The organism is Bacillus sp. SD088 (assembly GCF_017355205.1).
Classification (GTDB): Bacteria; Bacillota; Bacilli; order Bacillales; family Bacillaceae_C; genus Lederbergia.
Genome location: NZ_JADIJK010000026.1, coordinates 1 through 57,671, shown reverse-complemented (window position 1 = coordinate 57,671; position 57,671 = coordinate 1). Strand labels below are relative to the sequence as shown.

Genomic DNA, 57,671 nt, shown 5'->3' with positions numbered 1-57,671 from the left:
ACAGAAACAATTGTTCGTGAAATAATAAAAAATATAAGAGCAAGCATTCATCTCCCACCTACATCTTTCAGGTGTTGAGGAAGGAGACTTCTGCCTAAGACCGTTAAAATAATATATTGCTTAAATAATCATTGACAATGAGAATCACTTTCAATAAACTTAGTAATTGAAAGTGATTCTCAATTACGGAGGTGTAGACGAATGTTTGTGCTTAAGGCAGAAGGGGGCAAGGACCGTGACAACGCTTTAAGATTGATGGTTCCTAATAATAAAATCGCTTATAAACTTTTACAAACAAAACTTGTCCATCAAGCATCCGATATCACCATGATGACGGAGGAAAATGGAGAACATCTGCATTCGTTTTTTATTACATATTTTCCAAAAGCTGTCCGTTTCTTATTTCCAAAAATGAGTGAATACTAGAAAGGAAGATGATTGTTGAACACGAATAAAGAAATATTTGATATTACGATTATTGGTGGTGGGCCTGCTGGCTTATTCGCCTCCTTTTATGCCGGTCTAAGAGAAATGAAAGTCAAAATCATCGAGACTCATTCAAAACTTGGTGGTAAAGTGCATGTGTATCCTGAAAAAATGATCTGGGATGTTGGTGGAGTTACACCTATTTCTGGCATGCAATTGATTGATCAAATGGTTGAACAAGGCCTGACCTTTTCCCCAGCAGTTGCTTTAAATGAAACGGTTCAATCCATTGAAAAAAGCAATGTTGGGATATTTCATATTCACACTTCATCAACAGTCCATTTTTCAAAAACAATTTTATTAGCTGTAGGAGGAGGCATTGTCGATCCCATCAAGTTAGATATAGAAAATGCCCATGAATATGAACTAGGAAATCTCCATTATAACGTAAAAAGGCTCAAGGACTTTCAGAATAAGAGGGTATTGATTTCTGGCGGAGGAAATTCAGCAGTCGATTGGGCGAATGAGCTGGCTCCAATCGCACAACAAGTGACACTAATTTATCGTGGTGAATCTCTGAAAGGTCATGAAAAAGAAATATCACGTTTGAAAGAAAACAATATCAATTATTACACCCATACACAGATAGAAGAATTGCTAGGCCAAGATGAGCAGATTCATACAGTCAAACTATTAAATAATCAAACCATGACGACGGAATGGTTAGAAGTCGATGCGATTATTGTCAATCATGGTTATCAGCATGATCAAAAGTTGATAAGAGAAAGCAATTTAGATATTGCCTTAAAGGATGATTATTTTGTGGAAGGCAACGCAGCAGCGGAATCGACTATTCCCGGACTTTATGCAGCTGGTGATATTTTAAGCTATAAAGGTAAGTTAAATTTAATCGCTGGTGCTTTTCAAGATGCTGTCAATGCTATTAACAGTGCAAAGAAATTCCTCGAGCCAGACGCCTATGCATATGCTCGAGTCTCATCACACAATGACGCGTTTAAAGAGAAAAATAAACAATATCTGTATAACTAACATCCCTAATTGTTGGAAAAAATTTTAAGTTATAATTGAGAATGAATTTCATTTCCACTTAAAATTGGATACGTTGGAGGAACCATCATGCTTAGAAAATGGACAATATTTTTATCCTTGATTATTGTGTTAGGTTTAGTCGGTTGCAGCAGTGATAGTAAAAAAGAAAGTGAGGCTACTGCTGCTTCGACAGATAAAGTGAGCGATAAAAAGCAAGAGATGCGGACCATCACCCATCCTGGGAAAGAATATGAAATTCCTGAAAAAGCCGAACGAATCGTGATTGTAGGGGCGATGGAGTCATTTGAAGATTCTTTAGTACTGGACTTACACCCTGTTGGCGCCAGTGCGATTTCCTGAAGTGTTTACAGATGTCGTCAAAGTTGCTGAACCTATTGGAGAAAAAACTGAACCAAATCTAGATATCATTTTACAGTATCTGTATCAGGCAATATCGGTTTCATTGGGTTAATAGCCCCGCATATAGCCAGGAGAGTCGTTGGTTTGAAACATCAATTTGCTTTGCCAATTAGTGGATTCATCGGAGCTATACTCGTCATCTGCGCCGATTTGATCGCCAAAACCATTGTCCTGCCGGCTGAATTACCAGTTGGAATTATCGTCGCCTTAATCGGGGTACCGTATTTTATTTTCTTGTTACTTAAATCAAAAGTGTAAAATAGAAGGCTAACAGCGCGAGATTTACGTTGTTAGCCTGTTGTTGCGGGTTAGAAAATCATGGGAAATTCTAGACTATCAAAATCTAATTGCTGACTGTCCCCACCTGGGGCCCTAATGTTCAATTTGACAGGCACTGAACTTAATATTTCTCAGTCTATTTAAGATTGAAAATGGAAGAACGATTCGTTTCTATGAAACTAAGTCCTTTTTTAGAAAATCCTAAGAAACGTATTAACGTGGTGGGATACTGACCGTAAAGGTGACGGTTGTGCCTATATCTGGTGTGCTTATAATATGAAGCCCTGTGCCAAAGTAGCGTTTTAGTCGTTGATCGGTGTTGATAATGCCAACTCCCGTTTTCTGGCTTGCTTTTCCTGCTAATAAGCTGTTTAATTTAGCTTCTTCCATTCCAATTCCATCGTCTTCAACCGTGATATTGGCATAAGTATCATATATAGAAACACAGATAGAAACCTTCCCCCCACTGTGACGCTTCATAACGCCATGTCTAATGGCATTTTCTACCAATGGCTGGATTGTCAGGAAGGGAATTTTCACTTCTTTACCCTCATCAACTTCCCAAACGACTTGTAATCGGTCTCCGAATCGAACTTGTTCTATTTTAAGATAAGAACGTACAATGCTGAGCTCTTCTTCAATTGGAATAAACTCATCAAAATGTTGAAATTGAAATTTGCTTCTTAAAAAGTTACTTAGTTCATTTAATAAATCGCGCATTTTATCCAGATCCATCTCACTTAAAGCCGCAACAGAATTGAACACATTAAACAAAAAGTGAGGCTGGATTTGTGCTTGTAACCATGCGGCTTCTAGTTGCAATTGTTCTTGAACCACTTGTTTGACAGTAGTAAGTGCTTTGATACGGGTTCTTATTTCTAAAGCTTCAACCGGCTTCATAACATAGTCGTTTGCTCCAGCCAAAAATCCTGCTTGTATATCTTTGGATTTGCTCCTTGCAGTAAGCAATAATATGGGGAGCTCCGTCAAAGAATATCGTTCACGAATTATTCTGGTTAGCTCATATCCAGACATCTGCGGCATCATAATATCAGAAACCACTAAATCCCATTCTCTATCATCTAAGATGTTCAAAGCTGCTTGTCCACTTGTTGCAGTGATCACATCGAATTCCTCCGCTGGCAGGATGGATTCTAGCACCTGAAGATTAACCGGGTCATCATCAATAGCCAATATAGAAAGACGTTCTGTATCCATCTCCCGTTGCGAAGTATCTGTTGTAGATGCCAAGATTTTCATTTCATCAGCGTCAACTGCAGCAGCTGTAATATGATGAACAGACGGACTTCGTGTGATTGACTGTTCAGATCGATATACTTCAGTATTCTTTTTCTTCGCATTTAAATCAGCTAATTCTAACGAAAATGTAAACTTCGATCCTGCTCCTAATACAGAGGACACTTTTAAAGTACCTCCATGAAGTTCTATCAATTGTTTACTTATACTTAACCCTAATCCAAACCCTCCCTCCATCATTGTTTCATTGAAGTCTGCTTGCTCATATGGGTGAAATAAGCGCTGAATCATGGTTTTATCCATCCCAATCCCAGTATCCGCTACAACAATATAGGCTTTTTGCTCCTTAACAAAAGCTTGAATTGTAATTTCACCTTCGTTCGTGTATTTCATAGCATTATGAAGCAAATTGAAAACAACTTGAGTCAACCGATTTTCATCTGCCATCACAGGGGGAAAATCTTCCGGTATTTGATTGACAAACTTCACTGATTTGACCTCTACCATGAATTGCAGCATATCCATAACAGCGATCACGATCGGCTCTAGGGAAATAACTTTTTTCTGTAGACGTGGTGTACCTGCCTGAATGCTCTCTACATCAAGTAAATCATTTAAAATGACCGTCAACCGTTGCCCAACAGATAATATTGTTTCAAGCTCCCGAATGCTCTCTTTCCGTAATGCAGGTTGTTCTCTCATTAAAACTGATTGTGACATATTAAGAATACTATGGAGTGGATTTTTAAATTCATGTGCTGTATTGGCCAAGAATTGATCCTTTTGATCATTCATTCTTTGCAAAGTCGAAGCAAGCTCCTTTGTTTCAGCATGCATGTTAAAATAACCTTTAAACCAAATTGATGCAAAACAACCGATCGAGATAATTTTATCAAATGGATAATGGACAACACTAATGCCACTTTCCTTCCACCCTATCTCCCATATAAAATGATGAATGAGTGCTGTAAGAGAAAAAAGTAGTAAAGTATTTTCTTCTCTATTATCAATAAGCCTTTTAAAAACAGTAATAATCGTAACTGTAAGGGTGATCCCAACCAACAGATAATAAAGTGGAAATAATTTTATGATTTGAGTGGTATGCAAAAATAATGTAATTATAGCAATCCCAATAAGTACGACTCCATATACAGGGAAAAGTTTTCGCCAATATGGAGGCATCCATGGCCCTTTAATACACTGCAATAATGCATAACAGCAGATTGTAATCGGAAAATTCGCCAAACGGAAATCCCATTCATGGTCAATATTAAATAGTACATGGAACAACTTCTCATCATTGCTAACTAAATTCATTAATATTATACAAAATACTAACAATGAAAAATATAGCAGCTGCTTTTCCCGATTTCCTAGAAAAAATAAAATAAGGGCATACATGGCATGCATCAAAAAAATAACGGCAGCCAGTAATTGCATCATATACGATAATTTCATTTCCTTCATAATGGTAGCTTCAGTACCAAATTTAATCGAGCGAGCAATCCCACCACTGCGAGCATCAGTAAAATTTGCCGCCTGAACCACTATCTCAATTATGCCGTTTTCATCTGCAGTAAATGTTGTTGAATAGGGCAAATTTTTCGCCTTATAGTCATCCTTTGTTTTTCCCACCTGCCCAGATTTAGACAACAAACGTCCATTGACATATACTTCTGAAGAGCTACGCACGCTTGGTACACGAATGCTATAATTAAAGTCCTTTTCCGAATCAACATGCACACGCAAACGATAGCTTCCAAATCCATAGGGAGTTGACTTCTTGTCATCCAGATCTCTATTCCATCTCCCTGGTACCTGAATAAACTGTTGCGGGTTCTTGCTAACATTCAATGATTGCCCATCATCCATCAATAGTTCAGACGGATAAAACTCCCACTCCCCATCTAGCAAAAGGATTCCATCCTCTTCCCCATGCCAATCACGTAAATCCAATTGACCCTTTTTAATCGTCGAGTGCTGTTGATCATGAAATGAGTCCGTCCATAACATTCGTGCACCTACTAGAAGAATAATAAAAAGTCCAAGTGATAATAAAATATATCTATTTTTCATGGGTAATTTGGCAAAATGTTTGCCAAACAGACCCCCTCTCTATAACAACATATATCTATTTTCACATATACAACGATTAATTTCACCTTCATTTTAATAGCTTTTAAATGAAACGGTATTAAAAGCTATTTCTCTATATTTAAAAAAGGATCTTATCTAAAAAGCATGCTAGTCAAAGCAATTACTAATAGAAAATGTCCTATATAAAAAATCTATTTAAAAATTATATCCCACCAATGCTTAGTTTAAATCCCCAAAGTTGGAATTTATCAAAAAAGTCCCAGAAGTCTAGTTGACCACTGGAACTTTCTACATTAGCATGGTAGCAATTAATCACCTAAAGATTCAAGGTTTTGATAGTTTTCTTAGCCCTTAATACCAGTTAGAGCAACTCCTTCAATAATATGTTTTTGAGCAATAATATAAACAATTAAAACTGGAATGATGGAGATTGTTGAGCCAGCCATCATTAATGCCCAGTCTGTTGCATAAAGACCTTTAAAATAGTTTAGGAGCAACGGTACAGTAAATAGCTCTGGTGTGCTTAAATAAATCAATGGTTGAAGAAAATTGTTCCAAGAGCCCAAAAATAAGAAAATCCCAACTGCAGCTAATGCTGGTTTAACTAACGGTAAAATAATTTCCCAATAAATTTTGATTGGATTCGCTCCATCCATGATAGCTGCTTCCTCTAACTCATTTGGAATTCCCATAATAAATTGTCTTAGTAAAAATACCGCAAATGCATTGAATAATGCGCCTGGCACAATAATCGATAAATGTGTATCCAACCAACCAATTTTATCCATAATCATATAAAGAGGAATCATCGTAACTTGGTTGGGAACCATCATGGTTGCCAAAAAGAAGATAAATAGGAAATTCGACCCCCGAAATTTAATTTTTGCAAACGCATAGGCAGCCATCGATGCTGTTAATAATGAAACACCAACAACGAGAAACGTAATATAGAAACTGTTCCAATAAGCCTTCCCGAATGGCATCGCTTGTAAGGAGTCTGGATAATTTGACCAAACAAATGGGTTGGGAATAACCTCTGGAGGGACGATAAAAATCTGTGAAATATCTTTCAGGGAACTGCTGATTGACCATAAAAAAGGGAAAATCATAATCAATGATCCACATATTACAAAAAAATGGATGATTAATGTAAATAGGTTTATTTTCTTCCTGCTTCTTTTAGGTATTGGGTTAGTCTTTTTGACTTCAACTGTATTAGCTTTCATAATGGACCCACCTTTTCGATGCACCAAACTGAATAAGTGTGAAAATCAAAATAATTACAAATAGGATCATTGCAACAGCCGAGCTTTCGCCCATTCGGAAGTTAACAAATGCGGTTTCGTATATGTGGTATACAAGGGTATAACTAGCTTTTGCAGGACCTCCACTTGTCATAACGAAAGCCTGATCGAATACCTGAAATGAACTAATAATCGCCATGATAGAGACGAAAAAGGTTGTTGGAGATATCAATGGCAATGTAATATGACGAAATTGCTGCCACTTAGATGCCCCATCGATTTGAGCGGCTTCATAATAACTTTTGGATACCCCCTGGAGGCCGGCCAAGAAAATCACCATATTATACCCCACTTGCCACCAAATGCTTAACATCGCAATTGAAATCATTACCCATTTCGTATCAGTCAACCATTGTGGACCATGGATCCCAATCACCTCTAACGCCTGGTTTAAAATACCAAAGTCACCGTTTAAAATCCACATCCAAATGACACCAATAGAGACAGAACTTGTCACAACTGGCATGAAAAAAAAGACCCGATATAACTCTTTTCCTTTAATATTATTTAGTGTTATAGCTAATAACAGGGAAATCGCAATTCCTATAGGAACATATAAAATTGTATACAAAGCTGTATTCCATATAGCCTTCCAAAATACTCTATTCTGAAATTGACTGATAAAGTTGCTGAAGCCAACAAAGTTTTTTGTTCCAAATCCATCCCAGTCTGTAAAACTGAGGACGAAAGCGAAAACAAGCGGAACTACGGAAAAAGCCAAAAGACCTATTAATTGTGGGGTTAAAAAGAAATAGCCCCAAAACGTGTTATTTTTTCTCATGTTCTCTAATCCCTCCAAAAGAACAAAATCTGCTTTATCCATGATCTCCATCAAAAATAAGAGAGAAATATCATCTCCCCTATTTATCCCGCATTAACGGGCAGTAATACCCCCACCTCATGGCTTTAGAGAATACGGAGAAGCATAGGTGGGGGATACACTGCCCTAATCTAGTTGCAGCGCCTAGCGCCTAGCAAATTTACGATTTCTGCTTGCGTAAGTCAACATCGATTCACCCTTTGGGCTCATCGTGTTTCCTTTATCTCGTCAGAACCCTTTAAATTTGTACATCGCTGGACAGGCGCTTCCGCTTTTTTGAGTAAAAGCCCGATTGGTTCAGGCCAACAAGATGTTGGTCACAAAGGCGTAGCGACGTACAGGACGTACTAGTGCGGGCGAAACGACAGGATGTCGTGCTTTGAGCCTGCCGACAGGATGTCGCGATTTTAGCCTTTGATCCTCTGAAATCAGTGGGGATGAAAGAAAACCCCCACTGATTGAAGGTTCACTTTATGACCATTCCTTCATCTAGTTCTCTTGCTTATGTTTCTCTACTATTTCCTTTACTTTCTTGGAAACTTGTTTCATTGTTTTTTCCGAATCTTGTTTGCCGAGATACATAAGGTCCATGATGTCAGTTACTTCTTTGCCTAGACCGGGAATTCGAGTTTGTTGATCTTCAATTCTCCCAATATCACGTGCATCGATAAGGTATGCAGGATGATCTGGAGTTTTCGCTTCATGGACTAGCTCATCAATTCCAGTTACAGATGGGATCGCATTTCCATTCTCCGTCTGGCGCACCTTTTGTCCCTCCTCCGAAGTGTAAAAGGACATAAATTTCATAGCTTCTTCTAGATGTTTTGATTCTTTGTTCACAGCCATGAATGCTACACCAATAGAAGTAGGTTCCATTTTATTTTCGGTATTAGTGGGCCAAGGAATGTAGTCAAATTCCAATGATTTATTTTCACTAAACATTGGTGTGAGCCATCTCCCAGCATTGATAAATCCAACTTGATTTGACATGAACATGGCATCGGCACCTTGCCCTTTTGGTAAAGAACCAGCATAGATAGCGTGATCATTTTGGATTAACCTTTCAAGATATGTGAAAACTTCTTGTGCTTTCTCGTTTTCTTCTAAAATATACTGCCCATTATCATCATAAAGTTGTCCACCATTGGACCATACCCAAGAAAAGAAAACCTCATTATTATTGTCTACTACAAAGCCCTTTTTACCAGCATCCCTAATTTTACCTGTTATTTTTTCGAAGGTGTCCCAATTCCAATTCCCTTCCTCGTATAAGTCTTGTGGTGTCTTTTCGATACCGGCATCCTCAAGAATTTTTTTATTGTAATACATTAGGTATGGATTTGCATCAACACTTACCCCATATATTTTTCCATCTAGTTCTGCCGGCCCCCACATTCCTTCTGAGAACTCCTCCGGTTTCACAAAACTTGAGGAGCTATCAAGGAAATCTGTTAAATCTGCAATAACTCCTGTTGAGATCAATTTTGAGATCGTTTCACTTCCAGCATAAAAAACATCATTTCCTTGACCACCCGACAATTGAGTTAATAGTTTTTGTTCATAATTGTCACTTGGAACAGGGATTAATTTCACTTTTATATTTGGATTTTGCTTTTCATATTCATCTAAAGCCCTTTGATACACCTTAATTTCTGCTGGATTTCCCCATGCAGACATAGTCAATTCAATTTTCTTTTCGTCATTAGAAGCTGATCCTGAGTTTGAGCCGGAACTACTACACCCAGTGACAAGCAACACAATCACGATTAGAAATGCAGCGAATTGCGATTTCCTTTTCAATAAGACGCCCCCTATGTTAATCATTGAATATAATTTTTAAAATAAAATGTCCTAGCAGTAAGTTTTCATTGTTGACATGTAACCACAGTATCGATAGTTATTTCCTCTTTCCATCAGAAAAATCTACTTTACCGTCTCCCCCCTTATCTTTCCCGCTAGAACATTTAGGCAGCTATCTTTCTCACATATGAATGATTGAACGAACTTTTTCCAAAGCTTATTCCTCTTCCTTTGTATACTGAGAGTTTGTTCACTCATTATATATATATGGATGAAAAATATAGAAAAGAACATAAGACAGCCAAACGCTTCTAGCTCACAATAAAACGAGAGGCCAATTCCCTGGATTTCTTCAACGTTCCACGAATTTTAATTTCTCCCAACAATATTTTCCTCCAACTGTTTAGCTCCAACAGAATATTTAGCGTAAAAAAACTACTGCATCGCAAATCTTACTCAAATATAGCTTTGGAGCAGCAGTTTATTTCCCCCTTCCCTTTACCACGCTATCACTGTACCTGACTGGGGGACTGTCCCCGAAGTGGTCAAATATCCTTTAGTATGGTAATATTATTGCAACAAACATGTTACCGGTTACATATTAATTGAGAGTTGTATTATTGTTTAAATATGGATAAAGACTTATTTGTAGAGGGGGAAATTTTATTGGCTACGATAAGAGATGTGGCAAGGTTGGCTAATGTATCTGTAGCAACTGTTTCAAGGGTAATTAATCAGAATGGTTATGTGCATAAGGATACGGAATCGAAAGTAAGAAAAAGTATGGAGCTGTTAAATTATAAACCTAATTCTGTTGCTAGGGCTTTAGCTAATAAACGGACGGATAGTTTGGCGTTAATAGTTCCTGATATAACGAATCCTTTCTTTCCTGAGTTAGCAAAAGCAATCGAAGATACCGCTAGAGGTTTTGGTTATAGTCTAATTCTCACTAGTCCTGAATTTAATGCTGATTCTAATAATAACTATCTGGAAAATCTCATTAATCGTTATATTGACGGCATCATCTGTTCATCTAGTGAAATTCCAGAAGCGGATATAACCCAATTACAAAAGGTAGGCATACCAATCGTTGCACTTGATAGAGCTGTGAATTCCAAAGGGATAACTTCTATAAGTGTGAATAATTATGATGGAGGAATGAAGGCGACCCAACACTTGCTATCTATAGGTTGCAAAAGAATTGCTCATATAAGTGGTCCACTCCATGTTAATACTTCCCTTGCAAGGTATAGAGGGTATGTCGATACACTGGACAGTGCCCAATTATTTGATCCATCTCTTATAAGGGAGGGAGACTTTACAATTGAAAGTGGAATTAATAATACATATGCTTTATTAGAAAAACATCCAGATATAGATGGTATCTTTACTGCTAATGATTTAATGGCTGTCGGTGCGCTTAAGGCTCTAATTCGTCTAGAAAAAAGGATTCCCGAGGATATTGCCTTAATTGGATTTGATGGGATCAGTCTCGGCACTGCGGTTGAACCTGAAATCAGCACTATCGCTCAATCAATCTATGAAATTGGCTCATTAGCTGTAAAAAAACTTATTAGTCAAATTAACAATAAACAGGATACCGAGGAATTATCTCAAGAGTTGGAAGTACAACTTGTCCAAAGAGCTACAACATTAAGAAAGGCATAATTAAGAAAAGCGCAACGCCGATGGACTCACATCCTGCGAGCCTCTCGGGTTAGGCGCTGAAACTGGACTACAATACTCCTTTACAAGCTAGGATTTTATAAATTCCTAAGCGAGAACGAAAGAGCAGGGCGCCTGTTTAGTGAAAGACATAGTGGGAGTTTTATTCGTCATTGAGATGGATTTTTCGCAGTCACGCTACTTTTCCTCGTCGTTTCATCATACTATTTTGACTCGGATAAAATGAACTCGGTTATAACTTTGCCGCTACCGGCGTTCTAAGTCCCAGAATCTCTGCTAAAAAACACGAAAAAGGCAACTCATTATCCATGTTGGGGAATGGTTGCCTTTGTTTTTCCTACATTTTAATGCTTGATTCTTTGGCCAGTTTTGTAAACAAGTCTTTAAAGATCACATCACGATTTACATGATGGGCATATCTTATAAAATGTCGGGATGAGTTAAAACTCCATGTTACTTGGTCAGTCAATATGGGACTGTGAACAATGTGAGTAAGAACAGCCTCTTCACTATTAAGAAGATAGGCGATTGCTGAAATATCCCAAATCACTTTTGAATAAGCATAATGATCCTCATGGTATTCTGCAAATCTTTTAGCTAAGAAATCGCCAATTTCTCCTTTGCCTACAACAAACTTTTCAATCTCTGAAAGAGTTGTAAGTAAATGAGATGTAACGCCCATACAAGGGATAAGTACTAGTGGAACTCCACAGTCAAATAGTATCTGTGTAGCTAATACATCCTGTTTCAAATTGAATTCTTTCGCATTCGACCAGTGAAACGCATGACCTCCCAACCATACAACTACGATCTTATCAATAATTTTCGGCTCAATTAATATCGCTGAGACCACATTTGTAATCGCTCCAATCGCTACTACATACAAGGGCTCGTCTTCTGTTGCTGACATGGCGCGTTCCACTATATCTAAAGCTGCCTCACTACGATATGGGTCATTTTTAGATTCTAGAAACCCCCTAGACCCTTTATAGACAAAGCCTTCTGAGGCTACATTTATACGCTTGAGTATTCTTAAGATCTCATCATAACTTTTCTCCATTCCATCTTCAGGTCCGGATGAGCGATTATTATGGAATGGCGCTGCATAAATCGCCTCCACATTCAATTTATCTTGTGATTGAAGTGCATACACAATAGCAAACTGATCATCAATTTCATTAAATGTATCTGTATCTAGAACCATACGAACTTTTGAATGTGGATCAGGAGCGGTTAATTTTTTTAATAAAATGTCTTCACTCACTTTTGGAAAACTCATTTTCACACTCTCCTTTAATGAATAAATTATTATAAGTCTCATAGTTAGATCGTGAAAACTTGCTGATTTCTTCATGACCATCCCTTAACCGTTTCTCCTGTTATGGGATGTTTTTCTACCAGGGTAACGATGTCCATATTTATACTTCCTAAAACAGTTACATTCTTCAAAAATAATCCTCCTTGATTTATGGAAATTGTTATTCTTTTGCTCCTGTATTTGAAATACCCTGAACAAAATATTTTTGCATTGGTAAAATGAGCAACACGGGTACAATTATACCTAAAACAGAAGCGGCGAACATTTCATTCTAAAATGTTGCATGTTCAGTAACAAAATCCCCCATTGCCACCTGAAGAACTTTATACTCTTTTGATTGTGTAACGATTAAAGGCCACATAAAGGATTCCCAAGAAAAAATAAAGACTAATAAACTTGCACTCACAGTCACCGGCTTACAGAGAGGCATGACAATCTTCCAATAAATTTTCCACCATGAGGCTCCATCAATTGTATTCTCCTTTGCAATTTGTTAATGTTTTTAATTTCCAGGAAAATTAATATGGATTGATATAATAAAGTGAGGTTTCAATCAGCATGGTTCTTCCATCCCCCACCTCGAAAGCCTTGAGGTGGGAGATGACAGTCTGTTAATGCGGGATAAATGAGATTGTCTACAATTGGCCAATCTTTTAATGCGAGCAAAGCCAATCATATATTGGTTGCAGATGGTGACGAAAATGGTCAAATGTGTTGAACCCAAAATCCACCCATAGTGGTTGACCATTTGTAAACTTGTAATATGTAGGATCATTCAACTCTTCTAAACTCATGTTTTTAATTAAGGTTTCAACCTTTTGATGAGTTTTTTCAAAATCATCTACAACTGCTTCCCACGAGAGATCCTTTAACTTCTGATAAGTATCAGCATTCATCTGATTGATTTGGCTCCAGTTATAGCCTGGTTCTGGTGTAATTGCCACCTCTCCCTTTTTTGCTTCCTCAATCCAACTGATTAATCTTTTTTCCCAAGCACCAAGGTGAGAGACAACGTCTTTTATGGACCATAATCCGATCACCCCGCCTTGTTCCCTCTTATTTGATGAAATAGAATGAACTAGACTGATCAATTCTTGGTAGGTTTCATCAATGAGTGATAATAGTTCGTGATGATTCATATGCATTTTTTTAGTTTCTTGAGCGAAACAGAGGGAATAGCCTGCCGGATCTGTCGTGTCAAATTCAATTGTTTTGTGAAATGTCAAACGCAGCGGTTTCACCTTTACTTCGTCTTTTCGTAAAGATTTATACAGTTCTAATATCTGATCTGTATTGATATAGTTTAAAATTGGCAAATTAGTAGGCAGCTCCTGCTGATTAACTCGATAAAAACTAATATCTACTTCCCCAGTACTCAGTAACAGCCATGTCGTTCCAACGTCATCTGAAAATTTTTGCACCACTTGAAATCCCAATTTACTAGTGTAAAAATCCTCAACACTATCACAATCTTCAGTACCTAAATTGAAGGTAAACTTACTAATCATAGTATGTATCAGCTCCTTTTTTCTAGTATATCAAATTCAATACGCTTATTCTGTCCCTTTCCGGACCCTGGTAGCTTTCAACTGATTTAAACCTCACTGTCTTTTCTATATTCCGCTTCTTCTTCAACTAATGTTACTTGACAAACACATCATCTAGTCCTCCCATTTAGGTCGCGTCTCATATCTTGTTCATTTCATATAAATAAATTGAATAGGAAGTATGTGACTCACATACTCTTTGTAAAATGGATGATTAAAAGCAGCTCCTAAAAATCGCGATATATCTTTAACGCTTTATCAGAGCGGGGGCCTGTCCCCGTATGTTATACTTAAATTTACCGTTATAATGAAGGAGTGGATGCAATTGGTAAAGAGTTTGCCTGCACGCGCAGAAGTGAAGGTGGAAGAGACTTGGAATTTAGGGGATTTGTTTGAGAGTGAAGAGGCTTATGAACGAGCAGTAGCAGCGGCAGTAAAGGAAGCGGATACATTCACGGATGCTTATAAAGGAACGATTCAAGATGCGGATTCTGCCATTGAGGCACTGGAGGCTTATCAAAGGTTGCAAGAACAGTTAATCCCTATTAGGACTTATACTTCCCTGTCAGTAAGCGAGGATCAAACAAATGATCAAGCGCAAATGCGCAGTGGTAAGTTTGGTTCGTTGGCAGCTAAGATCGCAAGCCAAACGTCGTTTGTCATGAGTGAATTATCGGAGCTGTCTACTGAGACATTGCAGCAAGCAAGTCAACAATCTGAGGACTTTTCTACCTTATTGGAAAAAACGATCAAGGAAAAGCCGTACCAACTTGATCCAGAGGTTGAGAAAACTCTAGCGGCATTTTCTTCTACCTTCCAAGCACCTTATAGTCTATACAATACGACAAAATTAGTAGATATGCAGTTTCCAGATTTCAGTGTGGACGGTCAAAACTATCCACTCAGTTATGGGTCATTCGAAGGAAGCTGGGAATCAGAAGCTGATACCGCCAAAAGACGCAGCGCTTTTGATGCCTTTTCTGCTAAATTACGAGACTATCAGCATACAACGGCCAAGACATACGATATGCATTTACAGGCAGAAAAAACAACCTCAGACCTTAGAGGCTACAATTCTGTAATCGATTATCTATTAATGAGACAAGATGTCGATCGCTCAATGTACCATCGTCAAATTGATGTGATTATGGAAGAGTTGGCCCCTCATATGAGAAGATATGCAAAGCTTTTACAAAAAATATATCAACTGGAGCAAATGACATTCGCTGACTTAAAAACCCCTGTTGATCCAACTTATGAACCAACTGTCACGATAGAAAAATCGAAAGAGTATATAGACGACGCACTAGCCATTATGGGGGAAGATTACATCCATATGGTCAACCGAGCCTATTCAGAACGCTGGATTGATTTCGCCCAAAACACTGGGAAATCAACCGGGGCATTCTGTTCCAGTCCTTATGGGAAGCATCCCTATATCTTGATTTCCTGGACAGGAAGCATGGAGGATGTATTTGTCCTCGCCCATGAACTCGGTCATGCAGGACATTTTTACAATGCACACCAACATCAAAATTCATTTACCGCTAGACCGTCGATGTATTTTATCGAGGCACCATCGACTATGAACGAAATGCTGATGGCTAATCATCTACTAGCGAACTCAGATGATCCTCGCTTTAAACGGTGGGTACTATCTTCGATTATTTCACGAACGTATTACCATAATTTCGTGACACACCTTCTCGAAGCAGCCTACCAACGAAAAGTATATGATTTAATCGACGAAGGTGGGAATGTGAACGCAACAATCTTAAATGATTTAAAACGAGGCGTTCTAGAAGAATTTTGGGGTGACGCGGTCGTTATTAACGAAGGAGCCGAGCTAACATGGATGCGTCAGCCCCATTATTACATGGGATTATATCCTTACACATACAGCGCTGGTTTGACCATATCTACGGAAATGGCGAAGCGTGTACTAAATGAGGGAAAACCGGCAGTCAATGATTGGCTCTCCGTCTTACAAGCCGGTGGCTCCAAAAATCCAGCAGAACTTGCTAAAATGGCCGGGATCGACATCACGACGGACAAGCCTCTGCGCGATACCATTGCTTATATCGGAGAATTGATTGACCAGATTGAGCAACTTACAGAAGAAATCGGCTGATTGCCATTCTTACATCAGTCAATGGGGACTTCATTCACCCATTGACTCTTTGCTTTATTTTTTGATAAATTCGCCTGAAGTTTCCCCTTTTCGCTTCCTATAGCGTCAATATTTCCACTCCTCACAGCGGCCCAAAAATAAGATTATTCTACAATATCTTTTGCAGGTGAATCCTTTTTTAACCTAAAATCATATCTGTGTTCATTTTCATATTTCGGATCTATGTAACTAGATTTCGCATCACTTTTCGAAGCATTCTTGAATTCAGGAAAAGACGTGTATTCTTCCTCTTTCCATACCCAGATACCCGTTTTTCCTTTTTCTTTATGGAATACATTCTTTTGTAGTTTATTTGCTTGATTGCTTGTAAAATAGTTGGCGATCAATAAGCGAGATGGTCCAGCCGTTACAATATTTCTTTCGATTACATTGTTTTTTGTATCATGCTGTAATAAAAGCTGTCCACCATCTAGCCCCTTCGTATCATTTCGATAAAGGATATTTTGAGAGATTGTAGAATGGATTGTGCCTCCCCGTTTTTCATCATAGCCGCCAATGGATATTCCCGTGTAAAAATTGTTATAAATAATATTGTCTCTAATGTTAATATGTTCGGCATATTTTCCCGAATGTTCAGAAGTTGCTTCAATTCCGATATCGCAGTTATAGATAGTATTCTTTTCGATGATTATATTTTTTCCACCATCTACGTAAATTCCGCCAGCAGAATAATCCTTCCCATAGGCTGGGTTTCCATATGAGGATATTTCATGGACTTTATTATCTTTCACAACTCCATTTCTTACATAGTCATTTTTCTTATTCGTAGACGTGCCTTCATATCCAATTAGATCAATCCCAATATTATCGTTACGACGAACAAGGTTATTTTTCACCTTAAACCCATCAATATTTCCATTAAGGACAAGAGATTCACTAAAACCAAGTTGCAAATCTTCCACAATATTATTCAGAATATTTATGTCTTTCATTGGTCCAGTTCCATATACAGCGATCCCATGACCATTTCCATCATCTGCATGGGTTTTAATTCGCTGGACATGATTATTTTCTAATGTAATATGACTGCTAGAGCCCGTTACGTAAAGCCCCATTACCGTTTCATCTGTTAGGTCGGTCGTTAAGTCCTGAATTGTTAACCCGCTAATCGTAATATAGTTTTTATTATTGATCGTAACTAAGGAAGTATCCCCTTCAACATCTTTTAGACTTTTTCCACTAAGGACAACTTTATCGTTTTTGTAGGCTTTAAAAGTAATTGGTTTCGCTTTTGTCCCACTATGCTTCACAACAAACTTTTCATGATAGGTCCCTTTGCGAATGAAGACTGTCGTCCCCGCTTTAGCTTCTGCAGAGGCTTTTGCCAATGTGCGAAATGGATTTGATTTTGTGCCATCATATTGGTCACTTCCATTGACAGCTACATAAATAGAATGAACTTGTCCGGCTTTCGTATTATGGAAGATAAAAATACTCATAATCGTAACTGTTGCCAAGAGAATAAAAATTAATTTTCTCATTTCATCATCCCTTCTTGCTATAATTCATCATACACTGAAGTGAACGAAAAAACGATTCCTTATTTAGTATTCTCGAATAGTCTCATGAAATTAGGTATACTAGACTTCACATCTTTTTTATGAAATCTTTAAAGACTTACAATGAGGGTGAGGGATACTAAATGAATCTACATAACTTCGAGAAGTCTATTAATCAGGTTATTATTGACAGAGGCTATGATTATTATCTGAATGGACATGTTACGGAAACATCGTTCAATGGGGTTGATGAATATCACTTTTTAGTTGAAGGTAGTGAAGATTATAACGTCATAGTAACGCTAGGATCAAATGATGATATCCTATTTTCACAATGTGATTGTCCCTTTGATTTTGGACCTATTTGCAAACATCAGGTAGCCGCCTATTTTGAATTGATAGAGTCAAATAACGCTAATAGTCACGTTATGACCCATCAACCAAAATTAAAGGACGTATTAAACGATCTCTCCAAAGAGGAGTTAATTACGATTATTGAAGAAATAACCCAGGACAACTCACTTATCACCAACAAGCTAATATTGAAATACGCCAATGGTGGAGATGCACAAGATGTGCCACAATGTCGGAGAGTTATTCGAGCGATTGTTAACAAATATACTGGCCGACAAGGGTTTATTCCGTATAGAGATACGTCTGACTTTGCTCATGAAATGGGAGAAGTTTTAGATAAGGCTAATGCTACTGATCAAATCTCCCTTTCTTTCGATATTGCCTCTCTAGTCTTGATTGAAGCAATGGAAGCTTTCCAATATGCCGATGATTCAGACGGCATGATCGGTTTCCTAGTTAATCAAGCTATTAATCAAATCGAGGAAATTGCCATATCTTGCAAGTATGCAGATATTGAACTACAGAAAGAAATTTTTGATAACATCATTCATCTTAGTGAACATGTTGTGTTTAATGGATGGGATGATTTCAAAATTGCTTTGCTTAATATAGGCGTAGTGTTTGCTGATACGGAAGCACTACGAAACAGACTCACAGAAATTATCAAAACTAATCTAAATGAAAAAACGGACGATGAATATTTAACAGAAGCGTTACTTAATATTCTATTTGATCTGGTTCAGAAATATGGCACGGCAGAAGAAGCAAACCAATTTTTACAAAACCATCTTCACTATCCATCGTTTAGAAAAAGCTTAATTGAACAGTATTTGCAAAAAAACAAGTTTGAAAAAGCAATAGCACTCGCCTTAGATGGAGAGAAGCAGGATCAGAAGTATGCAGGATTAATCCAAGATTGGAATAAACTCCGTTACAAAGCATACAAAGAACTTCGCTGGAAAGAAGAACAGGAAAAATTGGCAAAAGAATTATTATTGAAGGGAAATTTCGAATATTACTGGGAGTTAAAAGAGTTAACAAAAAAGGAGACAAAAGAGTTTTACCAAGAATTAAAGAATGAAGTAAAAGAGACGAGCGGATGGCGGATGAACTCGCTCTATCAGCAACTCATTGAAGCTGAAAATGATTTGGAGGCGATCTTGGAATATGTGAAGGAACACCCAAGAAGTATTGAAAAATATGAAAATATACTGAGCAGCAAATTTCCTGAACAGGTCATTGAAGTGTACGCACAATATATCGAAATGGAAGCGGAAATGGCGTCCAACCGAAAAGCCTATCGAAGGGTTTGTTATAAACTGAAAGACTATAAAAAAGTGGCAGGTGGTAAAAAACAGGAAGAGTTAAAAAATAAATTGCGTACTCTTTATATAAGAAGACCAGCGTTTATTGATGAACTCGGGAAAATCTAGACGGATTTCCCCCTGTTTCGTTCTAAATCGAACAGGTATTCTTGATAATAGGCTATAGGCAACTCTTTATATAAAATCAAGTAAGAGGCTATCCCAAAAGTCGAAAATCGCCAAAAAGGCTCCCTTTCTTCAGGGGTAGCTTCAGCCTCCCAGCTTCGCTGTGGGGTCTTCAGCTAATGCTATTCCCGCAGGCGTGTCGCCGTTTTTGGCGATTTTCTTAGCGTTTGAAAAAGAAGGAGGAATTATATCAATTGATATGCTTTACTTGGATTTAGGTTTTCTCTTGTGTTTAGCAGCCTCCTTTCCGTCACTTCTAGCTTTTTTAACAGTTCCACCTGTCCCTCCAAAAGCGATCTATACAATGGGTCCATTAGTGGCATGAATTTAGATGGCAAAAATTCTTTTATGTGAATCCATTAGAAGTTTCACCACAGACTTGTGAGGTAAGAAAAGATCATGAACATGTAAGGCTGTAAGGCAACCATGGTTTGGTTGTGCCTGTTGTCCTCCTAATATAGCAAGATTGATTGCTTCAGTTGGACATTATATCTATTCTCAAAAAGAAAACGATTTATTCGTTCATTTATATATGGGAAATGAAACAAGCTTTACAATCCATGACAAACAAGTACTCCTTACACAAAAAACGAATTATCCTTAGATGGAGATGTGCCTATTGAGGTTTCGCCTGAAGTAGAGGACACATTTACGCTTGCTTTTCGTATTCCAGGTTGGGTAGGTCGTGGAACAATGGTAAAGTGAATGGCGAAGTGATTGACCATGTACCATTCATGAAAAATGGGTATGTATTCCTGGAACGAACATGGGCTTCCAATGATCTAGTCGAATTATCATTCCCAATGAAAATTGAACGAATCCAGGCAAATCCAAAGGTTCGTCATAATGTAGGAAAGGTTGCACTACGTCGAAGGCCATTAGTATATTGTTTAGAAGAAGTGGATAACGGTTCGAATTTACCTGGAATTATCTTGCCGAGAAACTCAGAATTAAATGCTGAGTATAAAGAGGATCTTCTTGGAGGCATTGTCGTCCTAACGGGTGAGGCTATGAGAATGGACGAAGCTGAGTGGAAAAACACACTTTATCGCCCTATAGTGGACAAAACAAAATCAATACAAATGAAGGCAATTCCATATTATGCATGGTGTAATCGTGAACCTGGCGAAATGTTAGTCTGGATTAATGAATGATGAAATAAGGTCAAAGGGCATTGATACCTCAGCGTTTGAATATATAATGATTGCTTTCAAAACAACTAATTACTACCCTTTTAGTAAACAAATCAGCTTGGCACATTGCCAAGCTGGTTTGTTTACTTTGTTTACTAAGAATCCTGTTGATTTTCCAGGCTCCCTTTCAAATTAACTAAAATAAGAACCTAAGTCCACCTAAAAAAACAGCAAATAATCTGTTTCTTAGATGCCAAAAATAGAATTGGAACCTGTTCTTTTTTAAACAAATGGTTTTGTTTAAAAATTATTTTTCTAGTATTATCCTTTATTTCCACCCGTGATACTGATACCTTGGATAAAATACCTTTGACCAAAGAAAAAGATAACAATTGCAGGCAAAATCATGATTGTCGAGCCAGCCATCATTAAGTTCCAATCAGAGGAATACGACCCTCTTAATTGTAATAGTCCCAGGGCCAATGTGTATTTGGATTCGTCATTCAGATAAATGAGTGGTCCGAAAAAGTCATTCCACACACCCATAAAAGTGAAAAAGCCAATTACCAATAATGCTGGTTTCACAAGTGGGAGCATAATTTTTGTAAAAATTTGGAAGTAATTAGCGCCGTCTAAAATGGCCGCTTCATCTAATTCTTTAGGAATGTTCAAGAAAAATTGACGCATTAGGAAAATATTAAATCCCCCTCCGCCAAAAAATGCCGGAAATACTAAAGGCCAAAAAGTACCGACTCCTCCAATCTCTGACCACATCAAAAAAGTTGGAATCATGGTTACGGCAGCGGGTAACATCATCGTCCCAATAATGATCGCAAACCAGATATCTCTCCCCGGAAATCTTAATCTTGCGAAAGCATACCCACACATACAACAGGTAGATACAGTCCCGATTAAAACGGGAATCATAATAATCATCGTGTTCTTAAAATATAAACCAAAATCTATAATGTCAAAGACATCCTTATAATTATGCCATTGAAAAATTTCCGGTAAGAGTTTCGGTGGGAAAATAAAGATCTCGGTTGTGGTCATCAACGAGCTCCGAAGCAACCATAAAAAAGGGATAAACGAGATAACCGCTCCAATCACCAATAGAACAAAAGCAGGATATTTCTTTATTCTATTTAACATATTATTTTCCACCTCCATAGTAAACCCATGATTTCGAGCTTCTAAATATTAGTAATGTGAAAAAGCCGATGATCACAAACAAAATCCATGCGAGTGCACTTGCATAGCCAAAATCATTTTGTTGGAAAGCGGTTCGATAAATTAATAAAACGTAAAACAAAGTAGAATTATTAGGCCCACCTTCTGTCATAATGTATGCTTGTGTAAAGGCTTGAAATGAACCAATCAGTCCCATGATTAAATTAAAAAATATAATAGGAGTTAACGAGGGGATGGTGACATACCGCAGCTTATGCCACCCATTTCCCCCATCAATTTCCACTGCTTCATGTAAATCTTTTGGAACATCTTGTAAACCAGCCAAAAAGATTAACGCAGTCCCCCCTAATCCCCACACACTCATTAATATAAGTGAAGGAATAGCTGTTTTCTCATCATAAATCCACATCGATGTCGGCAAATGAAGGAATTTTAAAATTGTATTAAACAAACCAAAGTCCGGATTAAAAAGCCATACCCACAAAATATTAGAGGCCACTGCAGGGACAAGAACAGGCAAATAATATATCGTCCTGAAAAACGCCTGTCCTTTCACCTTCATATTCATCAATAAAGCTACAAATAAAGCAGCAATTAGAGTGAAAAAAGTACTCCCAAAGGCGAAATAGAATGTGACAATAATAGATTTTTTAAAAAAGATATCATTGACGAAAATTTCATAAAAGTTATCTAGACCAACCCAATTAAAAGATCCAAGTGCCGTCCAATCAGTAAAACTTAAGACTAGGCTGGCAATCAATGGAAAAACTGTCCAAATTAGAATGCCTAGAATAGCCGGCAAGGCAAACACATATCCAACAATGGCTTCCTGTTTTTTAATACTCATGAATTTTTTTTTTCGTTTGGAAGGCTTGATTTTAGATACCGCTACTGTTTCATTCTCCAATTTCAAGAAAATCACCGTCCCCTTCATTCTTCACAACATGGCACGAGAAAAATGATTATTCGTATTCTGCATACTCGTATTTATCGCCAAATTCACCTTTCAACTTCGGTAAAATATCGTTAAGAATCACATCTTTGGCAGACTTTTGATTATTCCAGATTTGATCTAAGCCAGGATTAATAATCGTTGATGCCTTCGAGCGATCACCCCAATAGTAGTTCGGATTTTGGACAACATGATTCAATCCCCAATCAATAACAGCTTCTTTATATTCTTCTGGATGGATCTCTGTATCGGTCCATTTTTTTATCAATTCTTCATCCGTATACCACGATTCCTCATTTGGCATCCACAGCCCCCCTTGAATCAATGGCAAACTATTTTCAGGATCCATAATGAATGTCAAGAATGTCTTTGTTTCCTCCCAATGTTCATTTGTAGTATCGGTATTAAAGACGACTATCGGCGTTCCGGTCGTCAGTGTGACCGCCCTTTTCATCTTCGGTAAAACTCCAATTCCTAAATCCAATGATTTTTCTTTCTTTGCTTTTCCAAGTTCTTGCATTGCCCATTGGCCATCTATATTCATCGCTACCCTACCAGTCAATAATGCCGTATCTGTTGAAGGAAGGGTTGATAATTGGGAAGGCTTTGGCATAACGTTTTCAACATACATTAAATCTTGAATTGCTTGTAATGCATCAATGGTATTCTTACTCCCTAGCAAAATAGTTTTACCATCTTCAGAAATGATACCGCCTTCATTAAGCAGTAAAAAGTTTTCATAGAAATAAGTGAAATTACTTACACCATATGTTTCAATATTTTTTGGATCAAATCCTGATTCACCTGGGTGATTTCCCTTGCGGTCCACTGTAAACTTCCGTGCAACTTCGATAAATTCTTCCCACGTCCAGGCATCTTCTGCTTTTGTAGGAGGATATTCCACACCTTGTTCATCAAAAAATTCCTTATTGTAATAGATGTTATTCGTCTCGTTCGCAACACTTGATCCACCGATTGGTCCATCTTCTTCAAATTGAAAAATCGAATAAGACAGTTTGTTTCCAATCTCACCAGATTCATATAGCTCAGAAACATCCTTAATTCGGCCATTTTCTAGCCATGCCGGTAAGCTACCTTCTGGAAAATAACCGAAATCGGGCAATTTGTTAGAGGCAGCCTGTGATGTCAGTTTTTCAATGTAGCCCTCGTTAACCTGCTGTGCTTTCACCTGAATATCGTCATGTTGTTCATTAAATGTTTTAATCAGCCCCTCAACCGATTCCTTTTCAAGCGGACCGCCCCAATACGTCATTGTCAACGAAACATCCCCTTTTTTTCCCGCCGTTTCCGATCCACTACATCCCACAATGAATGAAACCAATAGCGCAGCTACCACAACCAAAAAGAACTGTCGGATAAATCTCATCAATTACTCCCCCTGTTAAACAAATTTATACTGACATCCTTTTTATAGAAAAGGCTGCTAGTTTTGTCCTCTTTACTCTATTTCATTCACCCAAACGGTCATTTCCCCAGGCGTGCGATTATCCCATGCATAATAAGGAATGGCTTTTATTATTGTCGGCTTCATTTTAGGCCTTTCATTTTTATATAAACTTTCTTCCCAACCGGATTCATCATAATATAAAGCGTTTCCTTGAATGGTCGCAATGCCATTTAGTAAATCTTCCTCATACTCAATTTGCAGTGGGGCCTCTTTCTCTAAAAATATTCGATGAAGAGGTACATCATGGTCTGCACCTTCTATACAATAAACGAGCGGCCCTCTTTGTAAGGCAGTTCTTCCGATATTTTCCCGAATATTAGGATGTGCATAGATTCTAGTCACTGACATGGCAAATTCAATATTCACCATGTCTTCAGTATTCCAAATTCTTTCAATCGATAAATACCCTTTTTCTAAATCTCTTTCCTTATAGTCCAACACTTTTCCATTTACCTTAATGATTGCCTGATCGCACCACCCAGGAATTCGCAGTTTCAAAGCAAATTGTGCTGATTGTTCCATATTAGGGGTGATCGTTATTGCTGGATCCCACGGGTAATTCGTTGTTTGTGTTAAGGTTACGGACTGATTCTTCATCTTCAATTTCGATTGACTCGCTGTATACAGATGCACGTGGATGTTTCCATCATCGTATGAATAGACATATTGCCCTAAAGATGCTAGCAATCTTGCAATATTTGGTGGGCAGCATGCTACTCCAAACCATTCTCGGCGATGAATATCCCCCTCACTTTCCAATGGATTGACGTAAAAAAAGCGCTTTCCATCTAATGAAATGCCACTCATCACGCCATTATAAAGAGCACGTTCCATCAGATCGGCATATTTGCGGTCACAATCCAGTTGCAACATCCGATGATTCCATAAAACCACTCCCACCGCTGCACATGTTTCTGCATACGATCTATTCGGCAAATCATATGCCTTTGCAAAACCTTCATTCTCGCCAGAGGATCCAATTCCACCTGTAATATACATTTTCTTTGTATACATATTTTCCCATAACCTAATACAAGCTTGAAGCAGTGATGAATCATCCATTTCATAGGCTAAATCCGCCATGGCTGAGTATAAGTACATCGCTCGCACCGAATGCCCTGTCACTTCAGTTTGTTCTCTGACAGGTTTATGGGATTGATTATATTCCTTTCGATCTCCAAAGTGATCAGCGATATGGCCAAAGTACCCTGAATTCCCCCTCTGTTTTTCTTCCAATTCAAAGTAATGGGGATCCTGCCCTCTTTCATCTACGAAAAACTGGCTTAATTTTAAATATCTCTCTTCATCAGTTGCCCGATAAAGCTTTACAAGCGCTAATTCAATCTCTTCATGCCCAGGATAACCACGAATCTGTCCGGGATCCCCACCAAAGACTGAATCAATATAATCCGCATATTTGCATACGATATCAAGAAGTGTTCGTTTATTGGTTGCGCGATAATGAGCGACCCCCGCCTCAATCAAATGCCCTGCACAATACAGTTCATAAGCATCCCTTAAATCTGTCCATCTATCATTCGGCTTTACAACGGTGAAGTAAATATTTAAATAGCCATCAGGTTGTTGGGCACTGGCAATAACTTCAATCACTTCATCAATAAGTGCCTCCAATTCCGGATCTGGATGTGTCGCTAGACTATAACTTGCAGCCTCAATCCACTTCGCTATATCTGAATCCCAAAAAGGATGTGGTTCAGGTTGATCTCCTGGCTTCCACTGTAGATGAAACGCTTCAATTCTCCCTGTCGTTTTACATTGTTCATATTGAAATGGTATAGTACGTTCCCGATTGATTTTTATTCTTGGCGCCCAAAAACGATCTTTAAAAATCACTTTTTCGTGATCGATTGGCTTCACCTTTTGTACTTTTGTGCTTTTCATGCCACAACCTCCAATTGGAAAATCAATGAAATGGTTACTTAACTCCGGTAGTCTTATTTGATTTCAATGTGCTTTCACTATGTTCCGCCCTGGATTCGCTTACTGTTCTTTTAAACTTCGGCCACCTTTCTTTTTTTCTTTGCTATGATTACTTGCATTTTTCATGCCAAAAGAAAAATAGAGGGAAATAGCAATCCACTCCATCTATCCTAAAGAATAAAATTTCTATATGAACCCTTTTTAAAAAAGGAAATAATCAAAAGAGGACTACAAATTTGTACACATAAACTTTTTTATTCTAAACTATTTGACAGCTTATTTTTCAACCATTCTTTTATACGTTGATAAGGATCAAAAAAAGAAAGGAATGTAGTTAGTTTGCTTGCCTACACTCCCTTCCAATAAATCTCATCTTTTTATGTTTGTATATACATTCTTATTGACCATCCGCAAGCCGAAAACCCGCCTTACTCTCCCCCGAGGATGGGCTTGGAATTTTACAGTTATACGACTACTATCTTTGTAAAACTTTGGAGGAATAACATAGTTGACATTATAAAACCTAGATGTCTCATGAAAACCTTCGGTTGGTTGTACCGTTAAATGATTGTCATTAATAAAAATATCAAATTCCGTTTCTCTTCTTTGTAATTCTTTTGCATGGGTGATGACCAACATCATTTCTTCTTGATGATCTACCTTCAGATCAAAGGAAAACCATCCCCCACCATAAGCCGTCCTACTATTCCTACTTTGCAAGGCACCAACCCGTGTATTGTCCCCATCAAAATGATGGTCACGTTCTGGTTGCATTTCCCCAGGCTGAACATAATCGATTGTTGCCTTTTCTAGAATATTCATCTGTTTTCGAGCATGAAGATAATCCTTTTGACGCTTTTCCCATTCTTCTTGCGTAAACAAATCCCAGTAAACCGAATACATTTTATCATGCATGCGGTAGAACGGATAAAGTTCAATATCTCTTGGATAACCCGCTTGAACCGTTCGGAAAGTATTTGTTTTTTCCTGTACAGGCTGAATCCATCCAGATAAGGATTTTCCTTCAGGGATTAAGACAGGTGTATACAAAAAGTCAGTTGCTTCCGGATCACCCAACGGACCCAATTCCCCGGCAAGTACGAGCGGTCCATACATAATGGCGACTCTCTTCGGATTATCCGGCATCCTTTCGAGACGCAATGTCATCGGAATCTTAATTTCCACTCTATCATTATTATCCCAGACTCGTTCAATCTCAATAAAACTTCCGGGTTGGGAGTTCGTTTCATACCGTTCATCGTTTATTTTGATTAAAATACCTTGTTCTGCCCAATAGGGGTAACGGATATTCATGGTGAATTTTTCAGGCTTCGTACATTGTACGCGGATATGAATATCATTTTCTTCTGGATATTCTGTTTCCTGAATTACTTTCACTCCTTTATCACTCCAATTAAGAGCAGATGGAATATATTGATTCACATATAATTGGTCTCCATTATGGAAGTAAATGCTATTTCCATAGCTCGCATGATTTTCCATTCCGGTGCCAACACAACATGTAAAATGATCAAACTTATGGTTATAATCCTTGTACCCTCCCATATCCAATGACAAAAAATAGGTGACTCCTCCTTCTAGTGGATCTTGAGAAGCTAGTATATGGTTAAAGAGGGCCCTTTCATAATAATCGGCTGCTTTTGTAGAGCGATTCCATTCAAATAAATGTTTCGTCAGTTTTAACATATTATACGTATTACAGGTTTCGGTCGTATGAGGGCCAAGGCGATCATTAAGCTGATCTGAGGCACCAAAATATTCTTCAAAACTATGCCCACCAGTAACGTAAGAATGATGATCAACAACCTGTTCCCAAAAGAATTCAGCTGTCTCTTTCCGTTTCATATCATTCGTTAATTCATATTCTCTTGCAAGACCGATAATCTTAGGAATTTGTGTATTAGCATGTCTTCCTGACAAACTATCTTCCTGCTCAGAAAGTGGGTCAAGAATCTGCTTATGCCAAAATCGTTGAGCAAGATACAAATATTTCTCATTTCCTGTATCAGCATATAAATCGACCAACACCTCATTTATTCCGCCAAACTCACATTCCATTACTTCTTGCATTTGCTCCTCATCCAGTTTTGAAAATATAGAATCGAGCCAGTCAGCTAATTTAATAGCGATGTTAAGAGCTTTGGTATTCCCAACAAGATGCAATGAATCACGTAAACCAGCAAATGACTTATGGATAGTATAAAGGGGTGCCCATAAACCATTTAGATCAAAACCTTTTGATTCAATCTTCCCCTCTGAAACTTGTTGGAACACTTCTTTCGCATTTGGAATACCTGAAACATAGCCATCGCCATGGGCTTCTTGACATTCACTAAGTTCATCCACAATATAATCGACCCGTGTTTTGAATCGGTGATCATCTAACGAGGCATAAAGCATCGCACAAGCGGATAAATAATGACCAAGTGTATGCCCTGATAAGCTCATCGCTTCCCAACCTTCATACTGAGGCGCCTTTGCTTCCAGGCCGGCATACTCTCTAAATCTAGCTAATAATCGATCTGGTTCAAGTTGAAGTAAATAATCTCGATTCAACTCCATCGCATGTTTAAAAGGTCCACCCAACACTTTGACATCTTTCAAATGAAAAGGTTTTGCCATCGTTTCAATTCTCATTTCTAGCATCATTAGGTCCCCCTTGTAAATTCAATATGAGCGCTTAGAATTACATCTATTTCCGATCCTTCTTTTAAAGGATGATAAGGTCTCGTGGTGACTTCGTTAATATTTCATTTCCGTCTTGTTTAATGAATAGATCGTCTTCAATTCTGACGCCACCTAAATCCGGAAGATAAATACCCGGTTCTACTGTAATGACCATACCTGTTTGGATAACTTGAGTCGATTTTGGTGATAAAAATGGATCTTCATGAATCATTAACCCAATACCATGGCCTGCTCCATGACCGAAATAGTCTCCGTAACCTTGTTGTTCAATGAAATCACGAACGATCGCATCGGCTTGTTTTGCAGACATTCCATATTCGATTGTAGCTGTACATTGTAACAATGCATCTAGAACAATCTGATAAATTTCTTTTAATTTTGGATGAGGCTCTCCAACGGCAACCGTTCTCGTCATGTCTGACCGGTATCCCTCATATAATGCACCAAAATCAAGTGTGACCATATCCCCTTTTTCAATCACTTTTTCACTGGCAACACCATGTGGGAGGGCTGAACGGGATCCAGATGCGACAATAATGATAGAGGAATTGGATGTCGCCCCATTTTTTCGCATACAAAATTCCAACTCATTTGCAACCTCAATCTCGGTTACACCTGGACGAATAAAGTTTAAAATATGCTCAAACGCCAAATCGGCAATTGAAGCTGCTTTCCGCAGTTTTTCAACTTCCATTTCTGTCTTGACCAAACGAAGACTTTCAACAATATTGGTCGTTGGACAAAGTTCCACATCGACTTTCTCTTTTAATTGTAAATAAAAATCATAGGTGACAAAATTTGACTCAAATCCAAACTTCCCCATATTTTCGCTTTTCACAAGCTGAACGATTGTGTCCATCATAGAAGCGGACTGACCACAAATATTGATTTCATAACCTGTGATTTGTTCATGAGCTTGTTTGTCATAACGGAAATCTGTCAAAAAAATCGCTTTTGTACGTGAAATAATGACAACTCCTGATGTCCCTGTAAAGTTCGTTAAATAGCGAACATTTTCCGGCTTACTAATAAGAATTCCATCAATTTGAAGCTTTTCGAGCAGTTTTCTCATCTTCTCTAACATTGACATCAAATTCCTCCTTCGCTTATTATTTTTTAATACTCTCCACTTATAAACATGCAAGTCTTATGCCAATTATGGAAAATGAACGATTCCGTCCAATTTTTTGATTCCACCATCAATCTTACTAAACAAATACATGGGCATAATTATTGTGCAAAACTGTATAGAATATTGTATAGTATAGAAAAATGTCCGAAGATTTGGTTATTTAGGTATAGATCCAGAGAGGAGGTAAAAAAATGGAACTAGGTTTATTTCAAAAACAAACAACTAACTTGGTCATGACGACAGAACTAAGACAAGCTATTGCTTTATTACAGTATTCAACGATGGAATTAACACAATTTATCCAAGAACAGGCATTGGAAAATCCGCTTATTGAGTTAGAGGAAAAGAAACAAAAGTTACAGATAGAGGAAACCTATGAGGTTCCAAGAAGAAATTCCATAAGAAATAATGAATCGCTAAGTGCATTAGATTTTGTTGCAGAGGAAAAAGCTGGAGTAGCAGAAAGTCTATTAGAACAGGTCCAATGGTTAGACATATCCACAAAAGATCGTTCTATATTAAAGTTTTTAATCCTTAGCTTAGACGCCAACGGATATTTAACGATTAGTAGTCGAGAGGTAGCCTCTCATCTATCGATTGCAGAGACAACTGTTGAAAGGAATATTAAAAGATTACAAGCTTTGGAGCCAATAGGCGTAGGTGCAAGAAACTTAAAAGAATGCTTGCTTTTACAATTGAAAGTCTACTATCCTGAAAAAGAATTAGCCGCAAAAGTAATAAGTGATCATCTTGAAATATTTGCTCATAAAAAATGGCAAGAGCTTGCACAGAAATTACGTGTTTCGTTAAATGACATTAAAGATGTTGCAAATTGTATCCAAACACTCCAACCTAAGCCTTGTATCGGGATTGAGTATGGTCCGACAAGATACATGGTTCCTGATATTACGATCGTAAAAGAGAATGATGAATATATCGTCTCTTTAAATGACAATTTTCTACCAGGGATTCGGTTGAACACAACCTATAAAGACATATTATCTCGAAGTAATGAAACCGCTCACTATTTCCATAAAAAATATAACCAATATAAATGGCTGATTAGAAGTATCGAACAACGCCGGGATACATTGTTGAAAATTGCTGCTGTTCTTGTCGATAAACAAAAGGAATTTTTGGATCATGGCTTTTGTATGTTACAACCCTTAACATTAAAGGACATCGCCTATGCAATTAACATGCATGAATCTTCCGTTAGTCGGGCCGTAAAAAACAAAGTGATTCAAACTCCGAAAGGGACGTTAGAAATGCAGCGGTTATTTACATCCAAATTAAAAGTCGAGGACGGTGGCCATACCTCCTCAACAAAAGTGAAAATCCTAATTAAAACCATCATTGAGAAGGAGAATAAACAAAAGCCCCTATCAGATCAAAAAATAGCCGAACATTTATATAATCATGATAAAATTACTATTTCCAGGCGGACAGTCGCCAAATATAGAGAAGAATTAAACTTACCATCTTCAAGTAAACGAAAGGAATTTGTTTAAAAATAGGAAAGGGCCTCCACATGCGTAGATGCCCTTTCCTTGTCACCGTAGATTCACCCAAATACTTTTTACTTCTGTATAGTTATCCAATGCATAGCTACCCATTTCTCTTCCTATCCCAGATTGCTTATAGCCACCGAATGCAGCTGCTGGATTTTCAAGGTTATAATCATTAATCCAAACGGTTCCAGCTTTCAGGCGATGGGCCACATGATGGGCACGTTTAACATCCGCTGTCCATACACCCGCTGCTAAACCGAATGCACTATCATTTGCCCTTTTGATCACCTCTTCGGTTGTATCAAAGGGAAACACGGTAACGACCGGACCGAAGATTTCCTCTCGCGCAATCGTCATATTATCCCCCACATCAGCAAATACCGTAGGAGTAATAAAATACCCTTTATCAAAGGCCTTTTTGCCTCCTGTCACTAATCTGGCACCTTCCTTAATCCCTTTTTGTATATAGCTCAATACCCGGTTACATTGTTCCTTCGACACTAATGGTCCCATTTCTGTTGTGGGATTTAAACCTTCCCCCAATTTCACCTTTCTTGACTTGTCAGCCAATTTGGCAACTACCTCATCATAATGTGTCCGATGAACATAAACACGGGACCCAGCACTACAGTTTTGGCCATGATTATACATTATTCCTTGAAAGGCACCTTCAATCGCTTTATCAATATCAGCATCTTCAAAAATAATATTCGGTGACTTTCCTCCGAGTTCCAGTGTCACATGTTTAACCGTTTTAGCGGCCTCACGCATAATTTCTTTCCCGACAACTGTTGAACCTGTAAAGGCAACCTTATCGATATCTTGATGTCTGACGATAGCAGCACCGGCCGTTTCTCCAAACCCGGGGACAAAATTGACCACTCCATCAGGAAAACCAGCTTCTTTAAACAATCTTGCCGCATACAGTACCGAGAGTGGCGTTTGTTCAGCTGGTTTTAAAACGACTGTACAGCCTGTTGAAAGCGCTGCCCCTAATTTCCATGTCGACATTAATAGAGGGAAATTCCATGGAATTATCTGACCGACAACCCCTACCGGTTCATGCGTTGTATAATGTAAAAAATCGGGGAGTATCGGGGTCGTTTGCCCCAATACCTTCGTTGCCCAACCGGCATAATAACGAAAATGTTCGACAGTCCCGGGGATATCATCTTCCAAGGCCACAGAATACGGTTTACCATTATCCAATGCTTCCAGCTGGGCCAGTTCCTCCTTATTTTCCTCGATGAGATCAGCCAATTTATAAATTAGGTAGGACCGTTCAGCCGCACTTAATCGGGGCCACTCTCCTTCTTCAAATGCCCGTCGGGCCGCCTGTACTGCCTGATGGATATCAATTTCTTCCGCCTCACTTACTTCAGCAATAACTTCTTCTGACGCTGGGTTGGTTACAGCAAATGTCTTTCCGGAGATTGCTGGAACAAATTCACCATTTATATATAAGGGGATCTCGCCAGCCAGAAATTCTATTACTCTAGGTTTTAACTCGATATTTGTGGTAATCACTTATATCCACTCCTTTTCATTTTCCAAGACTACTAGACTTTCTAAAATGTTTTGAAGCTTGGTATCTTCTTCCGTTGAAAGGGGGAGCCTAGGTTTTCGAGATGGTCCACCAGCAAGTCCTTGTAACTCCATTGCTCGTTTGACAATCTGCACATACTTTCCTGATTCCTCTAAAAAACAGCAAAGTGGCAAAAGGGTATCGTATATCTTCCAAGCAACCTCTAATTTGTTTTTTTGAACCATATCAAATAAATCAGTCACCAGTCGCGGAGCAATATTTCCTGCAACTGAGATCCAGCCTGTCGCCCCCACTAAAAATGATTCCAATGCAAGATCATCCGCTCCACAAAAAGTATAAATATACTGGCTTCCTTGTTTTGAAAGATCGCGAACCTTACGAATGTCTCCACTTGACTCTTTCACATGTGTAATATTCTCGATCTCACGTCCAAGTTTTAAGATTAAATCAGTGCTCATATTCAGCCCTGAGGTATACGGATTATTATAAATCATAACAGGGAAGGCAACAGAGCTTGCAACCGTTTTAAAATGTTCATAGAGTTCATTTTCTTTTGGATGGGCATAGTAAGAATTAATGAGCAAAGCGGCATCTGCCCCAACAGATTCTGCTTGCCTCGTATACATAACGGCATCGTTCGTTGTTTCAGCCGCTGTCCCAACAATCAATGGAATACGCCCATTTACTTGTTCTGTCGCAATTTCCGCCACACGGAAACGCTCTTCTTTCGTTAAACTCACAAATTCACCTGTACTCCCATTCACGACAATACCAGCTACTTGATTTTGAATAAAATGTTCAATATTCTGTTTCAAACCGGACCAATTGATCTCACCATTCTGCTCCATCGGTGTAATCAATACAGGAAATACCCCTTCCAATTTCTTCATTTAACCCAATTCCCTTCGTATAAATTGGTTGATATTTTTCTGCCCATTTCCTAGGAGTGACTATTTTAGTAAAAAGCCTTCCTCAAATGGATCTCGATGATCATAAATAAACTCGTGTGTACCAGTAATAAACCCTCTTGTTTCGACAAAAAAGCGATTGGTTGTATCAGCTATCTTATGTGCAGTCAAGGAACTTGAAAATATACTTTCATTTATAAGCGAATCGATTTCCTTCTTTGCTGCCAATTTTGTCAAAATGGCAAATGTGCTATCAATCCCCGGAGAACGAACAATACTTCCATCTTTTGCAAATGTTAGGGAACGAACTTTATTGGATAAACCAGATAAGGTTTCATATAAAATTACCCCATCCATTTGAACATTCGCAGTCCTTATCCTCCCCGTAATTGCCGTTCCCCATTTTTGTAAGGGGATCATTTGCTCAAGTTGAATGGCAGGAATATCGCGAGGTAACGGAAAAATTAAATAGTGACGGTTCCCATCAACAGTTACAACACTGAATTCTGCACGTTCCTCTAAAAGAACACATTTTTCACTTTCAACCGAGACAGAGGTGACAGACTTGTTTTCAACGATCGCCTCTACTTGATAAATACCATTAAGCGTTTCAATCTTATATTGATTCATATTATTTTTTTCAAGATTACCAGTTTCCAACAACGCCGTTACCGTAGCTATTAATCCACTATAGTTAAATGGAGTATCCTCATCATGGTCCAAAAAAAGAAGGGCAAAATCAGCTACTTCGGATGTAGTGACGATACAACCATTCATACCAAGATGTCCTCTAGGTTCATTTAATAAAAAATGTTTTTCTCTTTTATATTCTTCCTCCAAGAATCGGTAATTTTCCATGAGATCTTTTTTCTTTAGCTTTATAGGTGAATGAATAATAATTCGGAATGCTTCACCACATACATGGGTATCGATCGTAAAAATAATTTTATCAACATTCATTTATTCACCTTCTATCAATATTTTTTCATAGGGGGTATTAGTAAATATCCTTCCTTTAATGGATCTTCCTCTTGATAAAAAAAACGATGCATCCCCATTATCCATGCTGATCCCGTTATTTCGGTAACCACTGCATGGGTGGTGTTCACCTTTGTTGTCTGAAGCACCTTTGCCTTGAATAATGATCCGACAATACTTTCATGAATAAACGATTCATTCATTTGGATTTCACCTTTATGAAACATGGTTGCAATCTTTGCCGATGTCCCCGTCCCACAAGGGGAACGATCAATTCCACCAGGGGGAACAACAACAGTGTTTTTCGCATTGGCATCAGGATGGATAGGATCAGAATAAAACTCGATATGGGTCAGCCCTTTAATAAACGAAATTTCGGGATGGATCACTTCTTCGGTTGCATTGATTGCATTGCGAATCATGATTGCCTTCTCGATAATGTTTGATGCATTTTCTGTCGTTAAATGTAAGTTGATTTTGCGGGCATCAATGATTCCATAAAAATTCCCTCCGTACGCAATATCGCATTCCACCTCTCCAATTCCATCCACATATAATTGGAGAGATTTTAAAAAGAAAGAAGGAACATTTGTAAACGAAGCTTCCTCAGCAGTCCCATCTACTACCTTTATCTTTACTTCTATCAATCCAGCCGGTGTGTCTATTTTTATATAGGTATAAGGCTCCGTCACATCGATTAAACCTGCCTCAATTAAAGCTGTACAGCAACCAATCGTATCATGACCACACATAGGTAAATAACCACCGGTTTCGATATAAATTACACCAATATCTGCATCAGGGTGACATGGTTCAACTAATAAAGCTCCTGACATTACATCATGTCCCCGCGGTTCATTCATCAAAAATTTCCTGATCCAATCATAATGTTTTTCCATATAAAGCATTTTTTCAGCCATTGTGTTGCCGCGAAGAAAAGGAAGTCCACTAATTAATGTTCTAGTCGGATTCCCACCCGTATGTGTATCAATCGTTGTAAACACGCGTTGACAATTCATGTATGGATCACCCCTTTCTTAAATCGGTCATTCCGGAGTGGATGAAGCGGCACGGACGTTTCCTTCTCGTTCAATATTTCCTCCATTAATTTTCCAGTGATGGCTGCGAGCGAAATTCCATCCCCTTCATGACCAGCTGCGATGTAAAAACCCGGAACCTCTTTTACCGGTGAAATAATTGGCAAATGGTCTTCTGTCCATGGGCGTAATCCAGCATAGGTTCTGATTACTGTCATATCAGCTATTTTCGGATAAAATCTTAATGTTCGTTTTGCCATCAGTTTCGTTACTTCCTGATTGACTTTTACATCAAATCCGCAAAACTCACGACTGCTTCCAATTAAAAAATTTTGGCTTTCAGTCGGCTCAAACACTAGGGCAATCCCGTATTTTTCAAGGAGTGGTTCGACAGCTCTTTCTCCACCAAATTTTGACAGAAGGTAACCGAACTCCATTACCTTTCTCAAGCCAACAGGTTGTTGTCTTGATGCTACAATCAATTGACCTTTTCGCGGCTTGATTGGGATAGTGACATTCAACATTTCACCGATTACGGGTGCCCATATTCCACATGCATTTACAACCCTATTGGCCGCAAACATTTGCTTACTCGTTTCAATAACAAATTGTTTCTCAGCATTTTTGTAGATATGTTTGACCTCTGTGTTTGTATGAATTTTTGCACCTAAACGTTTGGCACCGTCCAACAAGGAATATGTCAACATATATGGATTCACCGTTGAATCTGTTTTACACTCAAGTCCACCCAGTAAGTCATCGGCAAAATATCGAGATTCATTTCGCAAATCTTGTTGATCTAACATTCGGAATTCCAGCCCCGCGGCTTGTTGTTTCGCAACCCATTGATGAGCGGCTTCCATTTCCAACTCAGTTTCGCATACTAAAATACTACCCGGATTACGGTATTCAAAGGGAATCTCTAATTCCTTGCTTAATTCATGAACAAGTTGTTGACTCTTCAAAGACATTTGACTGTCAAATCCAGGGTCTTTATCAATAGCTAGAATATTGCCATCACACCGAGAGGAGGTACCACTTGCCAATTCATTTTTTTCCAAAATGGTGATATCTAGTCCCCCTTTCACCCCATAGTAGGCAATGGCTGCCCCAATAATGCCCCCTCCAATCACAACAACATCACAATGAGTCGTCCTTATAATGCATTCACCCTTTCTGATCATTTAAAGAAATATAATGCAATTATTATGCCAACCCAACACTTCCATTTTTTTGAAGAATTGCATTTTTGACGCAAGCATGTCAAAATATTTTTAAGATTGTCAATAAACTTATACAATGAAAGGGGATTCTTATGTTCTTATTACAAAATGAGTTGATGGATTTTATTTCTACTAATATGATCGTTCTAGAAAAAGATCACAAGGACATTGAACAATTTGTATACGAAAAGACAACATCCCATCCAGAAACTAAAATATTTCTTCGCAAGAAAAATAGTGTGAATTTTATAAAATGTGACAAAAATCACCAGCTCATTAGTCTAAAATGTAAAACGATCGCCGCATCATTAAATATACAAGAATTAATTAGCCTATTTGGGAATAACAAACAACATGAGGATTCACCGGTCATTGTCGTGAAAGAAAATAATACCATTAGCGGTTTTATTCATATTAACAATTTCTTGTCCACACTTTTCTATAAATATCAAAAACTAGATGTCTTCTTCCAAACGGTATTAGACACCATTGATACATCTTGTACAGTAATAGATCAAGAGAAAAAGGTATTAGTATGGACAAAAGGAGCAGAAAAAATATTTTCCATTAAAGCGGAAGAAATTCTCGGTAAAATCATCACAGATTTCTTCCATCAGGAAGATTTGGAGATCATTACAACACTTGAACAAGAAACGTCAGAAAATTCCAAACAACATTATGCAAGGAACAATTTAATTGTTTTAATTAACTCAAATCCAGTACGATTAAATGGACAGACGATCGGTGCTGTTGTTTCAGAAACGGATATTACAAGCCAGGTTCGGATGAATCGTGAATTATTTACCATATCCGAGAAAATGATTAAACTTGAAAGGGAAATGAAAGCCCATTCACATATAGATAATCCCTTTATACATATAAAAGGGAACAGCCTTCCTCTAAAGGAAGCAATCAATAAAACCATTAAAGCAGCCACAACACCAGCCAATATTTTGATTCTCGGAGAGAGTGGTGTTGGTAAAGAACTGTTTGCAAAAGCGGTACATGATCTAAGAGAACAAAAAAACGCACCATTTGTTCCCATCAATTGTGGTGCTATTCCATCAGCCCTTTTTGAAAGTGAATTGTTTGGTTACGAAAAAGGTGCTTTTTCGGGAGCTGATCATAAGGGAAAAAAGGGAAAAATAGAACTTGCTAAAAATGGCACTCTGTTTTTGGATGAAATCGGAGAAATGCCAATGGAGATGCAGGTGAAGTTGTTAAGAGTTCTTCAAGAAAAACGCTTTTTTCCTGTCGGGGGCACAAAAGAAATTGAAGTTGATTTTAGAGTTGTTGCTGCAACCAATCGAGATTTATTAAAAAGAATCAATGAGGGAAGTTTTCGGGAGGACCTATATTATCGATTAAATGTGGTCAGTTTAGATATCCCTCCATTAAGAAAACGAATTGAGGATGTGATTGAACTAACCCATTACTTCCTATATGAGTTCTCTGTCAAATACCATCGGCCGGTCCACGGGATCTCACAAGAGGTTATACAAGCACTACTGCAGTACCAATGGCCCGGAAATATTCGAGAATTGCGGAATGTCGTCGAAAGACTTGTTGTTTTTTCGGAAAATGGGGAACTAAATATTACAGACTTACCATTTTACGATGAAAATATCTCCGGTTCAGAAAAGAACAAAGCAAATGAACACCTAGCTTTAAATCAGAGATTACAACGTTATGAAAAGGAAATTATTCTCAATGAGCTGGAGAATACAAAAGGAAATAAACTATTATGCGCTCAAAACCTACATATTTCTCGCGCTACACTCTATAATCGTATGAATAAATTAGGTATACACGAATAATATTATGGGGCAGTCCAGAAAGACGTATTTTCGACTTATGGATGCCCCCTTTCATGTTTCAAAACCTTTATATATCAACATTCCCAATTATTCCGCTTGAGGAAACTCCCACTTTTTTGGAGAGCCTCTTTATCCGTTTGGCCCGAAACTTGCATAATAACATAATGAAAAATACAAATCTTCTTCAATTGGGGTGTTCTATTTTGGAAAATAATTCATTCATTATCTGTAGATGTGAGGAAGTTTCCTATCAAAAACTTTTAGAAACCGTGACTAGCTTTCATTGTTCTCCTAGAGAGTTAAAACTACGGACTAGAGCTGGAATGGGGTATTGTGGAGGAAGAGTCTGTCGAACATTGATTGAAGAAATTGCCCATTCAATCAATCCTAGGAAAAACGGGATTCCTTTAAAATATCAACCCCCGATAAGACCAATAAGTTTTGGTGAATTAGGTGGTGGAAATAATGACGAATAGAATACTTGATCATCCTGTATTAGCTAAGATTGAGGAACAACCAGAAATTACCTTTATTTTTAATAATCAAAAATTCACAGCAAGAAAAGGAGAAACACTCGCGGCAGCCTTATTAGCCAATGGAATCCGTCGTTTACGTGAACATGAAGAAAGTGGAGCCCCAAGAGGTATTTATTGCAATATCGGTCATTGTTATGAATGCCGACTTACTGTAAATGGAAAGACGGGCGTAAGAGCCTGTTTAACCTTAGTCAAAGAAGGTATGGTTGCTGAAAGTATAATGAAGTTACCAACTCCACTCAAGAAATGTGGTATTCATCATGAATGAGGTAATCATCATAGGTGCTGGTCCCGCAGGTTTGTCAGCAGGGATTGTATGTGCGAAATATGGACTAAAGGTACTTATTCTTGATGAATTTATGTATGCAGGTGGTCGACTTTTAGGTCAATTATATCAGGAACCTAATGGAATATGGTGGAATGGAATAGAAGAATCAAAAAAATTAACTGAAGAGGCAATTCGCCTTGGTGTGGATATTCGATTAAATACATCAATTTATAATATAGAAAAAAACGGAAAACTGTGGGATGTTTATACAGAGGAAAATGTTTTTCAAACCCCCTCTCTACTACTTGCTACTGGTGCAGCGGAAGCTCCCATATCCATACCAGGATGGACTTTACCAGGAGTGATGTCCATTGGCGCAGCACAAGTCATGACAAATGTACACCGAGTGAAACCTGGGAAGAAAGGGATTATCATAGGGATTAATATTCTTTCCACTGCTATAGCCAATGAGTTACAATTGGCTGGAGTAGAAATACGCGCCCTTACATTACCTAAGCGAACTAAACTGACGGAAAAATCCGCTAACCCAAGCAATACCCTTGATTCCCTTACACAGTTATCCCACTTAGCGCCAGATAAATTTATTCAATTATCCGGGAAACTTTTGAAAATAGATTTTTTCAAAAAAATGGTTCTTACACTTTATCCAAAAAAAGGGATGAAAGTATCTGGAATTCCATTCCAGTTAAAAAAAGCTGTGATCGATATTTACGGAGAAAATTCAGTGGAAGGTGTAACGATTGCAAGTATCGACCGGAAAGGTACAGTGATTCCCAATAGCGAAAAGCAAATAGATGTTGACTTTGTTTGTATTGCTGGTGGCCTTTATCCCCTAGCAGAACTTGCAGCGCTTGCCGGATGCCCATTTTATTACATAGAGGAACTGGGTGGCTATGTTCCCCTTCACAATGAAAAAATGGAGACAACGGTTGAGGGTCTATTTGTAGCTGGTAATATTACAGGTATTGAAGGTGCGAAGGTAGCAATCGCACAAGGTACAACTGCTGGATTAACCATTGTTCATAAATCCGGAGTAAACGTGGAAAAGAGACTTCAAGATTCCATCAAAAAAATCAATGAAACAAGAGAAAATGCCCTTATACAATTCCACCCCAACATCGCACAAGGAAGGCAAAAGGTCCTTCAAGAGTGGGAAAAATATCAATTTATTTAATCAGGTCACAAGATTTCTTCACAATAACAGTTGCTAGAATTGATCAGTAGCTTTTTGTTTCTAAACTTTTCCAAGTTATCAATAAAAAGATGCAACTTCCCCTGACTTTGCCAAACAGCGGGAAGTTACTTCTTTTTATTAGCAATTATGCGACAGTTACAATTTTATAATGCTAAACACCTTTCTCCATAGTTACAGATAGTTCCGTAGGTAATTTGACATCTCCTATTTTATACAGTCTCCATTCGCAGCTTCGTTCTGACCCACATCCTGCAGGCCTTCGACAAATAAAATGTTCTGAGACACGAAAAATTCTGTTTTGACTTTTTTGGACAGCTATCTTTTTCAGAGCACTTCACCTAGTACAATGCCAGAGATGCTTGCTCCCCGCTGCTTACAGCACATTGAACCACCACAAGATAAACTAAAAACAGATAGCATCGAGGCTCCCCGAAACTATCTGTTCTTCACATTAACTATTGCTGCTTTCTAACTTTTTATTTTCTTTACGCATTTGTTTAAAGTACCATGCAAACAATAAGATATATACCACTAACGCTAGTATAGAAAAGCCTATTAGTTTCATGTCCATTGTATCAACAGCTTTTCCAAACAAAATGGCGAGCATTTTCTCAATCGGATCGGAGTCTACCGAGGAGATTAAGGCATTAGAAGATAATCCCTCTGGGAAATTCCCCATTGCTTTCGAGGTTTTCGAAACAAACTCCGCAATCAAAGTGGCTCCCCACAAAAACAATGGAATTAAGATCGGCCCGATGATTGTCATACGCACAACTCTACCTCGTGTAACAATTAATAGGGCTGGTGCTAACACAGTTAACAATATTCCACCTAGTGGAAGGACTGTGTTTCCTGGGAGGAATATTGCTACAACAAGTAGAATAGGCGCTAAAATATTGGCTACAGCCCATAGTTCAGCTCTTGTAGCTAAAATCGGCCAGTCAATTCCGATGAGTAATTTTCGACCACTGAACCGTTTTGACTCATTCCTGGTCGTCAACGTCTTTGCGGAGGGAGATTTCAATCCACGCACTCATGAAGAGTGCGACAACCTTAAAAACCTAGAAGTAAATGACGTTATTATATTTCAATCCACGCACTCATGAAGAGTGCGACTGTGTTCATCTAATCACCCCTTGTGTTCCAAAATGCATTTCAATCCACGCACTCATGAAGAGTGCGACCTTCCAACTCTTTACATGGCCACCTATCCCGTCAGATTTCAATCCACGCACTCATGAAGAGTGCGACAGGCTATCCATACTCCTATCACAAGGATGACGTCAATTTCAATCCACGCACTCATGAAGAGTGCGACACAACTCTTGTGCTAGTTCTTCTTGACTTAAACCAATTTCAATCCACGCACTCATGAAGAGTGCGACTCTCTAAATACCGAGAATGAGGGTATAAAAATAAATTTCAATCCACGCACTCATGAAGAGTGCGACGCAGCTGTAGCGAGAGGAACAATCGCTATTATAATTTCAATCCACGCACTCATGAAGAGTGCGACAATAAATATTGATCCAAACGAATTAGCTAGGATTATTTCAATCCACGCACTCATGAAGAGTGCGACGCCAAAACCCAGCTACAAGCGCAAGGTACCAAAAAATTTCAATCCACGCACTCATGAAGAGTGCGACAACTGCAAAGCATTCAGGGGCGAACGTTGACACATTTCAATCCACGCACTCATGAAGAGTGCGACACTTCTTGTTTCGATTCTGCTTGGATTTGTTGTTCATCATTTCAATCCACGCACTCATGAAGAGTGCGACACAATATTCTTAATTTAGCTAAATAAGGCAAAATATTTCAATCCACGCACTCATGAAGAGTGCGACAAAGGATCCTTGCTTTGACACTGTTTGGATAACTGATTTCAATCCACGCACTCATGAAGAGTGCGACTCATGATCGTTAATATAGTTGATTGTCTTATTACATTTCAATCCACGCACTCATGAAGAGTGCGACTGTGTAGCTTCATTATATTTAGCACTGTTATTTTATTTCAATCCACGCACTCATGAAGAGTGCGACAACTGATTTGGCGTCTATATAGGTAACAGATATAATTTCAATCCACGCACTCATGAAGAGTGCGACAGCGTCCGTTTTCCAAGCTGATCCATCAATACTTTGCACAGTTGAAAGTGCGAACCTCCGTATGCAAGAGCAGCTTTGTTTATATGTTCAATTTCCATATATCTGACAAATGCCTAATTCCCCTGCTAGATCAAGGGATGAGTTAATGATTTGGGAAAGTGCGGATCTACTAGGCTTTCTATGTGCGCTTCAGGTTCGCACCATGATAAAAAAGATACTAGTAAATGAATTGTGATTCTTCTTTCTTTCAAAATACATTTTATACTTTTAACAGCGTAGTTCATGAACCCTTGCTTCTATTTTTAGATTAAATCCATCATATCAAATCAATCAATGTTAATGAACTATTTTATCTACATTTTTATTCAAAAACTGAAGCAGGATATGGCGACCTTATCCATTTTTCTTCTTTCAAGAATGTGCGCCCTTCAAGTCCCACAAAAGGTTTGATACGGAATTTTGGATGGCTTCGGTAAAGTTGTATATTTTTCTTGTTCAGGAGTATAGGCATATGGATCAGCAAGAGCTTGAAGCAATTCCTCCATTACGTGGAGATCTCGTTCTTCCACTGCTGCATCTAATGCCTCCTCGACCAAATGGTTACGCGGGATAATAGAGGGATTACTTTTTTTCATCAAAGCACGTGAATCTTCCTCTGATTTCGTCTGTTTCTCCCGGCGTGTTTTCCATTGCTCAAACCATTTTGTAAACTTCGGATCCTTACATCCTGTAATCTTATCTATTTGATCAAGCGTTAATGCGCGAAAAGTATTCGTGAAGTCTGCTTGCTGTTCTTCCATCCATTTTAATAAACGTTCAACCAATTCTGCATCCTCTGGCTCTTCGTTAAATAAACCAAGTTTCTCTCGCATTCCTTGGAGCCATTGTTGTTCATATATTTTTGTAAAATGCGGCATTTCCTGTTGCGCAATTTCTATGGCCATTTCCTGATTTTCATGCAGTAATGGCAACAGACTTTCAGCAAACCGGGCAACATTCCACCCAGCCATATATGGCTGGTTTCCATATGCGTAGCGTCCTTGTTGATCAATGGAACTGAAGACAGTAGCAGGGTCATATGTATCCATGAATGCGCATGGACCATAATCAATCGTCTCTCCACTGATCGTCATATTGTCCGTGTTCATCACCCCATGAATAAAGCCAATTAACTGCCATTTTGCGATTAAACGAGCTTGACGTTCCATAACCGCTCGAAGTAAGGAAAGATACGGTTGCTTTTCCTGCCGTAATTCAGGATAATGACGTTCCAGCGCATAATCAGCCAATGCCCGAAGCTCTTCTTCCCCTTGCAAATGAGCGGCATATTCAAATGTGCCCACACGCAAATGGCTTGACGCGACCCGCGTTAAAATTGCTCCTGGTAAGGGCGTTTCTCGATACACCGGTTCCCCCGTGACGACCACTGCTAAACTACGAGTAGTTGGAATGCCCAAAGCATGCATCGCCTCACTGATAAGGTATTCTCGTAGCATTGGTCCGAGAGCCGCTCGACCGTCACCACCACGTGAATACGACGTGCGTCCTGCTCCCTTCAATTGAATATCTACTCGCTCTCCCTTGGGAGTGATCTGCTCCCCTAAGAGAACCGCACGGCCATCCCCTAACATCGTAAAATTCCCAAACTGGTGTCCAGCATACGCCTGTGCAAGTGGTATAGCACCTTCTGGGATTTCATTACCTCCGAAAACCGCTGTTCCATCCCCATCCATTAGAGCTTCTACCTGTAAACCAAGAGAATTGGCTAAAGAAGCATTTAAAAAAACTAAGCCTGGTTCTTCAACAGAAGTTGGCCTTTGCCTTGTATAAAAAGTCTCTGGCAATCGAACATAGCTATTATCAAAATTCCATCCCATTGCTTGATTCATTGTATCCTTCCTTCCTGTTGGGGCCTGTCCCCCAACTTGGTAACGCGTTAACAAATTGGGGGACAGGCCCCATATATATGTTTACCGAGGGAAAGGGTTTCAATCCATAAATCAAAGAAAGCACCTATGCTTCCGGCACAGGTGCTCATTACGAAATTATTTGTGGCGAAGGATCATGTGTTCACAGCACATGTGTTGCTTTACCTTCGTCTTACACAAATCAGCTCATCGCTTTATAAGTATAGCATTTTTTTCTGTAAAGGTCGATTCATCTATCTACCATTTTAAGCAGAATTGCAATCATTTTTCTAAAATTTCTTTGATTCGTTTCATATCCACTTTTGGTTCTCGCGTTTCTGTTAGGAGGCCATTCACTTCTTGTTGGACATCGGTAATTTGAGTATAGCAATAACCGCTGACATAAGGAGTATCCTTAATAGCTTGTGTTATGGCTTCGAACCGCTCAAAGAATTCTTCCTCATTCTTGACCTGGTTTCCATATCCCCAGCCTTCTTCATCAGTAAATGCAATTCCACCATATTCACTAATAATAATCGGCTGCCCTTTATACTCATATCCTTTAGCAAATGCATACTTACCTTCATTAAAGGCAATTTCTTTAAGAATTTTGTCTTTATCTGCGTAGCGGTCAAAAAAGCGTTTTCCGTATTCTTCATAATCATGTAAGGTAATAATGTCAGAAATAGTATGTTCCCAACCATCATTCACAATCACTGGCCGCATTCTATCTATTGATTTTGTTAGGTGGTAAATGGCTTCTGTAAATTGCTGTTGTTGACAATCAGTGTATATATTTTTAATTCCCCACGATTCATTAAAAGGTGTCCAAGTAATGATCGAAGGGTGATTATACTGCTGCTGCACAACCTCGGTCCACTCTTCGGTGAAATTTTGAACAGCCTCATCTGAAAACTCAAATGTCGCTGCCATCTCTGACCAAACTAGCAACCCCTTTTTATCAGCCCAATACAGATAGCGTTGGTCCTCTACCTTCATATGCTTTCTTACTCCGTTGAAACCCATTTCGAACGTTTTCTCTATGTCCTCTATAATGGCTTCTTCAGAAGGAGGTGTTAGATGACTTTCTTTCCAATACCCTTGATCAAGCAATAGCTTTTGATAAATTGGAACATTATTCAAGAGTACGTTCCCATCTTCAATTGAAATTTTCCTCATTCCAAAATAGGATTGGACACAATCGATAATCTTGTCACCTTGTAAAAGGGTAAACTCGACATCGTATAAATTGGGTGTATGCGGGTTCCAATGCATAATTCTCCAATGAAACGCCTCACTCGTAAGATCAATTTCTGCTGTATGTGTCGCCCTGTTCATTTGAAAACTATATTCCGCAATCTCTGTGTTTTCAAATGTAATCTTTGTTTTTAACACTAATTCATCATCAAAGGAATCATCTGCTAATTTATATACAAACTTAACAGACTCCGTATCAATGTTTGGTGTAATTTTGACAGTTTCCAGATGCGTCTCATGCAAAAACTCCAACCAAACAGTTTGCCAAATTCCTGTTGTCTGAACATACCAACATGCGAAATTTTCTTCCACCCATCTCTGTTTTCCCCGTGGTTGGAAACAACTAAAGCTGTCCTCACACTTTATGACAAGATTGAATTCCTCTTTTTCATTTATATAGCGTGTAATATCAAACGAAAAAGCAATCTGTCCCCCCTTGTGGGAACCTACAAATTCTCCGTTTACCCATACCTTCGTAACATAATCAGCTGCTTGAAAACGCAAAATGACTTTCTTGCCCACCTGTTCCTGTGGAATGGTAACATGTCTTTGATACCAAATGTTTGGGCAAAATGCTTCTTCTCCTATTCCACTTGCCTCTGTTTCATAGGTAAAAGGTACAATAATCTGTTGATCAAAGCTCTCAGAACGATACCATTGCTCTTTTTCTCCTATATTCTGCCTATCAAAAGCAAAATGCCAATGGCCGTTCAAATTCAACCAATGCTTTCTTTCAAATTGTGGACGTGGATATTCTTTTCTCGGAATCGTTTGATTGGTCATAAAGTATTTCCCTCCCTATTCTATTTTCTATCAGGCTTACGCTTTGTAAGAAAATTGTCTTTTATCAACTGTCTCTCGATGCCACTGATCGTTAATCTTTTTAACCTTGTCTGGATCACATTTATACTGACGATCATACGTTAATAATCCGTTTTGCTCTTGCTCTACATCTGTGAATTGAGTATAACAAAATCCCATAATGGCACTGGATTGGTAAATCGCATCAATTACCCGTTTATAATCTTCTAAAAAGTCCTCTTCATTTTTTGCAGACGTGTATCCCCAACCTTTACTTCCCTCTTTGCTAAAACCAATTCCACCGAACTCTGTCAATAGGATGGGCTCACCCTTATGTTCAAAGTCATTACAATAAATCCGTCTTCTATTTTGTTCTGAAGCCAAAATTTCCTCTTTTGTGGATAATGACTTTACAAAATGTTGATATTTTTCTACTTCGTCTTTATTCCCATGAACATAGCTATGGACTCCACAAATATCTGTTTCCGTCATTTCCCACCCATCATTAGAAATAACTAACCTAGTTGGATCTAACGAATGGACCAAATGATATATCGCCTGTGAAAAATGCTGTTGTGTCCTACTTATACTAATCTCTGGAACTCCCCAACTTTCATTAATAGGTGTCCAGACAATAATAGATGGATGATTATAGTCACGGTCAATAATTTCTGTCCATTCCTTTGTTACATGCTCCACCGTCTTATTTGAATAAACAGAAGGAGAAGCAGATTCTCCCCACACAATGAATCCTAATTTATCAGCCCAATATAGGAATCTAGGATCTTCTACTTTTTGGTGTTTTCGACATCCATTGAAGCCTAATTTTTTCGCCATTAAAATATCATTGATAAAGTCATCATCTGTTGGAGCCGTCAACAATCCAGTTGGCCAATATCCTTGGTCAAGGACCAGTTTTTGATAATACGGACGATTATTTAGATAAACCATTCCATTTTCTCTATGTACTTTTCTCATTCCAAAATAAGATTGGACCTCATCAATTTGTTTTTCTCCGTCAAATAATTCGAAGGAGATATCAAATAGATTAGGCGTTTCCGGTTTCCAAGTCCAACCGACACCATGGAACTCACTTCGGTCTATTTTATTATTAAACAAGTAGAACTTTCTCCTTATTTCTTCCTCCGTTACCATCAAAATATCGTTTACAATTTCTTGTTCTTGATAAGCTATGCTCACTTTCAATTGTTTTCCTACCGAACCTTTTGAGAGATCAAACTCTACCGCAACTTCTCCACTATCTAATAGCGGTGTCATTTTAACTTGCTTGATATAACTATCCGCTACTGGTTCAAGCCAAACGGTTTGCCAGATTCCCGTTGTCCGTGTATACCAGATTGCTGCTGGCTTTTCCTTCCAATATTGTTTCCCTCGAGGAATGGTTTCATCAGTAGACGGGTCCTCTACACGGATGCTAATCTCTTCCGTTTCTCCCCATGTAACGTAATGAGTAATATCAAAGGAAAAGGGCGTATTTCCACCAGTGTGTTCACCAACAAACACACCGTTAATAAACACTTTAGTGTAATAATCCACAGCCCCAAAATGTAACAGAAGCTTCTTTCCTTTCCACTCTTTCGGAATGTCCATCTTCCGTTTATACCAGACTACATCATGAAAACCTGTCTCCCCGATTCCACTTAATTCTGATTGAAATGCAAATGGAACATTGATTTTACGAGAAAATGACTGCTTAGCTAAATACCATTTTTCTTGCTCTCCTTGATCAAGATCATCAAATTCAAAATCCCATTCCCCATTCAAGTTTAGCCACTGATCTCGTACAAATTGCGGCCTTGGATATTCACTCCTATACATTCTTAAGCCCCTTTTCTTATAAGTTTTTATTGATGCTGGCCTTTCGCTACTTTAAACGACATGTTTTTAATAATACAAATAATGACTGTCGCAAAGTATAAGACAAATCCAATAATATCAACTGTTAGATAAGAAAGCAAAGCCCAGATGGACAACCAAACCACAAGTTTTACAGGAGTTGTTTCTTGCTTTAGCTTTGTAGACAGAAAGAAATTCATAGCTCCGATCAGAATAAATACTAAGCCATAGCCGATCACAAACAAATACACACTTTGAAAGTAAAAGCGATCAGCAAATAAACTGCTTGGATTTGTCGCGGCTGGTTCAATTAGCACATTCTGTTGCATCCAAGAACTATAGTAAAATAATGTAATAGTACCTGTAATAATATTCCAGATCGAAGCTATTCTTAGTAAGGTTTTTTCAAGTTTTCTCTTTTTATTCATGTATCATCACCCTTTAAGCCCAGAAGATAGAGATAATGATTCAATAAAGTATTTTTGTGCAAATAAGAACATTACAAATGTTGGTATTAAGGCTAAAGAAGCGGATGCCATTAGTTGTCCTACAAATAGATAGTCACCGTAAATTCCTTTCAGTAACTCCAACCCAGCTGTAATTGGCATTGCATCAACATCATTAAAAACGATTGTTGGCCATAGAAAGTCATTCCACGACCCTGTAAAAGTAAATAAAGCAACGACAATTAAAATTGGCTTGATCAAAGGAATAATTATCCGGTAATAAATATAAAAATCACTGGCACCATCCATCCTTGCTGATTCATCATATTCCATTGGAATCCCCAGCATAAATTGCCGCACAAGGAAAATATTTGCCACTCCTCCAAGGCCAGGAATTACACAAGACCACATCGTATTAACCCATCCAAAGGTATCAACAATTTTATACATGGGGATAATATTCACAACACTAGGGAACATGGAGGCACATAATAATGTCCAAAAGAGTAAATTTCTTCCCTTAAACTTTAGACGCGTATACCCATATGCAGCTAGGGATACAATCACAACTACTAACACGGTATGCGTAACAGATATTAACACTGAATTTAGAAACCATCTCAGTATTGGCGCATTGGTTGTGTTTTCAAGTACAGATATATATTGATTTAAAGTCCAATTCACCGGTAATAATTGGAATCCGACCCCTTTTATCTCTGTTTCAGATTTAAAAGATGTGAAAACGCCGAATAGCAGTGGAACAACCCATATTAAAGTTAATGATAAAAGAAAAACATATGAGATGGACCTAGATATACTGATTTTTTTCACTCTATTCCCTCCTCGTACAATTATTCCATTCCTATACCGCTACTTTGTATCGTCTTTACTCAATACAACAAATTGAAAAATAGAGACGATGATCATAATCATTCCAAGAAGCATAGCCATTGCGGAAGCTACTCCAGCCACCGATTGTCCACTTCCAAAAGCAAGATCTCGAATATACATCATAGCAACCGTTGTGGATCCAGTAGGTCCTCCATCTGTCAGCATAACTGGTTGTCCATAGATATTAAAGCTTGCAAGTGTTGACATCACCAGAGTATAGAGTATGGGAAATTTAATCGATGGAATAGTAATGTAAAAGAATTTTTTCACAGGACCTGCTCCATCAATATCTGCTGCTTCAAAAACATCCTTAGAAATACTACTGAGAGCCGCCCGATAGATAATGAGGTTCCCCCCAATTCCCCACCATACTGAAACAACTAAGATTAAAATCCAGGCATGTGGTTGAGAGGTAAACCAATTCGCATCTGAACCAAAAACATTGTTAATGGGACCAAGTCGTTTATTGAACACAAGTGACCAAATTAACGCCACTGCCGAAATAGAAAATAATCCCGGAATATAGAAGATAGATTGAAAGAGACTAGTAGCTTTTACCTTTGTATTAAGTGCCAACGCTATCAATAACGGAATAATCATTAATAAGGGGACACTTATTCCCACGAAAATAAGTGTATTTTTTACCCCATTGAAAAATTGCTTATGAAACGTGGAATCTAGATTGAATAATATTTCCTTATAATTAGCAAATCCTACCCATTCAGGCTGTCCCACTAAATCCCATCTTGTAAAGGAAACGTAAGTTCCATAAACCAGTGGAAGAATCCCAAAGATAACGAATAGAATTAAATGTGGTCCAATGTAAAGTAAATGACCAAAACTTTTTTTCTTTTTATCTGGAGATCGTTCCAGTTTTTGATTTGTCATATGTCTATGTTCACTTACTTCCATAGCCTTATTTTCCTTCCTTCAATTTGTCATCAACCGTTTTTTGCGCTTGCTCCAAACCTTCATCAATATCCATTCGACCATAGATGATATCTCTTGCAACTGAACCAATCGCTTCACTTGTATTACCATAGTTAGCAAAATCAAAAATAACCATAGATTCTTTTTGCTTATCATCCTTCATAAGAAAAGATTGCGGCATTTTTTCATATTCGTCACTTTCGTATACCTCTGTACTTGCTGCATTTTGTCCTGATTCAGCCCACAACATTGACTTTTCTCGTACGAATTCTAAAAAGTCTCCTATTCCTTCTTCCACTTCTGCCTTACGCTCTTTTTTGAGTGTCGCAAACTGATGAGAAGAGCTCCAATTCACAATTTTATCTGGAGAATAGGCCGGTGTATTTGTTACTCCCCAGTTCAAGTCTTCTATATCTTTTAAACCACCTGCATACCAAGTACCATCCTGCAAGAATACGGATTCACCTGATTGAAATAGCTGACTGACATCATCGCCATCCTCTTGAGAAGCACCTGATTCAACAAATCCTTTTAATGTCTCTAAAGACTTTTTCATTTCTGGTGTATTAATAGTCGGAGTATCTCCGTCACTAATATTCCCACCATTTTGCACAGTTAAGCTCAGCGATAGCCATGTCTCTACATTCATCGGGTACGTAATTTTTCCATCTTCCTTCGCCTTGTCAGCGATTGCATTAATCTCATCAATGGTGATCACTTCATCATCAAGAGCATCGGGTGCATATTTATCTAATAGATCCTTATTATAGTAAAGGACAGAAGAATGGATATCTAATGGAACTGAGTATCTTTTCCCGTCAATATTGCCTGCTTCCCATGTCTGAGGTAGATAAGCACTTTCATTAATATTTGATTGATCTTTTAAGATATTATCCATCGGATCTAGTAAATTTTGTACAACAAACAATGGAATCCTCTCAGCATGAATAACAGCTAAGTCTGGGACATCTTTGTCCTTACCAGAATTGGTCACCGTGTAGATCTTTGTATACATATCAGGAACAACAATATTTTTGATCTTATAGTCATGTCCATCGATAGCATTATATTCTTCGACCATTTTGCTAAAGTATTCTCCATCTGCACCCGTAAAGGGATTCCATAGAATAATTTCCTTCTTTCCAAAACTGCATCCTGCTAATAATATTGGAATAATTAATAGTAAGGCAACACTAATAAGTAAACTTTTTTTCATCTCACTTGCCCCTTTGTTCGTTTTATTATTAATCATTCATATTATGGTGAGTGTTTTGGCTTCCTACTTGCAAGATTAGTAGTATCGCATATCAGTCTATGGTAATTTCTTATAAAAATCAGGAAATATTTCCTAATCTATCTGTTCTTCAACTATCCCTTTTATATAAATCGCTTTCAAATTCATCTGTATTTATATATGCTCCCCCCTCCAACTACAACCTTATAACAAGTAACGACACACCCATATATGATATGTCATCATATTATCAACTTTATATAAAGTCGTCAACATAACATTACAATATATCTTTTTATTTTTCAAAACTGTTGTCTTTTTTACTAGATGAATATCCTTCTACCAATTCAAATTCCAGGAAAAGATGATCAAGTTTACTGTCCCCATTTAATTTAGATAACAATAATTCTATTGATTTCTTTGCCATCAGCTCTTCCTTTTGTTTAATATGGGTAAACTGTTTCTCTCCTATTAATCCCTTAGGATGATCAAAACATACAATGGAATAGTCTTTTGGGATATTTTTTCCCAATTTCTTTAAGACAAATTTCAACATCAAAGCTTGTTCATATTCAGATGTTACGAATGCAGTAATTTCAGGGTATTTCAATATAAATGTCTTCAATTGATCCATATCCTCTTGCACAATTGAGCTCCATTCGGGATGTTGCTTCAATGCCGGCAAACTACTCCGAATTTGGGTCATGATATGATCAAGATTTAATTTAAGCCCTTGATGGTAAAAGGCTGTTTTAAATCCTTTCAATCTTTCCTCAATGGTAGAAGTGCCATCTAAAGATGCGGATATAAAACCAATCTCCTTATGTCCTAATCCAATTAAGTATTCTGTCAACCTTTTACTAGCGAGATGATTATCCGTCCCTACTGAACTAGCTGGGATCCCTATCAAAAATCGATCTACTAAGACAAACGGAAAATCATCAACGACTATCTGCAAAAGCGAGTGATTATAGTGTTGACCATGTACCGGGATGATAATCAATCCATCAACACCTACTTCCAACATAGAAGTAATGCTTTCTGCCTCCTTTTCGATCAACCCGTATGTCCGCTTAATTATTAGATGAATATTTAAATCAGAGCAAACTTTCTCTACACTTTTTACAAATGTCATACCAAAATCGGCGGAAAAATCAGGAGTAATAAGCCCAATCATTTTTATTTCCTTTTCTTCCCCTTGATCATCTGAAGGCTCAGGTTCCTCATTGGTTATTGACGGAATTGGAGAAACAACAAAAGAGCCCTTTCCTCGGACACGTTCAATTATATTTTGTTCAGCTAACAGATCTAACGCCTTCTTAGACGTAATTCTACTTACATGAAAAGACTCCGCTAACTCTTTTTCAGAAGGAATGCGGGCTCCATAACTAAATTCGCCATCCTTAATTTTCTCTCGTAAATCGTTATAAATTTGTTTGTACTTTGGAGTACTCATCTTTTAATCACCTTTATCATTGTAATTGTTATATGTATATAATATAACAACCGTTGTACAATGAAACAAATTGTTTTACTATTAGTAAGTTTTGGATGGTTTACTGTTCAAGACTTTACACAATACTCGTAAGTACATGGGCTCGGTGAAAAATCTAACAAATTATATACAGAGTCTTTCTGATCAACTTTTGTTAAATAAGTCTTTTTGTCTGTTAATGTAGACTGGATCTATAAGAAGAAAAAACGAGAATGCTGTTATATCAACATTCTCATTTTTTAAATTAGATGTCTTTTATTAATCAGGCTATTCAGATATTTGTACAACTACTTCCTTAAGCCTAATTCCCATTTGCAAAATAATTTCAGAAAAATAGTTCACAACTGGAACTTTCTTTATTAGCTTGGTAAACAATTCACAATTTTATTATTAACATTTATGGATTCCGAATTCCAGTTAGAGCAACTCCCTCAATAATATATTCTGACAATAATATAGATACCAACACTCTCTCCATTTCTTCTTTAGCCCTTTACAGCTGAACTAGCAACCCCTTCAATGATATACTTTTGGCCTATGAAAAATATAATTAACATCGGAACAATTGCTGCGGCTGCAGCTGCCATCATGCCATTGTAATCAATCGAAAATTCATGAACAAAGTTTTGTAGGCCAAGTGGTACTGTATACAATTTTTCATCAAGCAAAAAGACTAATGCATCTTCATAGTTATTCCAATTCCATGAAAAGTCTATAATTGCGAAGGTAGCAATTGCGGGTTTCGCTAACGGCAAGAATATGCGGAAAAATATACGAAAGTGCCCAGCTCCATCGATAAAAGCTGATTCGGCTATTTCCTTTGGGATACTCATAAAGAATTGCCTTAAAAAAAACACGCCAAAAATAGTTACAAACGAAGGCAAGATGAGGGACCAATGTGTATTAAAGATTCCAGCCCAATCAAACATAATAAATTTTGGTACAAATAAAACCTGAGGGGGAACCATCATCATGGAAAGATAAAAAACAAAAATCAATTCACGGCCTTTAAAGGCAATTTGCGCAAAACCATATGCAGCCATAGAACCAATAATTATCGCTCCGGTAGTTCCAATTACAGCAACTTTTAAAGAATTCAGATAGTACGTAATAAAACTATTTTCTCCTCCCCACACCTTTAAATGATGTTCAAACTTTGGATCTGATGGTATCCATTGAATGGGGAATTGGAAAACTTCCGCAGGTCCCTTAAAGGATGTGCTAAGCATCCATAGAAATGGAGCTATCATAAGAATTGCCAGAATGAACATAACCATTGTCATAAAGATCTTTACCATATCTATTTTCTTTTTGTTTCCCATACCCAGAACAGTGGATGGCTGCAAATTTATTTTCGTCGATTCCATACTAATCATTCCTCCCTCTTAATAATGCACCCACTTTTTCTGTCCATACCATTGAATTAATGTAACAAATAAAATAATGGAGAAAAGTACGAGAGCAATAGCAGAAGCGTACCCAAGCTCATAATAGCGAAAGGAAGTTTGATAGACGTATAAAGCCAGTACAGTTGTGCTATCTCCAGGGCCTCCGCCTGTTAATGCATGAATAAGACCAAAATTTTTAAAGGTGGAAATGAACCCCATGATTAATAAAAAGAACGTGATAGGGCTTACTAGTGGAAATGTAATATATCGTGTAATATGCCAGAATTTTGCCCCATCAATTTTTGCCGCCTCTTCTAGTTCAACAGAAACATTCTGCAATGCCGCCAGAAAAATCACGATATTAAATCCTAGTACGAACCAGACAGACATAATATTAATAGAATACATCGCTGTTTCTGTCGCAGATAGCCACCCTGGTGGGTTTGTTACGCCAAGTAGCTTCAGAAATTGATTGATTGGCCCATTACTCGGGTGAAAAAGCAACATCCAAACAAAGGCAATCGCAATACTACTTGTAATATATGGTAAAAAGAACATGGCCCGCAAAGCATTTTTCAGATAGACCAGCTTATTTAAGATCACCGCAATAACAAAGGCTAATATAACAGCAATCGGGACATGTAATAAGTAAATAATTGTATTAATTAATGTTTTGTGAAACAAGGAGTCCTTCATTAGTTGCTTAAAATTTTGAAATCCAATGAATGAAACATTGATCCCTGCCGGACCCTTCCAATCCGTAAAAGCTAGAACAGTGGTAAACACGAGGGGGATAAAGAAAAAGATAATAACCCCTAATACACTTGGCAAGATAAAAAGATAACCAATTAATTTTTGTTTATGTAACCATTTCAATGGTTTTCCCTCTTTTCATTGATACAAGAGGGGAAGCTCCCCCCCTGTATTCGTTATTTCTCTAGCTGTTCGTTATGCTTTTTCTCCACTTCTTCTATTGTCTTTTCAACAGATTGCTCTCCCAAATAAAACTTTTGTGATTCCTGTTTCAAAGTATCCGTCACCTGCAATGGAACTGTTTCTTTCACTTTACCACCAGGCAAGAACATACGCTCTAACGACTTAATATCATAGGTATCCTCCACCCCTTCTACCATGAGTTCAATGGCTTTTTCTATATTTGCATCTTTCGACGATGGAATTCTTCCTCCACTCGCTTGGTGGATCATTCCTTCATCGGCATACCATTTAATAAATTCCCAAGCTTCTTCTGGATAGTCTGAAGTGGATGAAATGGATATAGCATCCCCCAGTCCATGACCAATTTTTTCTTCACCCTCAAAGTGTGGAAAAGGAGCAAAAGCAATCGTAAAATCACGTGGATATTCCTCTAAATCATTGGACATTCGCAATATGCCTTCAAATGCGCTAAACATTGCAACCTCCCCATTTAGAAACATATGATCAGGTGCAATTCCCGTGGCAATTTGCTCTCCTAAAGCAGGTATAGATGAATCCTCATGCATCATCTCATAAAACAACTCAAATCCTTCTCTGACTAGAGGATGATTGAAATTCGAAGTTCCGTCTTCTTTTACCCATCCTTCTGTTAAGAGAGCGCTATCTATTATCGTACTGAGATCGGCATCCCAGGTAATAACTCCCCATTGCTCATCTGTTTTTAGCTTTTTAGCATATTCTTTAAACTCCTGCCAAGTCCATTCTTCAGGTATCGAAAGTCCAGCTTGATCAAGTGCATCTTTATTTAAATAGATAAAGTTCGCATTTTGCTTTGTTGGAATGGCATAATACGTATCATTAAACTTCCAAAACTGTGCCGCATCTCCCATTTTTTCTTCTACGTCATATCCATCAAACTCATTCAAATCAACAAGAAAATTAGATTGAATACGATCTTCCAGATGATTGGTGGTATATGTCATTAAAAGATCTACATTTTGCCCTGTTTGTAATGCGGTATTTAGGCGTAAATTACCATCATCATCATTTACAAAACGAGTATATTCCACCTGAACATTAGGATTTTGTTCATTCCATTCATCCACAACAGCCTGTGGTCCTGCTTCTGGTGGAACTCCTCCCCAGAATTGCAAGGTGATCACCTCATCTACATTCTCTTTGCCTTTTGAATCCACCTTCCCAGCATTTTTCTCTGAGCTACAGCCTACTGTTCCAATTATGAGAAAAAGCATAGTAAATATTAATATCTGATATTGTACTTTCATCCCCTTACCCCCTTGAAATTGTTT

43 protein-coding genes, 1 pseudogene and 1 CRISPR repeat array are annotated in these 57,671 nt (G+C 38.1%); of the genes and pseudogenes, 13 read left to right on the top strand and 31 right to left on the bottom strand.

Annotated features, from left to right (window positions below):
- The first annotated feature begins 201 nt into the window (after window positions 1-201).
- The 4 genes and pseudogenes from IPU53_RS19620 to IPU53_RS19605 form a co-directional block, all read left to right on the top strand.
- On the top strand, window positions 202-426 hold the full coding sequence (locus tag IPU53_RS19620) for a hypothetical protein (RefSeq protein WP_207452687.1): 225 nt from the start codon (window positions 202-204) through the stop codon (window positions 424-426).
- A gap of 15 nt (window positions 427-441) precedes the next feature.
- The gene (locus IPU53_RS19615) at window positions 442-1,476 is read left to right on the top strand and encodes an NAD(P)/FAD-dependent oxidoreductase (protein ID WP_207452686.1); all 1,035 of its coding nucleotides are present in this window, start codon (window positions 442-444) and stop codon (window positions 1,474-1,476) included.
- Window positions 1,477-1,563: 87 nt separating this feature from the next.
- Window positions 1,564-1,836, top strand: a complete 273-nt coding sequence (locus tag IPU53_RS19610) for an ABC transporter substrate-binding protein (protein ID WP_207452685.1) — start codon at window positions 1,564-1,566, stop codon at window positions 1,834-1,836.
- Between the two features lie 75 nt (window positions 1,837-1,911).
- A pseudogene (locus IPU53_RS19605) lies at window positions 1,912-2,154 on the top strand (iron chelate uptake ABC transporter family permease subunit); the annotation flags it as partial.
- A 234-nt stretch (window positions 2,155-2,388) separates the two neighbouring features.
- Here the strand turns inward: IPU53_RS19605 and IPU53_RS19600 are convergent.
- The 4 genes from IPU53_RS19600 to IPU53_RS19585 all read right to left on the bottom strand — a co-directional run bounded on the left by IPU53_RS19600 (window position 2,389) and on the right by IPU53_RS19585 (window position 9,453).
- The gene (locus IPU53_RS19600; RefSeq protein ID WP_207452684.1) at window positions 2,389-5,508 is read right to left on the bottom strand and encodes a hybrid sensor histidine kinase/response regulator; all 3,120 of its coding nucleotides are present in this window, start codon (window positions 5,506-5,508) and stop codon (window positions 2,389-2,391) included.
- 365 nt (window positions 5,509-5,873) lie between these two features.
- On the bottom strand, window positions 5,874-6,755 hold the full coding sequence (locus IPU53_RS19595) for a carbohydrate ABC transporter permease (protein ID WP_207452683.1): 882 nt from the start codon (window positions 6,753-6,755) through the stop codon (window positions 5,874-5,876).
- On the bottom strand, window positions 6,745-7,614 hold the full coding sequence (locus IPU53_RS19590) for a carbohydrate ABC transporter permease (RefSeq protein ID WP_207452682.1): 870 nt from the start codon (window positions 7,612-7,614) through the stop codon (window positions 6,745-6,747). The genes IPU53_RS19595 and IPU53_RS19590 overlap by 11 nt, the downstream gene beginning before the upstream one ends.
- A gap of 528 nt (window positions 7,615-8,142) precedes the next feature.
- Window positions 8,143-9,453 (bottom strand): ABC transporter substrate-binding protein, encoded by a 1,311-nt coding sequence (locus IPU53_RS19585; protein WP_242698442.1) that lies wholly within the window; start codon window positions 9,451-9,453, stop codon window positions 8,143-8,145.
- Between the two features lie 666 nt (window positions 9,454-10,119).
- Between IPU53_RS19585 and IPU53_RS19580 the strand changes: the two genes are divergently transcribed.
- The gene (locus tag IPU53_RS19580; RefSeq protein WP_242698441.1) at window positions 10,120-11,121 is read left to right on the top strand and encodes a LacI family DNA-binding transcriptional regulator; all 1,002 of its coding nucleotides are present in this window, start codon (window positions 10,120-10,122) and stop codon (window positions 11,119-11,121) included.
- A gap of 355 nt (window positions 11,122-11,476) precedes the next feature.
- Here the strand turns inward: IPU53_RS19580 and IPU53_RS19575 are convergent, their stop codons facing one another.
- The 3 genes from IPU53_RS19575 to IPU53_RS19565 form a co-directional block, all read right to left on the bottom strand.
- Window positions 11,477-12,418 carry a nucleoside hydrolase gene (locus tag IPU53_RS19575; RefSeq protein ID WP_207452679.1) on the bottom strand — a complete coding sequence of 314 codons (942 nt, stop codon included), beginning with the start codon at window positions 12,416-12,418 and terminating at the stop codon, window positions 11,477-11,479.
- A gap of 310 nt (window positions 12,419-12,728) precedes the next feature.
- A complete protein-coding gene (locus tag IPU53_RS25075; protein WP_313886537.1) occupies window positions 12,729-12,929 on the bottom strand; it encodes an ABC transporter permease subunit in 201 nt (66 codons plus the stop codon).
- 181 nt (window positions 12,930-13,110) lie between these two features.
- The gene (locus tag IPU53_RS19565; protein ID WP_207452678.1) at window positions 13,111-13,965 is read right to left on the bottom strand and encodes a ClbS/DfsB family four-helix bundle protein; all 855 of its coding nucleotides are present in this window, start codon (window positions 13,963-13,965) and stop codon (window positions 13,111-13,113) included.
- A gap of 364 nt (window positions 13,966-14,329) precedes the next feature.
- On the opposite strand from IPU53_RS19565, the gene pepF reads away from it, so the two are divergent.
- On the top strand, window positions 14,330-16,135 hold the full coding sequence (pepF, locus tag IPU53_RS19560; protein WP_242698439.1) for an oligoendopeptidase F: 1,806 nt from the start codon (window positions 14,330-14,332) through the stop codon (window positions 16,133-16,135).
- A gap of 143 nt (window positions 16,136-16,278) precedes the next feature.
- Here the strand turns inward: pepF and IPU53_RS19555 are convergent, their stop codons facing one another.
- Window positions 16,279-17,676 carry a right-handed parallel beta-helix repeat-containing protein gene (locus IPU53_RS19555; protein WP_207452676.1) on the bottom strand — a complete coding sequence of 466 codons (1,398 nt, stop codon included), beginning with the start codon at window positions 17,674-17,676 and terminating at the stop codon, window positions 16,279-16,281.
- Window positions 17,677-17,837: 161 nt separating this feature from the next.
- Here IPU53_RS19555 and IPU53_RS19550 point away from each other — a divergent pair, with 161 nt between their 5' ends.
- On the top strand, window positions 17,838-19,481 hold the full coding sequence (locus IPU53_RS19550; RefSeq protein ID WP_207452675.1) for an SWIM zinc finger family protein: 1,644 nt from the start codon (window positions 17,838-17,840) through the stop codon (window positions 19,479-19,481).
- 758 nt (window positions 19,482-20,239) lie between these two features.
- Window positions 20,240-20,692, top strand: coding sequence for a beta-L-arabinofuranosidase domain-containing protein (locus tag IPU53_RS25330; RefSeq protein ID WP_207452674.1), 453 nt, complete (start codon window positions 20,240-20,242; stop codon window positions 20,690-20,692).
- A 300-nt stretch (window positions 20,693-20,992) separates the two neighbouring features.
- Here the strand turns inward: IPU53_RS25330 and IPU53_RS19535 are convergent, their stop codons facing one another.
- From IPU53_RS19535 to IPU53_RS19510, 6 genes are all read right to left on the bottom strand, one after another.
- Complete coding sequence (locus IPU53_RS19535) at window positions 20,993-21,823, bottom strand: carbohydrate ABC transporter permease (protein WP_242698438.1); 831 nt, start codon at window positions 21,821-21,823, stop codon at window positions 20,993-20,995.
- 1 nt (window position 21,824) lies between these two features.
- On the bottom strand, window positions 21,825-22,709 hold the full coding sequence (locus IPU53_RS19530) for a carbohydrate ABC transporter permease (RefSeq protein WP_207452709.1): 885 nt from the start codon (window positions 22,707-22,709) through the stop codon (window positions 21,825-21,827).
- Between the two features lie 115 nt (window positions 22,710-22,824).
- Window positions 22,825-24,201, bottom strand: a complete 1,377-nt coding sequence (locus IPU53_RS19525; protein ID WP_207452672.1) for an ABC transporter substrate-binding protein — start codon at window positions 24,199-24,201, stop codon at window positions 22,825-22,827.
- Window positions 24,202-24,273: 72 nt separating this feature from the next.
- The gene (locus IPU53_RS19520; protein WP_207452671.1) at window positions 24,274-26,184 is read right to left on the bottom strand and encodes a glycoside hydrolase family 127 protein; all 1,911 of its coding nucleotides are present in this window, start codon (window positions 26,182-26,184) and stop codon (window positions 24,274-24,276) included.
- Window positions 26,185-26,592: 408 nt separating this feature from the next.
- The gene (locus tag IPU53_RS19515; RefSeq protein ID WP_242698437.1) at window positions 26,593-28,893 is read right to left on the bottom strand and encodes a glycoside hydrolase family 127 protein; all 2,301 of its coding nucleotides are present in this window, start codon (window positions 28,891-28,893) and stop codon (window positions 26,593-26,595) included.
- A 61-nt stretch (window positions 28,894-28,954) separates the two neighbouring features.
- The gene (locus IPU53_RS19510; protein WP_207452670.1) at window positions 28,955-30,022 is read right to left on the bottom strand and encodes a M24 family metallopeptidase; all 1,068 of its coding nucleotides are present in this window, start codon (window positions 30,020-30,022) and stop codon (window positions 28,955-28,957) included.
- Between the two features lie 233 nt (window positions 30,023-30,255).
- Here IPU53_RS19510 and rpoN point away from each other — a divergent pair, with 233 nt between their 5' ends.
- On the top strand, window positions 30,256-31,575 hold the full coding sequence (gene rpoN, locus IPU53_RS19505) for an RNA polymerase factor sigma-54 (protein WP_207452669.1): 1,320 nt from the start codon (window positions 30,256-30,258) through the stop codon (window positions 31,573-31,575).
- A 42-nt stretch (window positions 31,576-31,617) separates the two neighbouring features.
- Here the strand turns inward: rpoN and IPU53_RS19500 are convergent, their stop codons facing one another.
- Genes IPU53_RS19500 through IPU53_RS19480 form a run of 5 tightly spaced genes read right to left on the bottom strand, consistent with a single transcriptional unit; the run spans window position 31,618 to window position 37,228 of the window.
- The gene (locus IPU53_RS19500) at window positions 31,618-33,102 is read right to left on the bottom strand and encodes an aldehyde dehydrogenase family protein (protein ID WP_207452668.1); all 1,485 of its coding nucleotides are present in this window, start codon (window positions 33,100-33,102) and stop codon (window positions 31,618-31,620) included.
- A complete protein-coding gene (dapA, locus tag IPU53_RS19495; protein ID WP_207452667.1) occupies window positions 33,103-34,011 on the bottom strand; it encodes a 4-hydroxy-tetrahydrodipicolinate synthase in 909 nt (302 codons plus the stop codon).
- 60 nt (window positions 34,012-34,071) lie between these two features.
- Window positions 34,072-34,989 carry a proline racemase family protein gene (locus IPU53_RS19490; RefSeq protein ID WP_207452666.1) on the bottom strand — a complete coding sequence of 306 codons (918 nt, stop codon included), beginning with the start codon at window positions 34,987-34,989 and terminating at the stop codon, window positions 34,072-34,074.
- Between the two features lie 14 nt (window positions 34,990-35,003).
- Window positions 35,004-36,026, bottom strand: coding sequence for a proline racemase family protein (locus tag IPU53_RS19485; RefSeq protein ID WP_207452665.1), 1,023 nt, complete (start codon window positions 36,024-36,026; stop codon window positions 35,004-35,006).
- The gene (locus tag IPU53_RS19480; RefSeq protein ID WP_207452664.1) at window positions 36,023-37,228 is read right to left on the bottom strand and encodes an NAD(P)/FAD-dependent oxidoreductase; all 1,206 of its coding nucleotides are present in this window, start codon (window positions 37,226-37,228) and stop codon (window positions 36,023-36,025) included. The genes IPU53_RS19485 and IPU53_RS19480 overlap by 4 nt, the downstream gene beginning before the upstream one ends.
- 131 nt (window positions 37,229-37,359) lie before the next feature.
- On the opposite strand from IPU53_RS19480, the gene IPU53_RS19475 reads away from it, so the two are divergent.
- The 4 genes from IPU53_RS19475 to IPU53_RS19460 all read left to right on the top strand — a co-directional run bounded on the left by IPU53_RS19475 (window position 37,360) and on the right by IPU53_RS19460 (window position 41,083).
- Window positions 37,360-39,084, top strand: coding sequence for a sigma-54 interaction domain-containing protein (locus IPU53_RS19475; RefSeq protein WP_242698436.1), 1,725 nt, complete (start codon window positions 37,360-37,362; stop codon window positions 39,082-39,084).
- 200 nt (window positions 39,085-39,284) lie between these two features.
- Window positions 39,285-39,560 (top strand): (2Fe-2S)-binding protein, encoded by a 276-nt coding sequence (locus IPU53_RS19470; RefSeq protein WP_207452706.1) that lies wholly within the window; start codon window positions 39,285-39,287, stop codon window positions 39,558-39,560.
- Window positions 39,550-39,888, top strand: a complete 339-nt coding sequence (locus IPU53_RS19465) for a (2Fe-2S)-binding protein (RefSeq protein ID WP_207452663.1) — start codon at window positions 39,550-39,552, stop codon at window positions 39,886-39,888. Before IPU53_RS19470 ends, IPU53_RS19465 begins: the two co-directional genes overlap by 11 nt.
- Window positions 39,881-41,083, top strand: a complete 1,203-nt coding sequence (locus IPU53_RS19460; RefSeq protein WP_207452662.1) for an NAD(P)/FAD-dependent oxidoreductase — start codon at window positions 39,881-39,883, stop codon at window positions 41,081-41,083. Before IPU53_RS19465 ends, IPU53_RS19460 begins: the two co-directional genes overlap by 8 nt.
- A 472-nt stretch (window positions 41,084-41,555) precedes the next feature.
- Here the strand turns inward: IPU53_RS19460 and IPU53_RS19455 are convergent, their stop codons facing one another.
- The 12 genes from IPU53_RS19455 to IPU53_RS19400 form a co-directional block, all read right to left on the bottom strand.
- Window positions 41,556-42,104, bottom strand: a complete 549-nt coding sequence (locus IPU53_RS19455) for a hypothetical protein (protein WP_313886534.1) — start codon at window positions 42,102-42,104, stop codon at window positions 41,556-41,558.
- A gap of 17 nt (window positions 42,105-42,121) precedes the next feature.
- Window positions 42,122-43,219: a CRISPR direct-repeat array (repeat unit 32 nt; unit sequence ATTTCAATCCACGCACTCATGAAGAGTGCGAC).
- A gap of 428 nt (window positions 43,220-43,647) precedes the next feature.
- On the bottom strand, window positions 43,648-45,108 hold the full coding sequence (locus IPU53_RS19450; protein WP_207452661.1) for a protein adenylyltransferase SelO: 1,461 nt from the start codon (window positions 45,106-45,108) through the stop codon (window positions 43,648-43,650).
- Window positions 45,109-45,408: 300 nt separating this feature from the next.
- Entirely contained in the window at window positions 45,409-47,166 is a 1,758-nt protein-coding gene (locus IPU53_RS19445) for a glycoside hydrolase family 2 protein (RefSeq protein WP_207452660.1), read from the bottom strand.
- A gap of 36 nt (window positions 47,167-47,202) precedes the next feature.
- Window positions 47,203-49,023, bottom strand: a complete 1,821-nt coding sequence (locus IPU53_RS19440) for a glycoside hydrolase family 2 protein (RefSeq protein ID WP_207452659.1) — start codon at window positions 49,021-49,023, stop codon at window positions 47,203-47,205.
- Window positions 49,024-49,049: 26 nt separating this feature from the next.
- On the bottom strand, window positions 49,050-49,469 hold the full coding sequence (locus IPU53_RS19435) for a hypothetical protein (protein ID WP_207452658.1): 420 nt from the start codon (window positions 49,467-49,469) through the stop codon (window positions 49,050-49,052).
- A 6-nt stretch (window positions 49,470-49,475) separates the two neighbouring features.
- Window positions 49,476-50,318 carry a carbohydrate ABC transporter permease gene (locus IPU53_RS19430; protein WP_313886533.1) on the bottom strand — a complete coding sequence of 281 codons (843 nt, stop codon included), beginning with the start codon at window positions 50,316-50,318 and terminating at the stop codon, window positions 49,476-49,478.
- Between the two features lie 39 nt (window positions 50,319-50,357).
- A complete protein-coding gene (locus tag IPU53_RS19425; RefSeq protein WP_242698434.1) occupies window positions 50,358-51,290 on the bottom strand; it encodes a carbohydrate ABC transporter permease in 933 nt (310 codons plus the stop codon).
- Between the two features lie 4 nt (window positions 51,291-51,294).
- Window positions 51,295-52,524, bottom strand: a complete 1,230-nt coding sequence (locus IPU53_RS19420) for an extracellular solute-binding protein (protein ID WP_207452657.1) — start codon at window positions 52,522-52,524, stop codon at window positions 51,295-51,297.
- 313 nt (window positions 52,525-52,837) lie between these two features.
- The gene (locus IPU53_RS19415) at window positions 52,838-53,998 is read right to left on the bottom strand and encodes a GntR family transcriptional regulator (RefSeq protein WP_207452656.1); all 1,161 of its coding nucleotides are present in this window, start codon (window positions 53,996-53,998) and stop codon (window positions 52,838-52,840) included.
- A gap of 524 nt (window positions 53,999-54,522) precedes the next feature.
- The gene (locus tag IPU53_RS19410) at window positions 54,523-55,404 is read right to left on the bottom strand and encodes a carbohydrate ABC transporter permease (RefSeq protein ID WP_207452655.1); all 882 of its coding nucleotides are present in this window, start codon (window positions 55,402-55,404) and stop codon (window positions 54,523-54,525) included.
- Window positions 55,405-55,422: 18 nt separating this feature from the next.
- Window positions 55,423-56,301 carry a carbohydrate ABC transporter permease gene (locus IPU53_RS19405; protein ID WP_207452654.1) on the bottom strand — a complete coding sequence of 293 codons (879 nt, stop codon included), beginning with the start codon at window positions 56,299-56,301 and terminating at the stop codon, window positions 55,423-55,425.
- 53 nt (window positions 56,302-56,354) lie between these two features.
- Window positions 56,355-57,647, bottom strand: coding sequence for an ABC transporter substrate-binding protein (locus IPU53_RS19400; protein WP_207452653.1), 1,293 nt, complete (start codon window positions 57,645-57,647; stop codon window positions 56,355-56,357).
- Between the last annotated feature and the right edge of the window lie 24 nt (window positions 57,648-57,671).

Coding starts and splice junctions, on each gene's coding strand:
- IPU53_RS19620 (WP_207452687.1), top strand. CDS start 202: ATGTTTGTGCTTAAGGCAGAAGGGGGCAAGGACCGTGACAACGCTTTA.
- IPU53_RS19610 (WP_207452685.1), top strand. CDS start 1,564: ATGCTTAGAAAATGGACAATATTTTTATCCTTGATTATTGTGTTAGGT.
- IPU53_RS19600 (WP_207452684.1), bottom strand. CDS start 5,508: ATGAAAAATAGATATATTTTATTATCACTTGGACTTTTTATTATTCTT.
- IPU53_RS19595 (WP_207452683.1), bottom strand. CDS start 6,755: ATGAAAGCTAATACAGTTGAAGTCAAAAAGACTAACCCAATACCTAAA.
- IPU53_RS19590 (WP_207452682.1), bottom strand. CDS start 7,614: ATGAGAAAAAATAACACGTTTTGGGGCTATTTCTTTTTAACCCCACAA.
- IPU53_RS19575 (WP_207452679.1), bottom strand. CDS start 12,418: ATGAGTTTTCCAAAAGTGAGTGAAGACATTTTATTAAAAAAATTAACC.
- IPU53_RS19565 (WP_207452678.1), bottom strand. CDS start 13,965: ATGATTAGTAAGTTTACCTTCAATTTAGGTACTGAAGATTGTGATAGT.
- IPU53_RS19555 (WP_207452676.1), bottom strand. CDS start 17,676: ATGAGAAAATTAATTTTTATTCTCTTGGCAACAGTTACGATTATGAGT.
- IPU53_RS19550 (WP_207452675.1), top strand. CDS start 17,838: ATGAATCTACATAACTTCGAGAAGTCTATTAATCAGGTTATTATTGAC.
- IPU53_RS19535 (WP_242698438.1), bottom strand. CDS start 21,823: ATGTTAAATAGAATAAAGAAATATCCTGCTTTTGTTCTATTGGTGATT.
- IPU53_RS19530 (WP_207452709.1), bottom strand. CDS start 22,709: ATGAGTATTAAAAAACAGGAAGCCATTGTTGGATATGTGTTTGCCTTG.
- IPU53_RS19525 (WP_207452672.1), bottom strand. CDS start 24,201: ATGAGATTTATCCGACAGTTCTTTTTGGTTGTGGTAGCTGCGCTATTG.
- IPU53_RS19520 (WP_207452671.1), bottom strand. CDS start 26,184: ATGAAAAGCACAAAAGTACAAAAGGTGAAGCCAATCGATCACGAAAAA.
- IPU53_RS19515 (WP_242698437.1), bottom strand. CDS start 28,893: ATGATGCTAGAAATGAGAATTGAAACGATGGCAAAACCTTTTCATTTG.
- IPU53_RS19510 (WP_207452670.1), bottom strand. CDS start 30,022: ATGTCAATGTTAGAGAAGATGAGAAAACTGCTCGAAAAGCTTCAAATT.
- rpoN (WP_207452669.1), top strand. CDS start 30,256: ATGGAACTAGGTTTATTTCAAAAACAAACAACTAACTTGGTCATGACG.
- dapA (WP_207452667.1), bottom strand. CDS start 34,011: ATGAAGAAATTGGAAGGGGTATTTCCTGTATTGATTACACCGATGGAG.
- IPU53_RS19490 (WP_207452666.1), bottom strand. CDS start 34,989: ATGAATGTTGATAAAATTATTTTTACGATCGATACCCATGTATGTGGT.
- IPU53_RS19485 (WP_207452665.1), bottom strand. CDS start 36,026: ATGAATTGTCAACGCGTGTTTACAACGATTGATACACATACGGGTGGG.
- IPU53_RS19480 (WP_207452664.1), bottom strand. CDS start 37,228: ATGATCAGAAAGGGTGAATGCATTATAAGGACGACTCATTGTGATGTT.
- IPU53_RS19475 (WP_242698436.1), top strand. CDS start 37,360: ATGTTCTTATTACAAAATGAGTTGATGGATTTTATTTCTACTAATATG.
- IPU53_RS19465 (WP_207452663.1), top strand. CDS start 39,550: ATGACGAATAGAATACTTGATCATCCTGTATTAGCTAAGATTGAGGAA.
- IPU53_RS19460 (WP_207452662.1), top strand. CDS start 39,881: ATGAATGAGGTAATCATCATAGGTGCTGGTCCCGCAGGTTTGTCAGCA.
- IPU53_RS19450 (WP_207452661.1), bottom strand. CDS start 45,108: ATGAATCAAGCAATGGGATGGAATTTTGATAATAGCTATGTTCGATTG.
- IPU53_RS19445 (WP_207452660.1), bottom strand. CDS start 47,166: ATGACCAATCAAACGATTCCGAGAAAAGAATATCCACGTCCACAATTT.
- IPU53_RS19440 (WP_207452659.1), bottom strand. CDS start 49,023: ATGTATAGGAGTGAATATCCAAGGCCGCAATTTGTACGAGATCAGTGG.
- IPU53_RS19435 (WP_207452658.1), bottom strand. CDS start 49,469: ATGAATAAAAAGAGAAAACTTGAAAAAACCTTACTAAGAATAGCTTCG.
- IPU53_RS19425 (WP_242698434.1), bottom strand. CDS start 51,290: ATGGAAGTAAGTGAACATAGACATATGACAAATCAAAAACTGGAACGA.
- IPU53_RS19420 (WP_207452657.1), bottom strand. CDS start 52,524: ATGAAAAAAAGTTTACTTATTAGTGTTGCCTTACTATTAATTATTCCA.
- IPU53_RS19415 (WP_207452656.1), bottom strand. CDS start 53,998: ATGAGTACTCCAAAGTACAAACAAATTTATAACGATTTACGAGAGAAA.
- IPU53_RS19410 (WP_207452655.1), bottom strand. CDS start 55,404: ATGGAATCGACGAAAATAAATTTGCAGCCATCCACTGTTCTGGGTATG.
- IPU53_RS19400 (WP_207452653.1), bottom strand. CDS start 57,647: ATGAAAGTACAATATCAGATATTAATATTTACTATGCTTTTTCTCATA.